Origin of the sequence: Salegentibacter tibetensis, from assembly GCF_020164485.1 — a bacterium.
GTDB lineage: Bacteria > Bacteroidota > Bacteroidia > Flavobacteriales > Flavobacteriaceae > Salegentibacter > Salegentibacter tibetensis.
Genome location: NZ_JAIQZA010000031.1, coordinates 1 through 50,654 on the forward strand (window position 1 = coordinate 1; position 50,654 = coordinate 50,654).

The 50,654-nt window shown below is 35.8% G+C and carries 47 protein-coding genes; 16 read left to right on the plus strand and 31 right to left on the minus strand.

Annotated features, from left to right (window positions below; translation table 11 throughout):
* Nucleotides 1-565: 565 nt before the first annotated feature.
* The 13 genes from LB467_RS14370 to LB467_RS14430 form a co-directional block, all read right to left on the minus strand.
* Nucleotides 566-754: a hypothetical protein gene (locus LB467_RS14370; RefSeq protein ID WP_224474745.1), complete on the minus strand. Its 189-nt coding sequence runs from the start codon at nucleotides 752-754 to the stop codon at nucleotides 566-568.
* Nucleotides 726-1,616 carry a hypothetical protein gene (locus LB467_RS14375; protein ID WP_224474746.1) on the minus strand — a complete coding sequence of 297 codons (891 nt, stop codon included), beginning with the start codon at nucleotides 1,614-1,616 and terminating at the stop codon, nucleotides 726-728. Before LB467_RS14375 ends, LB467_RS14370 begins: the two co-directional genes overlap by 29 nt.
* 144 nt (nucleotides 1,617-1,760) lie before the next feature.
* Complete coding sequence (brxL, locus tag LB467_RS14380; protein WP_224474747.1) at nucleotides 1,761-3,779, minus strand: BREX system Lon protease-like protein BrxL; 2,019 nt, start codon at nucleotides 3,777-3,779, stop codon at nucleotides 1,761-1,763.
* Nucleotides 3,780-6,278, minus strand: coding sequence for a BREX-1 system phosphatase PglZ type A (pglZ, locus tag LB467_RS14385; protein WP_224474748.1), 2,499 nt, complete (start codon nucleotides 6,276-6,278; stop codon nucleotides 3,780-3,782). It abuts the gene before it with no gap.
* The gene (locus LB467_RS14390; protein ID WP_224474749.1) at nucleotides 6,278-7,741 is read right to left on the minus strand and encodes a hypothetical protein; all 1,464 of its coding nucleotides are present in this window, start codon (nucleotides 7,739-7,741) and stop codon (nucleotides 6,278-6,280) included. The genes pglZ and LB467_RS14390 overlap by 1 nt, the downstream gene beginning before the upstream one ends.
* A gap of 3 nt (nucleotides 7,742-7,744) precedes the next feature.
* Entirely contained in the window at nucleotides 7,745-9,514 is a 1,770-nt protein-coding gene (locus LB467_RS14395; protein WP_224474750.1) for a hypothetical protein, read from the minus strand.
* 2 nt (nucleotides 9,515-9,516) lie between these two features.
* Complete coding sequence (locus LB467_RS14400) at nucleotides 9,517-10,521, minus strand: 3'-5' exonuclease (RefSeq protein WP_224474751.1); 1,005 nt, start codon at nucleotides 10,519-10,521, stop codon at nucleotides 9,517-9,519.
* Nucleotides 10,522-10,559: 38 nt separating this feature from the next.
* Nucleotides 10,560-11,177, minus strand: a complete 618-nt coding sequence (locus LB467_RS14405) for an alpha-ketoglutarate-dependent dioxygenase AlkB family protein (RefSeq protein ID WP_224474752.1) — start codon at nucleotides 11,175-11,177, stop codon at nucleotides 10,560-10,562.
* 4 nt (nucleotides 11,178-11,181) lie between these two features.
* Entirely contained in the window at nucleotides 11,182-12,045 is an 864-nt protein-coding gene (locus tag LB467_RS14410) for a hypothetical protein (protein ID WP_224474753.1), read from the minus strand.
* 8 nt (nucleotides 12,046-12,053) lie between these two features.
* On the minus strand, nucleotides 12,054-15,605 hold the full coding sequence (pglX, locus tag LB467_RS14415) for a BREX-1 system adenine-specific DNA-methyltransferase PglX (protein ID WP_224474754.1): 3,552 nt from the start codon (nucleotides 15,603-15,605) through the stop codon (nucleotides 12,054-12,056).
* On the minus strand, nucleotides 15,605-19,108 hold the full coding sequence (gene brxC / locus LB467_RS14420) for a BREX system P-loop protein BrxC (RefSeq protein WP_224474755.1): 3,504 nt from the start codon (nucleotides 19,106-19,108) through the stop codon (nucleotides 15,605-15,607). Before brxC ends, pglX begins: the two co-directional genes overlap by 1 nt.
* A gap of 2 nt (nucleotides 19,109-19,110) precedes the next feature.
* A complete protein-coding gene (locus LB467_RS14425) occupies nucleotides 19,111-19,689 on the minus strand; it encodes a DUF1788 domain-containing protein (RefSeq protein WP_224474756.1) in 579 nt (192 codons plus the stop codon).
* The gene (locus LB467_RS14430; RefSeq protein ID WP_224474757.1) at nucleotides 19,689-20,291 is read right to left on the minus strand and encodes a DUF1819 family protein; all 603 of its coding nucleotides are present in this window, start codon (nucleotides 20,289-20,291) and stop codon (nucleotides 19,689-19,691) included. The genes LB467_RS14425 and LB467_RS14430 overlap by 1 nt, the downstream gene beginning before the upstream one ends.
* Nucleotides 20,292-20,330: 39 nt before the next feature.
* Between LB467_RS14430 and LB467_RS14435 the strand changes: the two genes are divergently transcribed.
* The 5 genes from LB467_RS14435 to LB467_RS14455 all read left to right on the plus strand — a co-directional run bounded on the left by LB467_RS14435 (nucleotide 20,331) and on the right by LB467_RS14455 (nucleotide 24,411).
* The gene (locus LB467_RS14435) at nucleotides 20,331-21,488 is read left to right on the plus strand and encodes a hypothetical protein (RefSeq protein ID WP_224474758.1); all 1,158 of its coding nucleotides are present in this window, start codon (nucleotides 20,331-20,333) and stop codon (nucleotides 21,486-21,488) included.
* Nucleotides 21,489-21,624: 136 nt separating this feature from the next.
* Entirely contained in the window at nucleotides 21,625-22,176 is a 552-nt protein-coding gene (locus LB467_RS14440) for a hypothetical protein (protein WP_224474759.1), read from the plus strand.
* A gap of 24 nt (nucleotides 22,177-22,200) precedes the next feature.
* Nucleotides 22,201-23,067 carry a leucine-rich repeat domain-containing protein gene (locus tag LB467_RS14445; protein WP_224474760.1) on the plus strand — a complete coding sequence of 289 codons (867 nt, stop codon included), beginning with the start codon at nucleotides 22,201-22,203 and terminating at the stop codon, nucleotides 23,065-23,067.
* Nucleotides 23,064-23,597 carry an XAC2610-related protein gene (locus LB467_RS14450; protein ID WP_224474761.1) on the plus strand — a complete coding sequence of 178 codons (534 nt, stop codon included), beginning with the start codon at nucleotides 23,064-23,066 and terminating at the stop codon, nucleotides 23,595-23,597. The genes LB467_RS14445 and LB467_RS14450 overlap by 4 nt, the downstream gene beginning before the upstream one ends.
* Nucleotides 23,598-23,790: 193 nt before the next feature.
* Complete coding sequence (locus LB467_RS14455) at nucleotides 23,791-24,411, plus strand: SOS response-associated peptidase (RefSeq protein ID WP_224474762.1); 621 nt, start codon at nucleotides 23,791-23,793, stop codon at nucleotides 24,409-24,411.
* A 99-nt stretch (nucleotides 24,412-24,510) separates the two neighbouring features.
* Here LB467_RS14455 and LB467_RS14460 read toward each other — a convergent pair whose 3' ends face one another.
* The 4 genes from LB467_RS14460 to LB467_RS14475 form a co-directional block, all read right to left on the minus strand.
* Nucleotides 24,511-25,488, minus strand: a complete 978-nt coding sequence (locus tag LB467_RS14460; protein WP_224474763.1) for an HNH endonuclease signature motif containing protein — start codon at nucleotides 25,486-25,488, stop codon at nucleotides 24,511-24,513.
* Between the two features lie 285 nt (nucleotides 25,489-25,773).
* A complete protein-coding gene (locus LB467_RS14465; protein WP_224474764.1) occupies nucleotides 25,774-25,950 on the minus strand; it encodes a patatin-like phospholipase family protein in 177 nt (58 codons plus the stop codon).
* 92 nt (nucleotides 25,951-26,042) lie between these two features.
* Nucleotides 26,043-26,168 (minus strand): hypothetical protein, encoded by a 126-nt coding sequence (locus LB467_RS14470; RefSeq protein WP_224474765.1) that lies wholly within the window; start codon nucleotides 26,166-26,168, stop codon nucleotides 26,043-26,045.
* Nucleotides 26,169-26,211: 43 nt separating this feature from the next.
* Complete coding sequence (locus LB467_RS14475; RefSeq protein WP_224474766.1) at nucleotides 26,212-28,395, minus strand: AAA family ATPase; 2,184 nt, start codon at nucleotides 28,393-28,395, stop codon at nucleotides 26,212-26,214.
* Nucleotides 28,396-29,079: 684 nt separating this feature from the next.
* Here LB467_RS14475 and LB467_RS14480 point away from each other — a divergent pair.
* From LB467_RS14480 to LB467_RS14495, 4 genes are all read left to right on the plus strand, one after another.
* Nucleotides 29,080-29,325, plus strand: coding sequence for a hypothetical protein (locus tag LB467_RS14480; RefSeq protein WP_224474767.1), 246 nt, complete (start codon nucleotides 29,080-29,082; stop codon nucleotides 29,323-29,325).
* Between the two features lie 61 nt (nucleotides 29,326-29,386).
* Nucleotides 29,387-31,144: a S8 family peptidase gene (locus tag LB467_RS14485; RefSeq protein WP_224474768.1), complete on the plus strand. Its 1,758-nt coding sequence runs from the start codon at nucleotides 29,387-29,389 to the stop codon at nucleotides 31,142-31,144.
* 34 nt (nucleotides 31,145-31,178) lie between these two features.
* Nucleotides 31,179-31,433 (plus strand): hypothetical protein, encoded by a 255-nt coding sequence (locus tag LB467_RS14490; RefSeq protein WP_224474769.1) that lies wholly within the window; start codon nucleotides 31,179-31,181, stop codon nucleotides 31,431-31,433.
* A 12-nt stretch (nucleotides 31,434-31,445) separates the two neighbouring features.
* Nucleotides 31,446-31,742 (plus strand): hypothetical protein, encoded by a 297-nt coding sequence (locus LB467_RS14495; RefSeq protein WP_224474770.1) that lies wholly within the window; start codon nucleotides 31,446-31,448, stop codon nucleotides 31,740-31,742.
* A 569-nt stretch (nucleotides 31,743-32,311) separates the two neighbouring features.
* On the opposite strand, the gene LB467_RS14500 is transcribed toward LB467_RS14495, so the two are convergent.
* The 6 genes from LB467_RS14500 to LB467_RS14525 form a co-directional block, all read right to left on the minus strand.
* Entirely contained in the window at nucleotides 32,312-32,770 is a 459-nt protein-coding gene (locus LB467_RS14500) for a DUF6730 family protein (protein ID WP_224474771.1), read from the minus strand.
* An 11-nt stretch (nucleotides 32,771-32,781) separates the two neighbouring features.
* Nucleotides 32,782-33,654 (minus strand): relaxase/mobilization nuclease domain-containing protein, encoded by an 873-nt coding sequence (locus LB467_RS14505; RefSeq protein WP_224474772.1) that lies wholly within the window; start codon nucleotides 33,652-33,654, stop codon nucleotides 32,782-32,784.
* The gene (mbpA, locus tag LB467_RS14510; protein WP_224474773.1) at nucleotides 33,651-33,947 is read right to left on the minus strand and encodes a mobilization protein MbpA; all 297 of its coding nucleotides are present in this window, start codon (nucleotides 33,945-33,947) and stop codon (nucleotides 33,651-33,653) included. Before mbpA ends, LB467_RS14505 begins: the two co-directional genes overlap by 4 nt.
* A 112-nt stretch (nucleotides 33,948-34,059) precedes the next feature.
* Nucleotides 34,060-34,944, minus strand: coding sequence for a toprim domain-containing protein (locus LB467_RS14515; RefSeq protein ID WP_224474774.1), 885 nt, complete (start codon nucleotides 34,942-34,944; stop codon nucleotides 34,060-34,062).
* 195 nt (nucleotides 34,945-35,139) lie between these two features.
* Nucleotides 35,140-36,324 carry a virulence-associated E family protein gene (locus LB467_RS14520; RefSeq protein ID WP_224474775.1) on the minus strand — a complete coding sequence of 395 codons (1,185 nt, stop codon included), beginning with the start codon at nucleotides 36,322-36,324 and terminating at the stop codon, nucleotides 35,140-35,142.
* Nucleotides 36,325-36,335: 11 nt separating this feature from the next.
* Nucleotides 36,336-36,623, minus strand: a complete 288-nt coding sequence (locus LB467_RS14525; protein ID WP_224474776.1) for a helix-turn-helix domain-containing protein — start codon at nucleotides 36,621-36,623, stop codon at nucleotides 36,336-36,338.
* 269 nt (nucleotides 36,624-36,892) lie between these two features.
* On the opposite strand from LB467_RS14525, the gene LB467_RS14530 reads away from it, so the two are divergent.
* From LB467_RS14530 to LB467_RS14545, 4 genes are read left to right on the plus strand one after another with little or no spacing between them, the layout of a single operon-like run.
* Nucleotides 36,893-37,105: a type II toxin-antitoxin system Y4mF family antitoxin gene (locus tag LB467_RS14530; RefSeq protein WP_224469984.1), complete on the plus strand. Its 213-nt coding sequence runs from the start codon at nucleotides 36,893-36,895 to the stop codon at nucleotides 37,103-37,105.
* A 3-nt stretch (nucleotides 37,106-37,108) separates the two neighbouring features.
* Complete coding sequence (locus LB467_RS14535; RefSeq protein WP_224474777.1) at nucleotides 37,109-37,444, plus strand: HipA N-terminal domain-containing protein; 336 nt, start codon at nucleotides 37,109-37,111, stop codon at nucleotides 37,442-37,444.
* Nucleotides 37,434-38,378 carry a HipA domain-containing protein gene (locus tag LB467_RS14540; RefSeq protein ID WP_224474778.1) on the plus strand — a complete coding sequence of 315 codons (945 nt, stop codon included), beginning with the start codon at nucleotides 37,434-37,436 and terminating at the stop codon, nucleotides 38,376-38,378. Before LB467_RS14535 ends, LB467_RS14540 begins: the two co-directional genes overlap by 11 nt.
* 60 nt (nucleotides 38,379-38,438) lie before the next feature.
* Nucleotides 38,439-38,918, plus strand: a complete 480-nt coding sequence (locus LB467_RS14545) for an ASCH domain-containing protein (protein WP_224474779.1) — start codon at nucleotides 38,439-38,441, stop codon at nucleotides 38,916-38,918.
* Here LB467_RS14545 and LB467_RS14550 read toward each other — a convergent pair.
* The 3 genes from LB467_RS14550 to mnmE form a co-directional block, all read right to left on the minus strand.
* A complete protein-coding gene (locus tag LB467_RS14550; protein WP_224474780.1) occupies nucleotides 38,896-39,294 on the minus strand; it encodes a hypothetical protein in 399 nt (132 codons plus the stop codon). The two genes, LB467_RS14545 and LB467_RS14550, sit on opposite strands and share 23 nt — an antisense overlap.
* 346 nt (nucleotides 39,295-39,640) lie before the next feature.
* Entirely contained in the window at nucleotides 39,641-40,783 is a 1,143-nt protein-coding gene (locus LB467_RS14555; RefSeq protein ID WP_224474781.1) for a site-specific integrase, read from the minus strand.
* A 223-nt stretch (nucleotides 40,784-41,006) separates the two neighbouring features.
* Nucleotides 41,007-42,410, minus strand: a complete 1,404-nt coding sequence (gene mnmE / locus LB467_RS14560; protein ID WP_224474782.1) for a tRNA uridine-5-carboxymethylaminomethyl(34) synthesis GTPase MnmE — start codon at nucleotides 42,408-42,410, stop codon at nucleotides 41,007-41,009.
* Between the two features lie 154 nt (nucleotides 42,411-42,564).
* Between mnmE and LB467_RS14565 the strand changes: the two genes are divergently transcribed.
* A complete protein-coding gene (locus tag LB467_RS14565) occupies nucleotides 42,565-42,903 on the plus strand; it encodes a DUF4870 domain-containing protein (RefSeq protein ID WP_224474783.1) in 339 nt (112 codons plus the stop codon).
* A gap of 335 nt (nucleotides 42,904-43,238) precedes the next feature.
* Here the strand turns inward: LB467_RS14565 and dnaN are convergent, their stop codons facing one another.
* The 5 genes from dnaN to LB467_RS14590 form a co-directional block, all read right to left on the minus strand.
* Nucleotides 43,239-44,357 (minus strand): DNA polymerase III subunit beta, encoded by a 1,119-nt coding sequence (dnaN, locus tag LB467_RS14570; protein WP_079711949.1) that lies wholly within the window; start codon nucleotides 44,355-44,357, stop codon nucleotides 43,239-43,241.
* Between the two features lie 199 nt (nucleotides 44,358-44,556).
* Entirely contained in the window at nucleotides 44,557-46,227 is a 1,671-nt protein-coding gene (gene gldG, locus LB467_RS14575; protein ID WP_224474784.1) for a gliding motility-associated ABC transporter substrate-binding protein GldG, read from the minus strand.
* Nucleotides 46,228-46,230: 3 nt separating this feature from the next.
* The gene (gene gldF / locus LB467_RS14580; RefSeq protein WP_224474785.1) at nucleotides 46,231-46,968 is read right to left on the minus strand and encodes a gliding motility-associated ABC transporter permease subunit GldF; all 738 of its coding nucleotides are present in this window, start codon (nucleotides 46,966-46,968) and stop codon (nucleotides 46,231-46,233) included.
* 24 nt (nucleotides 46,969-46,992) lie between these two features.
* Nucleotides 46,993-47,286: a putative quinol monooxygenase gene (locus LB467_RS14585; protein WP_224474786.1), complete on the minus strand. Its 294-nt coding sequence runs from the start codon at nucleotides 47,284-47,286 to the stop codon at nucleotides 46,993-46,995.
* A complete protein-coding gene (locus tag LB467_RS14590) occupies nucleotides 47,283-48,122 on the minus strand; it encodes an SAM hydrolase/SAM-dependent halogenase family protein (protein WP_224474787.1) in 840 nt (279 codons plus the stop codon). The genes LB467_RS14585 and LB467_RS14590 overlap by 4 nt, the downstream gene beginning before the upstream one ends.
* Nucleotides 48,123-48,341: 219 nt before the next feature.
* On the opposite strand from LB467_RS14590, the gene LB467_RS14595 reads away from it, so the two are divergent.
* Together LB467_RS14595 and LB467_RS14600 are read left to right on the plus strand one after the other, a co-directional pair.
* Nucleotides 48,342-49,295 (plus strand): PhoH family protein, encoded by a 954-nt coding sequence (locus tag LB467_RS14595; protein ID WP_224474788.1) that lies wholly within the window; start codon nucleotides 48,342-48,344, stop codon nucleotides 49,293-49,295.
* 159 nt (nucleotides 49,296-49,454) lie between these two features.
* Nucleotides 49,455-50,402 (plus strand): phosphoribosylaminoimidazolesuccinocarboxamide synthase, encoded by a 948-nt coding sequence (locus LB467_RS14600; protein WP_224474789.1) that lies wholly within the window; start codon nucleotides 49,455-49,457, stop codon nucleotides 50,400-50,402.
* The last annotated feature ends 252 nt before the right edge of the window (nucleotides 50,403-50,654 follow it).

Below are 50,654 nucleotides of genomic sequence, written 5' to 3' on the forward strand. Positions count from 1 at the left end.
CAAAGGAGAATCATTAAGAAAAGGAGCTTTAAAGAACGAGTAACATTAATTTTTTATATAATTGCAGTATCTTTCAAAGTGGCACTGTTTGACCGAAACAGGTGGCACCATCACTCCGAAATAGCCATTACAATTTTCATCTGATGCTCAGTGGTCTTTTATCCCTAATTTCACCTCTTGATTAAAAGTTCTGTCTAATAATTGCATAAGGTCCAGCTTAAAAAATTCTATTTGTGAGCGGCTGGGCTGCATTTTTAGAAAAGCTTTATTCAGCGGTTTATTTGAAATAATTGACTGTTCCGTCTGCATGCAGATATAGGGGCTTAGTGATTAGGCAAGAAACTGTAGGGAGATGGATTTGCCGATTCTCCTAAAGAGGTGTTAAAAATAGAAAAAAATATGAAGTTTATAGGGAAAGAAAAGGATTTTTAAATTTGAAGTTATAATTGTAAAAAACATTAGGGTTTTAATTTTTTGGTCTATTTGCTGAGCCTTTATTGCTCGCCAAAACTGAAAATGAACATTATCAAAACTATTGGATTGGATGAGATCCTGGATTATAGTTTTAAAGTTTTGAACGTTTTTCCTCTTCAATTTCAGATTTGTCCTCAATCACCTTTTTAATGAATTCCTTTATAGATTCAATAAATACCCTGATTTCAGAAACAGAGTGTGCCCTTATTTTTGGGATTCTTCCAATTTTAAAATCAGGATTTAAAATGGGATTAATGTGTGGGTATGAATATTTTTCCATTGAAATACAGACTTAAGGAATTCTTAGAGGAATTGCTTAAAAGAGAAAACTTTGTTTTGATAAATTTATTTATTGTTTTTTTGTGCAAAGCTATATTGGAATGGTCTAAGATAATCTCCATTTTCACTATTTCCTTGTGTTTCTTTTCTTTAAGGAAACTTGATCGTTTTTGTCCATTGTATTTACACAGAGTCTTTAATTCCTTATTTATCTTAGCACCGCAATTTGGTAAAACCTGAAAAGTTTTATGTTCTTTATAAAAAGCTTTTAATTGAGGAATAGTTTCCAGGGCATTGTGTCTGCATATTTTAAAAGCCCGTTTACTAATCCTGTCTTGGTTTATATAATTTATTAGTAGTTCCTCATGGTGATTCTTTTCTCCCTCAATTAAATTTTCATTGATAGAATTAATAAATTCTTTTTTTTTCTCATCGAATTCCTGTTTACATAAAGCTAAGAGTTCATTATTAATTTTTACACCACAACGATTTAGATGACGAAAAGTTTTAAATTGATTATAATAAATTTCTAGTTCTCGAAAAGAATCAATTCCATTTGCACGACAAATATTATGAGTTCGCCTAGATATAAAACCCTTTTTTAAAAATTCAATTAGCAAAAGACCATCCTTTTCCTCTTGAAACTTTGAAAAAGATTCATTAATTTTAATTTCTTCTTTAAGATCCATCAATCTTAAGAACTCTCTTATTGTCTCTGTTCCACAATTTTTTAATTCCCTGAAAGACCCATTTCTTAAATAATACTCCTTCAATTCCATAAGGGAATGGATATTATTGAATTTGCAAATTATGTAACCACTATGACTTATTTGATTAGTACTTTCTAATTCTTCAATTTTCATTAATCGTACTTATAATGTCCCTCTATTTTCTTTGAACAATGGCTAATACTACCCCTAAGTTCCTTTTTCAATTAATTACAGTAAATTATATGGATAATCTTCATCTACTGGAATTATTGCTTTTTAAATTCCTACTTAAATCATTTAATCTACCCTCACAAAAGTCAACTCACAACTCTTACAAGATCGTTTTTCCTGAACATACTCATTGATATCATACCATCCACCAGTTTTCTGCCAGATATCCAAACCTCTACCAAGAATAATTTTCCAGCCATTATTCAACTTTATATATCGATCATGAATAAAATCATCAAATTCATACTCCAGAATGATTCCCATACTCTCTAAAGAATATCGCATCGTATTAAAAGCTTCTTGAGCATTTTCAATATACTCTTCACTATTGCTAGTAATCAATTTTAGCTTAATTTCTTCCTTCGGATCTTTTTTCTCCGAAAGTAATTTCACGAACTCCATGAAGTTCCTTAGTTGGTATGGTAATCTTATATACGGATCAACCAAGGTTATTTCGTTGGCTCCTACCAGATAGGCACCGAAAAGACTATCATATGATATACCTGTTTGGTTGTCACGAACAACCTTTTGTTTACCTTCAAGGTTTTCTAAACTATTCTCTTCATTATTATATACGGGAACCTCCACAGCATCTTCGCTATCGTCTTTTTTCTCCTGAACCTGCGGCACACCAAATTCCAGCATTTCTAAGGTCTCAACTTCAATGCGCTTACCTGAGCTTTTAATTGTATAGCTGAAATCTACCTCTTCAAAAGTTTCATCCATTTTCTGAAGTTGCTGTTTAACTCTTTTTCGGTTTTCAATTGCAAGATCTAATAACTCCTTAGCGTTTTCTTCTTTTAATTCCCCATCGGGATAAACAACCTTTGCTAAACCAGAGAAAGTTTTTGAAATGCTATTTTTATCACGGGTTGTAATCGAATCGGATAAATCAAAAAATTGAGTATAGTCATTAGTCCTATCCTCCTTTCTTAAATCTCGTAAAACTTCAGCCAGGTAATCAACTATAAAACCGTAATGAGAAGTGAACATTTCGTTTCTCAACTTCTGAATCTCCCAACCAGGTATATAGGCATGTAAACGATCTAAAAAAGCTGAATCGTAATAATCCCTCGGCAATGCGTCAAAAAGATCGCTGTGCTTAAGCATATAAGGAACTGAATGATCTGTATTACCTACAAAAACCATGGAAGCTGAGGCACCGTATACTTCTGTACCTCTAGAGAATGACTTATTTGCCATATAGTTTTTCATGATGTCAACTAGTCCTCTATCTGCTCTCTTTGTTTTTCCTGCAAATTCATCATAGGCAACTACATCCCAATAGCCTACTAATCCTATATCTCCGGTGCTATTGTTGACAAACAATTTTGCTTTAGATACCTCTCCTCCTGATATTAAAATTCCATGTGGTGATAATTCTGAATAGATATGAGACTTACCTGTTCCTTTAGGTCCTAATTCTATTAAGTTATAATTGTTTTCAACGAATGGAATTAATCTTATCAGTTGCAGCAATTTTGTTCTTAAAGTAAATTCATCTGGATTCAAGCCAATGGACTGCATTAGTATATCAATCCATTCTTCCTTAGAAAATTTAGCTCTTTCTATTTTGAATTCACTCACATCAACATTAGAAATTTGTATGGGCTTCAAATTTTCAACTAGCCAGGGAATATGATCTCGTTCTTCAGATGGAAAATAAGCCAAGGTTAATATACACCATACTCCACTAGAAAGTAATTTCTGATGTTCCTTTATAATTTCATCAGATATAGGGATCTGTTTTAATGCAAGGTTAGCAAAACTTGCCTCATACCTATCCCGTCGATCATTTAGTTTAACTGATACCTTATCAATTATGCGATGCGAACCTTTTTCCCTAATTGTAGATTTAATTATTTGAGCCTCATCCCTATGAACAAAATGTTTAGAAATGATATTTTTTACAGTCTCTACCCCTTGATTTATTGTTTCTTCATCATCTGTAGCACAGTATTGCCCTAATAAGTATTCAAGAACATAAGTGGGAACTATAGCATTCCCTTTTACCAGTTTGGTAAGGTCCTTTCGGACAACCTTCCCTCCGAAACTACGGTTGAGTTTTTGATCTAATCCTTTCATTTAATCAAAATCGCTTGAGAAAGTGATACTTAGAGTATAATAAAATTCTTTATAGACTTTCCATTTATTAGTATTTTCCAAAGGTTCTTCTATAACTAATCTTACTCTCTGGTTTTTATAATTCCTACTGGCTTTTTTACTTAAGTGAAAGCGATGTTTTACCTCCCTTTGTCTTTCGCTTCCTTCTTCTATATCAAAGAGAAATGTAAATTGATCACTCAATAATTCTCCATCTTCTGCGTATATACCTGCTTTGATTTCTCTTGCCAAAATATTTTCTACCACCAATTCTTGCTGAATAAATGAAACAGGTAGGATATTGGTTGTAATTCTATCAGCAGACTTTATAATATCAATTCCTACTTTAATTACAGTATCTTGACGTTTTTTAGATACTTTTATCAAAGGTATAATAACTTCTTGAGGTGTTGTTCCGCCATGAACAAATCTACTTCCTGCCCCCTTTACCCTTAATCTATTGATAGATTTAGGAATTAAGACCTCTAAGTTTGAATTCTGCAGACCTAATTCCGTTTGATTAAATATTTTAGTGGAAGCATCACCTTTCAAATTTGTACCGATAACAAATCTTCTATTTTCCTTCCATACTTCCCCGTGATGTTTTGACAGACTAAAATCACTTTCTTCTAACTTCTGGTTTTGATAAATAAAACCATGATCGGAGGTAATTAGAATATTATTCCCATTAAGACCTGCGATTTTCTTTAACAAATCAACAATATAATTCAACTCATCTTCTACAGCATCGAAAACTCTTTCCTCACTAGCTTTATCATCTCCAGTTTTATCGATTCGATTGTGATATATATATATCAAATCATACTTCTTAGCAAACTCCCTACCTTCACCCCCAGATTTAACGCTCATCCGCATCAATTCATCTGCTTTAATTGCTGTAGCTCTTACACCAGAATTAACCTCTAAAATTTTTTTTCTTCCCTGAATTCCATTGGCAGACATACTATCTACTAATACACTTTCACTATTCTTCTTAATTTCAATCTTTTCGTGTGGAAGTAACGCTGCCATCCCTAATTGAGTATATGAAGGAACACTACTAATTAAATGGTTTAAAGAAGAGTCAAACCTATTTTCAGAATTCAGTATTTCAGTTAATTCTACTCCGCATTCGTACCGGAAGGCATCTGAAATAATAACATACAACTTTTGACTCTTTTCCAGAAAAGGTTTCACGTGATTAGAGAAAAATTGTCGTTGACTTTCTATTTTACCCACCGGCCACAGATCCATCTTATCAACTAATTCTTGCCAGTCATTATTATAGGGAAGTAACCAGGAATTATTGTATATCTTTTCAACTTCACGAGATAATTCATTTAGTACGCTATTATTTTTTGTTTGACGGTAGTTCCAAACGAATTTTCTATAGGCATAGTCAACCTCATAAAATCTATCAGTATATTCTTTTACAGCTTTATCAAAACTACTAGAACCGAACGTCTTATATTTTTTCACCAGATCAATTAAAAGAGCTCCAGATTCTATTGTATTATAGAAATCAGAATATTCTTTGTACCAAAATTTGTTTTTACGCCTTTTGACAAAAATTGCAATCTTATCATAATATAGATTATTAGAATTTATTTGGGAGACTAACTCATGAATTATCCTTTGATCAGTCAATCTGAAAATATCATCCGAAACTATATCATCTAATTGCGCGTGAATCAACTTTTCCTCGATTGATAAATCTTGTGCAACCTTTTCTGAGATCTGTCCAAAGTAATCTCGATATGGAAGCGTATTCTTCCAAGTACTTAATACTAGTCTGGACTCACTACTTAAGTTTTTATTTTTACCAAGAACAAAATTGTGTTCAAACAGATCTAGTAAAAAATCATAGATAGATGGCTTGTCAGAATGGTAGTTATACACTTTCCCTATCTCATTCCAAAAAAATCTGCTTAAATTGAAACGATCTAGAAACTTATCAAAATTAGTGGTTTTCGAAACTGCCTGTAAAGCATAGGCCTGAACAAACTGATCCAGATTTATGGTTTCCGTTCCAAAAACAACTGCCAGCATTTTACATCTAATACTGTGATGATCATCTTCTTTAACCAACAGGATCTTTAGCTTCTGTTTTCTTTCTTTTGATCTAAAGAATTCTAAATGCTCCTCTACTAAATCCTTGAAATGATAATCTAGCCCAAGCTCTTGAAGAAACATCGCTTCTTTATCAGTATGGAATACATGATTGGCTAGTTCTAAGTCTAATAACCAATTATCTTCGTTGCTAGGTTTTTCATAGGGTAGATAAAGAAGAAACTTTTCGGATGGAGAATCATTAAGAATTTTGTACTTAACTTCAAACTCATTCCCACCTACCTTTAGTTTATTTGTATCGGCAATTTGAATATCGGAAAATTCATCCAGAAATTCTTTCTTACCATCATACCAAAAAATAATACGATTTGTAATGAAAAGTTTTTTTAATGCATTGTATATATCTTTCATTATAAATTTACTTTAAAAACCCTTAATACCATCGTCCAACCATTTAACCATTCACCTCTATATTTATCGACATTTGCTAAAAGATCAAAACTTATCTTATCTTCAAAACTACTAACAAACCTATCAATTCTATCTGTTTTTATATCTGTAATAAAGGGACTAGCTATGACGAAGTAATTTTCCCCTTTAAATGTAGTTTTGACTAAAGAAATTAAATTAGTTAAAGAAAACGCATCAATATCTAATATATTCGAAAATAAATGAAGCTTTATTCTTTCTTCCTTGATTCGAAAATTAGCTCTTTTTAAAGAATCTAAATCCTTATTAATTGTAATTAAATTCAATTTATTGTCAAAACTTTTTAAATGCAACGCACCTCTTCGTAAGGCTATTTCGGATGGCTCTATAAGATGGAAGGACATAATATTTTGGGACGGTGTATCACTCGAATAATAATCTAAGAAGGAGTGAGAAGCTAAGGCCTGTCCGCAGCCCCAATCAATAATATCTAAGGACTGATCCAAAATATCGTTCGGCAACTTTTTAAAACCTTCATTAATCTTAGCAAAATGCATTTTACCATAACCATACATATAAGCTAAAAGTTGCTCTTCCGATGTTAAAACCTCTACTCCTCGACCAAGAGAATTAAATATTGAATCCTGTTTTATTGATCTATAAGAGTTGGAGGAAACATTCCTAATCGTCGCAAATGAAAGTGATCCTGAGGTTATATTTTTCGAATATTCTGTACCACTTTCTATTAAAAAATTACCTTTGGAAAAGGGATATACAAATTTTTCCCTCTTTAGAAACTCATCTAATATTTCATGAATTTCACCAGAAGCAGAATTAGAATTGGTTAAATCAACTGCTAGAATATGTGAAATAGTTTCATTCCGAAGAAAGAAAAAATCATTTTTAGCTTCTTTAAGTTGATTTTTAAATTTTAAAACACCTTCAGCATTATACTCGCCAAAACTTTCAATTATAGTCGTATAAAGCTTAGTGACTGTGAGAATAACCTTGTCTACACCATCCTCTTCAATTATAAATGCTTTTTCTAGTTTTTCAAGAATTAGATATAAAACCTTTTCAAAATCTGCAATGTTCCTCATTCCCGAGAAATACATTTTAGCTGCTTGAAGCCGAAGGGAAATTTGAATATCTGCGGTTAGAAGTAATTTGTAAAGTCTCTGAAAGTACAAAGTAAAACCAAGTCTTTCTGAAACTTCTAATAAACATAATATAAATGTCGAATTAGACCTTTCGGATAAATCCAGTTTTTTAATAACATTCAAATTTTGAAAAATATACTGATCTATCTCCTTTTTTTCTGATTTGATTTCTGAGTAACTCTGGGAGATAAAATAATCATAGGCTAAATCAACATTTTTATTTAAATATTCCGATAAAGTTTCCGTATCTACAGAGCTATAATTCAAGTCGTTAATAAAATTCATTTTTTATCCGTTTCTTAATTCTTCTGTAGCTATGAGCTTAATCAATTGATCTTTATTATTATTATTGTAGGTGCTATAACGTGGTATGCCGAGTTTTTTGGCCTTTGTTTTAAGTTTTGTGATACCTTCTTTGGTCAATTGAACTACTCTTTTTTCCAATTTTTCATCAATATTATCTTCTTCTAAACCGGGAAAAATAATAGACCCATCGGAGTATTTTGAAAGTGGTTCTTCCTCGACACTATTTTTGCGATTTGAAGAGTTATTCATTGAGTCCATAGACTCATCAGAATTCTGAAGTTGATACTCGTTTAATAATTTATTTTGGTCTGAGCTTTCTGATTCCTCACTTTTTTCAGTTTTATTTCCTAATGATTTCTCATTTACAGTCTCCTTTATTTCAAGGTCAGATTTAATCTGGTTGAAAATAGATTTAAAAATATCCTGTACCTTTTCGTGGACTTTTGAATCCAAATATTGCTGCCCTCCTTGAATATTGTCGGTTTGCATAAAAGATGGAAACCATTCATTAACAACCTTGAAAACTTCGCTATAAATTTCAGGTGAAAAGTTTTGATATAACCCTTGAAAGTATTCTGAAGAACCAACCACAACTTTTTTTTTATAAACAATTTGTTCATCCAGAATTTTATAGGCTTCGTATTCCACTAAATTCTCAAGTGAATTTTTAGGGCACCAGCTATCTAAATAATCATAATTATAATTATCTGTTTTTCCATTAAAAACATATTGGTATATACTTTCAATAGTATAATAGTCGAGTTGACTATCTAATCCAAACTTAACTTCAAGATCAATATCCTCTGTTTTATATTTATTCCTAAAGGCTGTATAACCTTTATTTAAGCCAAACATTAAGGCAATACCTTCCTTTCTATCCGGTTCGAAATCACTGTGAAAAAGAAATGAAAAGAAATCATCAATTTTCTTTCTTCCGTCCACATCAAACGTGGCTAAAATTGCAGCTAAATAAGTATAAGATTGCTTTTTAATTTTATCAAGTTGGATTAGGCCAAGCTTTTTTTCAAAACGAATTCCTTCGTTTTGAGCATACCTTTCTAAAACTTCATCATTTACTTTTGAAAAAACATATTTGCTAAATTGCTTATGTCCTTCTTTTTGGAAAATTAGCCAGTCATACTTATTAAAATCTCCAATTTGCCCACCCTCTTTCCATTCTTCTTTTATCTTCTTATTCAAAAGGGAAAGTATTGCAATATAGTTTTCAGAATAATTTTGCCAATCTTCGCCTCCTATCTGCATTAATGCTAATCCTCCCATCAATCTGTCGAATAATAAAATTTTCTGCTCTTTTTTTTCTGAAGGTTCCCGGGCATCTAATCCTCTCCGTGATAATTTACCAGCAAAAGCTATTTTTGAGTCCTTATCAATTTTAACTAATTCATTTGGAATAAAAGCAGCGCCGCTTTCAATATTCCAAACAGTTTTGTCTCCTTGCTCTGTTTCCCTAAAAAAAACATTTTTTACTCTACTTATAGGAAGAATTAAATCTGCAATAAAGAAATTATCTTCTACAGCGGTAACATTATTAAATTCTTCTTTACTCAATACCAATTCTAAGGCACATTCTGTTTCATTTGTATATTTTTCAGAGCAGAATAATAAGAAGTTTCCAAATTTGCTTTGTAAATCTTCATTCCTGTTTGATAAAAATCTAGCTGGTGCTATAAGTCCTGTTCTGAAATAATGCGCAAGATTAGCAGGTGATATTGGCAGATAAATTGACTTCATAACTATTCTGTTTCGTAAGTAGATGTATCGATTCCTGTTAAAGAATTTTTAGTGATTAAAAATAAGTTAGTTTTTGCCCTTGTCAAAGCTACATAGTAATCATTTTCAGAAGTATTACTAGTATTGTTTATGTACCATTTATAACTATCAAAATCGGGAATGATCACTGTATCAAACTCAAGTCCTTTAGAAGATTTATAGGTAGTCACATGAATATTTTCAATACTAAACAAACCTGTCATCTCACCTTCATATTTTGATATAGTATTATCTTCCTCCAAAGCTTCAAAATATTTACTAACCTGATTTCTTCCAGGAACTAAAATCCCAATATTGTGAGTGTTCGAAGAAAATTGAGATATAATTTCATTAATTTGGTCTACACAATCTTCAAATTCCCACCCAATATTTAATTCAATAGGCAGTATGCCAGTGCTTCTTGAACCTAATATAACTTGTTGGGGAATATAGTGATTTGGAAAAGCGGCCTTTGTAAATAATAATATTTCTCTTGAATTTCGAAAATTCTTGTCCAATTCATACTCTTCATTATTACCAAATAAATCTCTCAATTGATCTAAACTGGTGTGTTTATCTGGATATAAACTTTGAGCATCATCAGCTCCATAGCTACAATCATTACACTGTTTTTTTACTTTATAGTACCTTTCTAATTCCACATCCTGAGCCTCATCGATAATGATTTCGTCATAAAACTCTTTGCTACTATTGTATGTCCATCTATAAGTCCTATCAATGTGGTTGGAAGCACTCTTGTTTTTAGTCGCCGCAGTTGCCTTAAGATAATGTTCGAGAGTTTTAGTATAGGTTAACAGTAAGCTTTTTTTACCACCCTTTTCGTGATTATAAATATGTCGCCATAGATTAACAACAGTTTTCCCTGTACCTGGACCACCCGAAACTGCAATTGGATCAACTTCATTCACAACTAATTGCTGGGAAGGGGTAAGATCCGTAATTATAGGAAGATTAAAATAATATGCCATTAAAAAATAATTTAAGAGGCTGGTAGGGCGGCCGATTTTTACTTGATTACTCTAAAAGTTAAGTTTATGCGTTCTGATATTTTCTTTTTAGTTTTTGGCACCTGGTGCTTCCAAAAATGCTGTAGCTCTCCTTTCATAACTAAAAGACTACCGTGTTTTAAAATAAGTTCTACTTTTTCACCAGTTTCCATGTGCTTGAGCTGAAACTTTCTTTCAGCCCCAAAATTAACCGAGGCTATAATAGGATTCTGACCTAATTCTTTTTCTGCATCGGTATGCCAGGAAATAGAATCATTACCGTCTCTATATCTATTTAATAATACTGAGTTGAATTCAGTTCCCGCCTCAGGCTCTATATTCTCCTTAATTTCAAGAAGCTCCTTATTCCAAGGATGAGGATTTAGTGTGATTCCTGAAAAACTATATGGCTTGTCATTATCACCGTACCACGCGGTAAGCCTCGGGAAATTTATTTGTTTCCCGTAGATATTCATAGACTCTTGTTTCCATTCTATTTTATTTAAAAGAGCTTGAAAATAATTATCAGCTTGCTTTTTATTAAAAAAATTAGGAAAATGTACATATTCTCCATTTTGAACTTCAAAATAGTTTTGTGGCTCTGATTCAGAATTTCCAAATAAATCTAATTGATCCATAAGCTTAACTGTGATATTCGTGTTTTGCTTTTTCAACAAGGTTCTTCAGCAAGTCAATATTCGATGCTAAATCCTTGTCACTTAACCTTACTCTATATTGTTTCCACTGCTTATCATACGACAAGATATCTAGGTCTGAGCTTTCCAAAAGTTCATCTACTTCCTCGACTCTCTCGTGTTTAATATTCATGATAACCATGGTCTTCCTGGGAACGAAAGTGACAAAGTTATTTGCCATATTATTACGCTCAATCCCTATATAGTGCTTATTGTATTTAAGCTTATATTCTTCGGTTATTTCTCCCAATTCTGCTATTATTTCCTGAGTTAATTTAACCGAAGAGTTTGAAGCCTTTTTCTCCCAGTAAGATTTATCGGTAGGCTCGGAAATTGTATCCTCATCTAACAAATCAAAAGTTACCTCATCCAGTACTTTGGTGAAGAATAACGAGATATTGTCCTGAAACTTTACTGCTTTTACCTGAATAGCAATTAAAGGTATAAACCCATTAAATAAAGAAATTACATTTAGAAATCTACTTGTAATATCCTCAGCAATAATCACAGCACAGTGATTGTATTGCGGATTCTTTTTACGCTCTAAATCCCAGTATTCAATAGTCCTGATTACATGAGTTTCATCAGTCTTCCCTAATTGGATTTCCACTTCATAGCGCTTCTTATCTTCAGGATCATATAAGATAGTATCTAATCTACCACCTCCAACCATGATCTTTTCTGTATCTCTAAATTCAAGATCTCCAAGCCCTAACATAGAAGGATCTTCTTCGATCCTGGCTTGCAGCCATTTTTCATTGAATTCCTGGCTGTTCTTCAGACTAATAATTTCTGGTTTAATATACTTCATGCTTGTTTTTAGATTATCGCTTCTGTTTCTATCCAATCAAACTTCTTAATCTTCTCCTTGGCCTTCTTATCGTTTAAGCCTTTTACTTCTTGAATGGCTTTCCCAAACTTGTTATAATTTACAAGCACCCCGTCATCCAGGTCTATAGAGATACGCGCTGTGGCCAGGGGATATAGGATCTCTCGTTCATATTCCTGTAATTCTAATAGAACACTTCTTAACCTGTCTTTTTCTTTTCCTGCTTTGGTTTGCTCTATAGAGCTTCCTGTCTCAATTACATGATCCAAGTGTTCAATACGAGCTTTGATTTTCTCCCTATATTCCAGGAGGTAAGCGTTAAGAATATTATTTAAGGTATCCGGAGTATAACGGTGCATATAGATAAGCACATTGAAAGAACCTTTTGGTGATGAGAACATCCAATAAATAGGACGCTTCTTATAACGCTTGATATGGTCCTTATAAAAGTCTTTCACGAAAAACTTACGGATGTCTTTACCTAAGGAGTCTTCTACAAAAGCCAGGTTCTTTTCAAAGTTGGCAGCACCAAAAGTCACTTTTAAGAACTCATAGAAACGATTAACAATATCGTCTTCAAACCACTCATCATCTAGTATTGGGATGATGTTATCATCATCTGGAAGGAAGGACAACTCATCTTGAGATTTCTCAATTTTAGTTAAAAAATCTTCTAGGCTTTCACCTTGATTGGCGAGTATTAAGCCTTCTTTATCTAATGAGTAACGACCAAACATACAACCTACTGCATAACTCATAAACTGCGTAAAGACTTCTTTAGCATCAAAGACCAAATCACCATTTATGATGTCTGTTTCTTCTTTTAAGATGGTAATATCCTCTAAAGGTACCTCTGGTGTTAATTCATCCTGTAATCCATAGATTTCAATGAATTGCCTGTTGAGTTCTTCTTCATTTTTATGGAGTTGTAAGAATTTATTTTTCCAATACTGCCTAAATAAATCATAGGTCTCTTCCAGGTCTTGCCCTTTAATACGAATGAGTTCGTTTTGCTTAAAATCCCAAGAATGATCTCGTGTACTCCATTCGTTTTTACTTATCTCAACACATAAAAACACATGTTTATTTATCTCTTCATAATTAACTTTAACGAAAGGAATCTTGCCAACTGGCCCCTGATTGTAATCTAATGTAGGGGATAAGACATCCAAATATTTTTGTGCAACTTTTGAATTTAATAGCCCCAACAAGTAATTAGCATCATGAAAATCATCAAAGAATACAGCTGGTCCCTTCGAATCAAACAAATATCCTTGTGGTGAAAGTCTGCATGAAAAAAGTCCCGATGACAACGCACTCCAATTAATTGATTCTCGGAAATAAAAATCATAACTTACAATACGTCCACCAACTTGTTTTTTAGAGTCAGATGCTATACAATTTCTAATGTTTTCTCCATCATTCCACCAATCTACTACGTAATAAAGATTCCCACTCCATCTTCTGAAATCTCCACCTTTATTGTATGGAAACCATTTCGCTTCACTAACTTTCGCTTCATCGGTATTAGCCTTTTGTTTACCAATTTTATTAAATGGAACCTCGTGACAAAATCTTAAAAATTGCTGATTATCTGTTGTTGAGAGTCCAGATTTAGGATGAAAATTATCTTTAATCTTTTCCTTTTCAAATTTTTCTATTAAATTATTTGATAACCAATAACCAATTGGACTTCCAGGGATTTTTCCTAAATCTTTTTGACTAGCAGTGTAAAACCAGCCACACTTGCGATTTTGAATGGCTTCATGGGTTTTGGTTCTTTTCAATTCAGAAGTTCCATCATCTACCAAACGGATATAACTTCCTTTTTCTTCATTGATAGTATTCCAAAAGGTAAAAGAGGCATTTTGTACCACCTCACCACCAATTTCAGGAAACGTTCTAGGACCTAAATGTAATAGAGTATCAAAAAAAGTTTCTTTAATTAATGTCTCACGTAATTTTTCATAACTACTTAAAAACATCCAACTGTGCTGGTTAATCATCCCCAAAAACCCTTTAGGGTGTAATGCTTTTAAGCCTGCTTCCATAAAACAAGCCATTAAATCGGCCTTACTGACTGGATATTTACTTTTCACAAAAGTAGAAAGCTTTGAATTCATTGCTCCCCCTCCCATATAAGGAGGATTATCTACTACACAATGATACTTCCTGGCTAGATTGATCAATTGAGTATCTGCAGTTTTCAGTCTAACCAATAAATCCTGTAGAAAAAGATCTGGATTTTTCTTTAATTGCCTTTCAATTTCCTCCAACCCCTGGATAAGGAACTTTAAAGAACTTTCTGGCTGGATAAGAGATCCAAAGTTTGTGGCGTTCTCTATCAAATGAAGGTCGCGCTGGAATTCTTTGGATTTATCCATATATACCTTTGGCAGTACCTTAAGCAATTCTTCCTTGGTAAAGCTTACATCTTCAAATTGAAGGATATTTGGTTTCAGGTCTTTTCTAAATATTCTTCTATGATATGCCCTGGCTTTCATCATGAGCGCAAAACCGGCTAATTGAGCTGCTCGTTCATCGATCTCAAAACCAAACAGATTTTTCTGAATAATCAACTGAGGGATTTCACTTGGATTATAGCCTTCTTCCTCATAAATTTTAGACAGCAATTCAAAACCATAAACCAAAATATGACCACTCCCACACGCCTGGTCTAATAATGTAATTTCTTCAACAGATTCTATTTTTAGATAATCTTCAGCTTCAACCGATGGAGATTCAATAAAATACTCCATATGCTCTCTTAGCCTGGAATTTGGATTGTTTTGCAACCAAAGCTTCCCAATTGTATTCTGCACCATATATTCAACGATCCACCTGGGAGTAAATAACTGAGTTGCCGCTGGAATATCTTCTTTCTTCACCTTAGACTTAGAAGCAAATACCTCATCTTTCTTTTCCGAAATATAAAACTGATATAACCAGCCTATGACCTCAACCTCCTCACAATCTTCCTTGAACATTCCTTCCATAAACTCATAGATAATGGAAAACTCACTGGTGAGATCATCAGGTAAAAGAAGTTCTGTATAATCATCTATCTTTTCAAATAAAAACGGAAAGATGGAATGTAACTGGTTACAAGCACCAATCAACAATTCCTTATACACCTCATTTTGAGCATTGGAACTCGGTATTTTCCCGTCAAGAAGGTCATAAATTCGCTCTTTGTTTACAGGAAGCTCGTCGGGAATTTGTCCCTGCCTGGCATCTTCCAGAATTTCGGGTAGCGTATATCCATCCTTTGGAGTAATTATTTTTATCCCTGTAGGTTGATATTCATTTACGTCCATAAATCTCAGCGCCATTAACCTGTTAAACCAGGTATAAGCCACTTTATCTATAACCTGTTCTTTAGAAGAACCTTTAATAGCATCTTTCAAGCTGCTTAAGGCCATAGCTTTTTCCCTTAATTCAGCAGAATCGGTAGTCAATACCAGTTCCATTCTGGAACCTACTTGTTGTAATAATTTTCTTCTGGCTTCCTGAGCAAATCTTTTGAGTCGGTTGGTATTCATTAAAGCGAGATTCTTTTATTGTCTTTAATATGTTCTTTTAAGCATTTACGAAGGGTTTCTAGATAATCATCAACATCTTCTTCGGTCTTCAGTTCAGTTTTGTCAAATTGAACTCGGATATTAGATCGTTTAATGTACTGTGCCGGAGGTTCATTTGCTCCACCGCTATCTGGGTCATCTTCAGTGACCAGTTTCAACATTTGGTTAAGCTGTTGCTCAAAATGATAATTTTCCGCTCGATCTTTAATTTGCCTTATCTGTGAAATATATCTTTCTCTATTGATATTTTCTTTTGCATTTTTGAAAGGTGCTAATACCTGATCTTTTTCTTCACTACTAAGCTGAGAAAATTCATCTTTAGATTTAAAATCGGAAATCAACCGATCAATTTTACTGTTAGCCTTTGTTCTTTCAGTATTAAAAGTTTCCTTAAGCTTTTCCAGCAACCGATCCTTTACTTCTTTACCTTCCTTAATTACATTTCCCTGATAAGGTTTGGAGTTATTATCTATCAGGTTATTTAAATAATCTAATTCTTCACCCTCTACATATAGAAAATTGGAAGTATCTCCTTTTACCAGTTGTCTTATGTCATCATAGATCTTTTTTTGATCTCCATTCATAAATCTTTTTATAGGCACTAAAAGATCTTCTTTAGTATCTAAAAGCTCGTCTTCAATTTGGTTTAAATCATTTAAAAAATAATTGTAATCCTTGCGAACCCAAACCTTCAATTTCTCTGAAAAGGAATTTAAACTGGCTAAAAAAGGATACTGTCTTTCCTGCACCTGAAGCTGACTAACTTCCGATAACATAGACTGTAGTTTCTCCTTAAAAGCCTTGGCAACTTCCTTGGCTTCATTAACAGAACAGGTTTCATCAAAAGCATCGTGATAAGCTTGCTTTAAAGCCTTAACCTGTTTTGGATCTACCTCTTCCTGAGGTTCCAATAAGGTATTGCTATGGTAAGAACTATTGATTAGTGCATTAACAACATCCTGATCTTCAAGAATATTAGAATCCTGCTTCAATTCAATTTTCCCTCTACGATAAAGTTTTGCAACTACCGTCCAGATGGCATTTGGATACCAGCCATAAGGTTTCTTAGTAAATTCATCTTTCAAATCTGAAAGTGCCGTACGTTCCGATCTTTTTTTCCTCCTGTTTATCAGGCTAAAAATTTGATTTTCGGCTTCAGACATTGTAGAATCATCTGCACCAAAAAGATCATCTTGCGGGTTCTTTACCACGCTTCTAATGGTCTCCTCACTAAACTGAATATTCCCAAGCATTTTCAGGTTAGAGTACACATTCTTCACCAAATCCTGAAAAGCTTTTACTACTCTGGTCTTCCCATCAGAAGTTACACTCATTTCGTGCTTGTTCCCATTCAGGTATACTGTAGATTCTGACAAGAGTTTATCGGCAAGTTCTTTCAAATTAGATTTCCTGCGAACATTTAACTGACTTTTCTCAGCCAGAATCCTGCTCACTTCAGGCCGATTAGAGGTGGAACGATTTTGCTTCACATACTTATCGGTCTTCAGATACATTTTCAAGTCCTTGATAAAATTAGAATCTGAAGCCAAAACCATTTTCATCCCGGTACTTCCCATAGTTTGGGATTGCAGATAAGTCGTGTTTGTATATTCCGGATAGTTTTCTGTTATTAATTCTATTTCCAGTTCCTTTTCACGCCCTAGAATTGAACCATCTATTTTACTGGTAAAGTCATAATCCTGTCTATTCTCCAGGTATTTTATCTTATTATCCCTGATGATCTCATCAAATAAAATTTCTCTAAGCAGCTGAGTTACCTGCGAATCATCAACCTCTGTATTTTTTATTTCCTGTTCAACATCCTTTTCATCATCGGTTAGAAACTCATAAACCTCTCCGTTTCTTTGGATATAACTTTGATTTTCGAGTTGATTTAAAGCTATTTCTATATCCTTCTCATGCTCTTTTAGATCAACATCCATATTGTCCAGCATTAGCACCGATAAATTTCTCTTGGTAGTTTTGAAGTTATTGAAGTACTTCACCAGGAAGAGTGCTTTTAAAACCTTAATCGCAAATGGATTTTCGAGGTTTTTTTCTGCAAGATTAATAGAGCTTTGCATTTCACCTCTTAGCTCATTCTTGATCCCGCTGTACATTTTATCAAAGCTCACCAGGGTACGATCATCTCCATTTTCGATTTGTTGGATCACTTGTTGAAAAACTCCTAACATAGAACGCTCACCAACAGAAGAATGCCTACCCTGAAATGCATTGTGAGAAGACAGGGCACGTCTACATTGTTGGAACAAATCAAATTGATAGGGAATAAATGGATACTTATTAGCAAAATCTCCTTCTCCTTTAAATCCTTTAAACTGAACTCCAGATTCAGAAAATGATAGTAAAGTATCTAAATGAGCATTCTCTTTCTTATATAATGCGATAAGTTGATCTTTAGCATCATCTTTCTTCTTTAATAAACGTTTTTCAATTACTTCATCTACGTTAGCAGAAGTAAGAGGAACCTTAAGTTTAAACCTTGCCTGAATACGGGAAAAGTCATTTTCTTGGGCTTTGGTCATATCTCCAATTACCTTTTCCATATCTTCCTGAGAGGTAACTAAAATCCACGACCTCCCTTTTGTCTTGGTAGCCAATGATTCCGCAATAGTCTGAAGGTTTAGCATCAATTTAGTGTTGTCACTGATATATTGACCTACTTCATCAACAAAGAAATTCAACTTGAAGCCAGCAGGTTTGGTATTGATGTATTCATTCACCCGATAACTCAAGTCTTCGATGGACTGCTTTTGCTTATCCTCCATTTCATCCAGGATATCTTCATATTTTGAAGCATCCTTACCGAATATCTTTCCTAACACTTCTTCAAGATCATCGGTTACCATTGGATCAAAATAATCAGTACGAGCTTCTTCCCAGGACTTACCGTGTAACTTCTCAAATCTGGATTTAAAATCGGAATATTTTTTCTGTTTATCCAACCACATCTCAAATTCCGCTACGTGCGGCTGAAATCCATAGTACCCTAGATGATCGAAGAAGACTTTGTAAAAAACTGAAAGTATAGCATTTTCATCTGCCTTTGATGTAATTTGAGCTTGTTGGTCAATGTTGAACAGAATTGCTTCAGAAGGTATCCGAGTAGCGGATAATACATCCCCTTTTAGCATTTCGTCGTTTTCAATCTTTTCAGCAAACAACTCTCCACATTTATAACCTTCCACTTCCTTGTTTTCTAATACATAAGAAAGAATTTTAAGTAAGTGAGACTTACCCGATCCAAAAAAACCAGAGATCCAAACCCCGTTTACACCATTGTAATTATTATAAGCCTGGAAAAGATCTCGAATTTTCTTGGAGATTTCATCGGTGATTACATATTCTGCAACTTCGGTTGAAATATTATCTCTGTCATCAGCTTTAATAACCGTTTCAATTGGTCGGTCTACAGGCTTAGCAAAGTATTCTTTTATTGTCATGGTTAGGCTTTGATTGTATTGATATTAAAAGCTCGATAGTAATTGTCATCTTTTAGCAAACCGAAAAGGTTTAAGGAATGGCCGTTATATTCCCCAGGGAAAAAAGCGACTGTAGGACAGTCCTTGGCTATATTCTGAAGATTATTAAGAACATTATGGGATCTAATAAAAGGATAACAAGCCCCTATTCCAGTCAGGAAATAAACCTTAGCCTCCGATTCTCTTATCATTTCACTAATCTTAGGCATTAGCACCTGGTGAATATTAAGTGAAGACTGTAAAGCCCTCAAAAATTTGTCCTTGGATTTGCGTTGTTCCACCCTGAACATCTTTTCAATACCTCCTTTATTCTCCAAAATTTCACAAGCAATATCGTAAAGATTCAATTCCAGAACGGTTACACCAGCATTATTTAATTTATTCTTCAATAATCTTATAGCTTCTCCTACTTCGTTTTGATCCTGGGCGTCATATGCAGAAATGAAGAAAGGAATTTCTCCGCCGAGGCTCTGTTTTTTTAAAAAATTAGATGAGGAGATCACCTGGTATAGATGATCAAAATTTTCGGTTAAGTTCGACATTATTGGTTAGTATAATTTTCCATATCTAAATCGCTAACTAGAAATATTTTAAGCCATTCTGGATTATCCTTGCAAATAGCCTGAATTAATTCTGTTTGCAAAATTTGAGGCTGTATTATTTTCTGTTTTGTATTATTAATTAAACCTGATTGTTCCAGAATTCTGAATGTAACCTGTTTGATTTTCTTTAAGCTACTCTCAGAAAGTTTATCTATCTCCTCATGCAACTCCTGTTTTCTACGGAGAAACGAAATATAATCTCCTTCACTAATCTCATAATCAAAAACCAGGTACTTTTCTCTTAATACTTCCACTGTAAAATCCCTGATAAAGAGATGAGACCTACAGGCAGCATAAAAAGCCAGTTGTTTCTGTACGTCCAGGCTTCCGTTTACCAAAAGTTTTATTTGCTGTGAGTTAAGAAAGGCTAATCTTTTTGAGACCTCTCTATATATCCGCTTACCGGTAGCACTTTTACCTGCTCCCAAGTCATTTACATAATCAACTTCAGAATCATTTATAAAATGATTCGCAACCAATACTATTTCGTTTAAGCGTAGGGAAGACGAGGTAAAGGCGAAGTCGTATTTTTCACTGTGCATAAATCTATCATCAAAAAGCTTCTTTAAATTGCTTTAAAATTGGCTTTCAGTCTGTTGCTAAATTTAGTTAAAATAATTAACACTTTTATAATAATACGATTCTTTGACAGGATAAACAAACAATTTATAATGTTAATTTTTTCTTTATATTTAGCTCTTAATAAATCGAAATTTCTCCCCTACGTTAAATTTCTGAAGTCCAAAATCCTATTCCTTATGTATTCAACATATTCGTCAAATCTGGTTGATGATTTGTCAGATGTAGACTTATCTAACCTTACCCCCTATCCTTCGAAATTATTTTCTCATTTAAATGATGATCAACGGCAAATATTTGAGAAGCTCTTAAACAAAAAACGAGGTGAATCCTTCGTTATAGAAAATGAATTGTCAGGAATCATTAAACCATTTAAAGGATTACTTCAAAAAAAATTCACCTATCGGGAGATTCTAAAGAAGATTGCCAATCACTACAAAATTCCAATTTCAGGAACCGATGTAAAAAAAATTGAAGAGGAAATTCTGGTTTATAAGTTCCAGGAAAATTTCCAAAAATTATCACCGGAAGATAAAAGAAGGTTTCAGCAGGAATTGAATAAAGTTCTGGAAAAAAAGAATTTGGAAGGATCTCAACTAGCTTCTCTTGGCTCCGTTGGAGCCTTAGCCCTGGCAGAAATTTCTGGGATGGGAATATATATTGTTGCATCAACCTTTGTTGGTGGCCTTACAAGTGTATTAGGAATAACTCTACCTTTTGCTTTTTATACAGGTATGAGTTCTTTTCTGGCTTTTGTCACAGGTCCGGTAGGTTGGGCAGTAGGTATTGGTGCCCTGGCTTATTCTCTAAGAAATGACAATTTTGACAGTATCACAAATAAATTCAAAGCTACTTTGAATGCCTCTAAAAGTCTGGTAAAAGGTAATTACGAGCTTGCTTCCATTATCGTAGTCCAAATTTGTGCTAATCGGATAATTCTGAACCAAGAGAAAACCAAAGAAATAGAAGAATTAAAAATGCGCATGACCCAAGAAAAAGAAAGAAAAAAACAATTTTCTTCCAAAGCTGAAATGGTTGAAATGCAGCTAAAAAGGATACTTGAGGAGAAAAAAGACCTTGACCAGGAATTACAATCATTATCAAATTCAATAAAAAATAGCCAAGACTCGATTAATAAGCTAAAGTCTCAGATGATTTAAAGAAATAAACAATTCAAAAAAATTAAATGAAAAGAACAATCCGTATAAGTAGAGATTATTTTAATATAAAAGATGTAGTTATTGAGATAGGAATAGGCACTCGTCTCTCAAAAGTTCAGCACTCTAACACCAAAAATTGACGCAACAAGAAGAAAAAATATTGAACCGTAAAGAAATTGACGAAGCTCTTGAGAATCTCAAAAGTCTGAAGAAAGGCGGTTTTATAAATATTCCCAAACTAACCTGGTGGGTTTTGAACTATGTGGAACTTTATCAATATTGCCATAAGAACAGGCACAATGGATCTTGTTATGAAGGAATGACTTGCCCTTGTATATCTAATAACCCTGAAAATCGATTCAGCTTTCTTTATCCATCTTTGCAGGAGATCATTGAGCTACATAAGCACGAAGAATATTTCAGGGAAGAAATGGCCGTTCTAGAAAACGTTAGGGATGATTATCCAGATCTTATGCAATGGCTAAAAAAGAATGAGAAACTAGGTACAGAAGACTTTTTCTTGTTCTGGGTTGAATGGTATGAAGAAGAACAGGAGGCAGTGAAACCATTTATCCTTGAAGAGAAAGAGTTAGATATAAAATTCAAAGCTGGAGAATGGCAATATACTATTAAGTTTATGGAGGAGTTTAATGAATTATACTGGGAATCTGATGCATGTCCGGATTAATAATTCTTCAAACCGAAATAAATTATGCCATATAAACTCAACAAAACCTGTCCTCAGCACCGGTATCTAACTTACAATCTGCACTGGCAGGAACAAGGCTGGGATTTTGAAGAAATACTTCAGGTCAGAAACCAGCTAAAAGATGATGATCCCTTTCTTTCCGCAGACACGCTAAGAATACAGGAGTTTATAGGCAAAGAAAAACATCCTTATAAAGACATTCCCGATTTTGAAAAGTTAGAATTTCTCTATATTGATGACTCTGATTTCAACGGAAATCTGGATTTCCTTGAACTTTGTCCAAACCTAAAACATTTATATATTTTAGGTATTTCAGTAAAGGTGAAAATTTGTGATCTCACTCCTGTGAAAATATTAAATCAATTAGAGTACCTCTCTCTTGAATATCACCAAATTACTAATCTGAAGCCTATTCAAAATTTAGAAAACCTACGGGAATTATACCTCTGTGATAATCCGTTGGAAACTATAAAACCTATTTGTGGATTCTCCAGGGTAAAGAAATTGGAACTTCCTAAAATCCCGGAATATGAAGTTTTCCAGATACTTGAAAACTCCACGGAAGCAGAAGTTAGTTATATAAACTCATATTTTGATTATGGCTTTACAGCCTTTTGGATAGATAATTGGGCTTATCATAGCTCATATATAAAAGACTACCTCCAGATTGAAAACCAAATTGCTCCTTTAATGCCAACTGCATTTTATATAAAACCCAGGCCAACAGAAAGACTAAAAAAGAAACTGTCTCAAATAGCCCACTCCCATTTGAGGGCTTCTGAATATATTGGTAATTCCAGCTTTGAAATTAGCGCGGACCCCTATGCGGTTTCCGGGTATTTTAAGTATGCAAAATATTCTAAAAAATGAAAGACCTATTTTTTCTGCTGTTCGTAACGTTTTACACCTCAACTTATTCTCAGAATTCTAGCTGGGAATTATTTTCTAATGAAGACATTACCCCCCTTGAAGTAAATGAATCGGGAATCTATAGAGTTGGTAATATTACCCTGGATGTTGTCTGGGACAATAAACTAAGCCACTCCGAAAATATTGGCTATTATGGTGGAATTAAAAGTACGACAATTTTCAAAGAAAATCAGGAAATCCAAGTCATACATGATTTGGAAGATAATATTGGCCTGGGGTCTTTGAATTTTAGTTTCTTTGATTATAATCTTGACGGATATCTGGACTTCACGATTCCCATTAATTATAGATGGAAAGCTTATTATATTTTCAATCCACAAGTCGATAAATTTGAGCACCGTGAAGACTGGGACTATTTAAGAATTCAAAAAATAGATAAAAAAGCCAAGCTTATCCTTTCCCAACCAGACGGCATCGAAGATAATCGAAGAGTTTATCGCATTGAAGGTTTAATGCTAATTGAGCAATAACAGTGAACTATACTCCTAAATCAATTTTTATCGTCTAATTTGATGCAGGTCTATCTTTTGAAAATAAAATAAAAAAACGACAGCTTTTGTTACTCACACCACCATTGTCGACAATCGCAACCGTACGCGCCTATTGTTCTACCTGCTCCATAAATTCAACAGATTTTAGTAAATTAATATAAAAATTAGAAAAATGTGCTATCGTACTAAACTCAATTCCAAACTAAGTGAAATAGAGCGCAGTCTGGACGCAAGATTCATTGAGCCAGATGCCTACACACCTCAATTAGAAATAAATGCCTTTACCTTTTCCAAAACCCCGGTAATTTCAGATGAAAATCAGGGGGAAATTCAAATGTTTAATTGGGGCTTAATTCCTTTTTGGGCCAAGGATGATAAGATCAAAAAAATGACCCTGAATGCTAAGATTGAAACCATAGCAGAAAAACCTTCCTTTAGAAATTCGGTTAAAAAACGTTGTTTAGTTATTGCAGACGGTTATTATGAGTGGCAATGGAAAGATTCAAAAGGAAAAGAAAAGCAGAAGTATTTAATTAATCCTACTGATCAGGAAATTTTTGCTTTTGCAGGTATCTACTCCACCTGGACCAATCCGGAAACCAATGAATCTATTAATTCTTATTCTATTGTCACCACTGAAGCAAATGAATTAATGGCTGAAATTCATAATAATAAAAAGAGAATGCCGGTTGTTCTAAAGAAACAAGATCATCAATCTTGGTTAACTGGCACCGATCATCAAAATTTCGCTTTCCCGTATGATGTGCCTTTAATCGCCTCAGAAGTGGTTTAGAAATATATAAAGCTTTATGTTAAAAATAAATTTTATTGGAAGAGCCTACTGTAAGGATTATTTTTAACTCCTATTGCAGCAAGTTATAGTTTTTCTAATTTATAAATAATCATCTATAGAGTCTTCTCCATACCATTCCTTTCCGAGAGCTATATTAAATTGTTTTTGACCCCCAGCTAAAGTAAAAAATGTCCCATTGCTTTCATGAATAAAGTTGTATCCATCAATATACACTTTTGCGAGTGCAAATTTCTTTTGATTATTAATACTTGTCAATATTAAAAGTTCATCAGTTGTTTCATTAATTCCTACAGATTCAACAAAAGATTCTCCATATTTATTACTTGAAAAAACACTTCCTTTAATTAATCTTTCCTTATAAATATTTAAGGAATTTTCATTAGTTGAAATAGGACAGTTGGGGAATTCACTCTGAATTTTCCAGTTTTTCTGAAATGCGTTGGATGTTATTGATTGAATTAATAAATTTTGTTCACTGTCATCATCTTTCTTCTGATTGAGATTAGAATAAATCCATTCACCTAAAATTCCACCAGTTGATATCGTCCCTTCTTTAGCCCAATTCAATAAATTGTTTTTTGCGTTTTCTGATTCTTCTTTTGTAATCGTTCTCATCCAACTAAAGTTTTGGTCAAGACTACCATTTAAAGGTTTGGAAGGGTCGGAAAGAAAATTATCAATACTACCATATTTATAAATTATTCTAGATAGCGTTATAGGGTTCAGTAGTATGTTATCTAACCTTGTTATCCATCTTAAGTTTTCGGGCCTATTGTTTTGCTTATTAGTATCAATATGATCTACTATATGTTTCTCTGATTGTTGAGGCCCATGGAAAGCCGTTGCGACAATTCTATGTACTGTTTCCGATGATATATTAAGATATCCTTTTTTATTATCAAGTTTGCCAAAAGTCCACTTCTCATCCAAAGGTCTTTTCCTGTTATTAGTTTTTCTGCTTCTGTAAACAGCTCCATTATTTCTTACAAAATAAATTTCTCCCCGATACTCGCAGGATCTTTCAACATCATATATGTCAATCAAATTATTCTTCAATCCCAAATGTTTATTCTAGTTTCACGATTAAGTATTTCGGTTTCATATAACGACAATTGGCAGGCTGTTTAAAACCCACCCGTGTAGTTTAAATTTAGGTTTAGGGAATCTAATTTAAATCTTTTCTATTAAACACGCTTTTATGAGTGACCTGTTATTATTGTCCTTCATATATTCCTTGATGACCATCTTCTAATAAGTCAATATAAATCTTGGTTGATTTATATTTTTCCGCTTTCCATACCTATAAGAAAGTCCTTTTCTAAAAAGTACTTGAAATATAAATTACAGCCGATTCAGAATACCGCCAGTACTTGTCCCGGCAAAGAAATCAAAAAAATCAGCGAGTTTTGCATCAGGATTTTTGGATTTCTCCTGTAGTTTTCTTTCCAGAGCTACCATAATTTGTCCCGGAATTATACCGCGTATTCCTCCACCATCAATTGATAATATTTTTTTCATATACTGTAGTTTGTAAATTTTATTAATCCTAATCCACCAATAAGCCAATTTGATCTGAATTTAAAGCAAGAGTCAAATCGTCCCGGGGTAGCCTAATCGAAAATTCCGGTTATGGCGAGATCGAAATTCGTTACCTGAAATTCTTTGAGGGCTCCTTCTGCCATAGGACCAAATCTGGTTTTCATTGTTATTTGGTTTTGATAATTAAATGTTTTCAAACTTTATCTGTGGTGATCAGAAAGAGAATATCAAATGATACAATTAATCACTGGACGCTTCCTCTTTATATTCTCTCTTTACTTCGGATACAATATCCTGAAGCTCTATTTCATTGCTCTGCCTCCTTCTGGCCTTTAGCGAGCAATGTTGGATCACTTTTATGATCCCCTCTCCTGATAATTTGTATTTCTCAGCTATCTCTTTCAGATCTACATTTTGATATAAATATGTTGATTTGGATAAACCATTTTCCCACAATTGGTAGCGTTCGTCCTTTCCTGGCAATGGAAAGTGTATAATTGACTCAAACCTTCTCATAAAAGCTTCATCAATATTTTTTTTAAGTTTCGATTCCAGTATCACTAAGCCAGTAAAGTCTTCCATTCTCTGCAATAGATATGAAACCTGCTGGTTGGAATAACGGTCATAGGAGTCTTTGATGCTGGTTCTTTTTCCAAAAAGCGCATCTGCCTCATCAAAAAACAATATCCATTCTTCGTTTTCAGCGCGGTCAAAGACCTGAGCGAGATTTTTCTCTGTTTCGCCAATATATTTGGAAACTATCTGTGACAAATCGATCCGATAAACACCCCTGCCTGTCATTTTTCCCAATAGAGCGGCTGTAAGTGTCTTGCCCGTGCCGGAAGGTCCATAGAATAATGTCCAGTACCCGCGTTTTACCACCCTTTCCTTTTCCCGTGGATCCACGAGTACATAGTTGTGTTTAATCCAACTTTCAATTTCTTTCAGTTGTTCTTCCGCTTTTGGTGTAAGTACTAAATCTGACCATTCTAGTTTGGTAATCAATAGTTTGGCACGGAATTCTGGGTTGAAGTCCTGTAACTTGTGAGAAAATTTTAAGATGATAAATTCTGCCGGCCGCACTGGTGCCATACCAATTTTTACGTTCATTCTGCCTTCCAGAATATCTTGCGCCGTCATGGTTTCGCCTAAACCTATCTTTACAAAAAATGCCTGCTCTGGTTTGGAACCTGCTAGTCCACCCTCTCTCCAAACAGTTGTAAGGTAATTTTGAATCATTGCTTTTACCCTTACCCAGGTAGTAGCGTTATTAGGCTCAAACACCACAAACTCCGTCCCTTTTTTAACCGACTCCCCTACTGTGATATATAATCTGCGAACAGGAACATATCTCCATTCATTATCATTACCAGCCAGCGTTCTGGCTCCCCATACGAGTATACCTCTTCCTGAAAAAGACCTGATCACATTAATGGACTTACCGGTTGATGCGTTCACATTAAGTTCGGCCTGCTGCTCGTTTGTTACCATTACCGTCGGTGCAGAGACAGAATTCAGGCTTACATTTGCTGGGGCTTTCCATACACCTCTGTTTTCGTCTACTTTGGCAAATACACCAGCAATGGCCCCGGAAGCAGGCAGGGTCAGGTATTTCTTTTTTATTTCAGTTTCAAACCTTCGGAACACCATAGGATCGTCATTTTCTACTTCTGAAAGTGTACGCCCATTGTAAAGGGGAAGGGTATCCGTAATATTATGAGTGTGGGTGATGATGGAGTTCTTATCCACAAAGTAATTTAGCGTAGTTTTTAATGTAGGATAGTAAGCTGCTCCGTATTCGAGATAATTCATCCCAAGTTCACCTCTGTAATCAGTGATTGCAGTTGGATTCCCGTTATGAAACACATCACATATTGTGAACCTGTCCTGTAGCTTATTGCACATTTCCAATGCAACTTTGGCTACGGAGCCGTACTCCACTTGGTCCCTTAGGCTAATGGCATCGGGAAATACGTAAAGGGTAGGTTCATCTACTTTTTCAGTTGCGGCAATGCCTCCAATTAGCCCTTCCATCGGTTCTGTTCTGCCGACTTCAATCACTCCCGAATCATAATCACCTACCGAAACGATGTAGCAAGGGCCTCCGCCATTATTGAAATAGAGTTCAAGACTATGAAACAGCTTGAAGATGCTGGGATTGGGATCATCAACAGTATAAGTTCTGGAAGTAAGTTCTCCATCGGTATACTCATCATTCAGCAAGAGTCTAAACTGCTGGAGTGGCGCTCCACCAAACTTATCTTTGTATTCTAGTAAAGAGGTAATTCTGGTAGCAGAATTGAGCAATGTTGCATCTTCGGTATAACCGATAAAGGCCGGAATTGCTGTTTCTACACTGGCTATTGATTCGGGCAAAGTAGATTTTTCCTGAATATAGACCCCGGGCCTTTTTAGTGACGACATAGCTTATAATTTTAAAATTTTACATAAATAAATTTACAAGAGGGTAGAATGAAATTTCTAAGGTTCTGGTAGGATTTTTAAATTTAGGAAAAAAAATAAAAAAAATCTAATCTAATTTAATTTTAACTGACTGCTTATTAGTTATTTAAGGCAAGGGAAATGAAAATATACCCTCTTCAAATTAGGTTTCGCAGTTTCCCGGTGTCTCAAAATACCGCTGATTTAAAAGGTTTTTCAGATTTACGAAAATTCGACTAAAATGTAGGCCTTTAGTGGACACGATTATGAACATAAAAATTAGTAGCTATTAGTGTTGTCTGAATTCTAGATTATCTAATAATGAGAGCCATAAAGTGAACCCGAAGTAGATCATATTAATTTTTTATACTAATGGTCTGCACTTTACAGCTTTTCGGAAAAAATATTCTTAAGCGCTATATTCCAGATATTTATGTTAATTTTCTTATTAAAGGTTAGTGGTAATAATTTTTTTATTAATTTAGGTAAGATTTAAAAAGTACAAATTTCCCCTTCAATTCTCATTCCCCCCTCAGTTACAGATTTTAAAGTAGCCCTCACCTATTTTCTGTATTAGAGCGTATATATCTTTAAATATTCCCCATACATTATATATAAGTTATTGTGGTCATTATTAAAATCCCCAAATCTAATTGATTAAGAAAAATGTACGAAATCACTATTCATACTAGTAAGATCAAGGTTGATAAAGCACTGGAAAAAATTCAAGATGTTTTAAAAAAAATTGATAAAGAAGAAAGAACTTTAAATTCCTTTGAAGGAGAAATGTCCACTTACATATACCTTGAAATGACGGAAAAAGAGAAGGCTGAAAATATTGTTCAAGAATTAAAAAAGATAAAAGAAATTGAAAATGTTTACTTAAAACAAAAAGGTTCACTCCCCTCATAAAATAAAAAGGTTCACTCCCCTTATACTTTGCATTTAATATTTAATTTAAATCATATATATTATGGCAAAAAAGAAAAATCCACCGGGGCAAGATGCTTCGAAGGAGACTATTCCTAAAGGGGAATTGATCGTGATTGCTAAGCAGGATGCTGGAATGCGCTCTACACCATCTGGCATACGTTCTACTCAAGGAGCGGAAACAAAATCTCTTCAAAAACTGCTTAAGGACAAAAAAATTTCTCTTACACCTCTCTTTGGTAAGAGTGAGGAAGCGTTAATAGGAGAAATGGAAGAGGACTCTGCGCCTGATTCCGCAGAACTACATCAGCACCTTTTTTATTACGTTGAAGCTCCAGAAGAAGATTTAGAAGAAATTAAGGATGATCTTCTTAAGGATGAACTCATTGATGGAGCATATATCAAACCATTTGGTGAGCCGCCAACCGCACCAGAAATGGATGAAATGGAAAGCACGGAAGTCCTGGAACCGGAAGAAGGCACTCCCACCACACCCCCAGATTTCACTTCTCGTCAGGGATATTTAAATCCAGCACCGGAGGGTATAGATGCGAGGTATGCATGGGGCCTTAGTGGTGGTAAAGGTTCTAATGTAAGAATTATAGATTGTGAATGGGGATGGCGATTTAATCATATCGATCTGCTTCAAAATCGGGGCGGTGTATTATCTGGAACAAATTCCACGAACTTAAGGAGTGAAAACCATGGAACTGCTGTAATTGGAGAATACAGTGGTGATCACAACCACTTCGGAATTTCAGGAATTTGCCCGCAAGCCTGGGCAGCAGCGGTATCTTTTTCTCAACCAACCGCTTTGGCAATTAGAAATGCCGCTAACCGGTTACGCGCCGGGGATATTATGCTTTTGGAAATACACAGAGCGGGTCCAAAAAATAATTTTCAGGGAAGAGATGATCAGGACGGATATATTGCAATTGAATGGTGGCCAGATGATTATGAAGCTATAAGGTATGCGGTTAATAAAGGAATAATTGTAGTTTCCGCTGCAGGCAATGGAGGTGAGAACCTGGATGGATCAATTTATAATAATAAGCCAAATGGTTTTCCATCCTGGTGGAAGAATCCCTTTAAAAGAGATCCTTTAGATTCAGGTAGTATTTTAGTAGGTGCAGGAGCACCACCACCTAATACCCATGGTCGAAATCACGGCGCTGACCGTTCCAGACTTGGATTTTCTAATTATGGATCAGCTATTGATGCGCAAGGCTGGGGAAGAGAAGTGACCACTACCGGCTACGGTGGATTGTGGCGAGATCCGGTTGATCCAAACAACCGAGATAGATGGTTTACTGATACTTTTAGCGGAACTTCAAGCGCTTCTCCTATTGTAGTTGGGGCTCTTGGTTGCGTTCAGGGTTATTTAAAAGCCAGAGGAAGAATACCTTTAACTCCGTCCAGAGCCCGAAATCTTTTACGTAGCACTGGATCGCCTCAGCAAAGTACTTCTGGAAGACCAAGGTCCCAGCGAATAGGTAACAGACCCAATTTAAGACAAATGATTGCAGCTGTTAATCCAACAAATTCCTGGGTAGGAGTTCAGTTCACTGGGACAATTAATGCTCGACAACAGCGACGTTGGTTCACCTTTAGGTGGCCCGCCCACTGGCACGTAGTATGGACTGTAATGCCCACAACCCCACGTTCTGGAGCACCTCAAGTGGAATGGAAAGTCCAGGTAGAAAGGGCTAGCGATGAACACATTACATACTGGATAACAGTTAAAAACCTTACAGCTTTCCCGGTACGTATCGAAGGAAGATATGCCGTACTAGGCTGGTAACTAAACCAATTATATAATCTTAAAAATAATAGCAATGAGAGTAGGAGTTCAATTCACAGGCACAGTTCGTGCAAACAGTAGTAGAAGGTGGTTCACTCATTCCTGGAATCCCGCCAAACACGTAATCTGGACGGTAGTGCCAACTTCGCCAAGGGTCGGTGCCCCTCAAATAGAATGGGAAGTTCAAGTAGAAAGAGCTAGCAGTAGCAAAGTCACTTATTTTATTTCAATTAAAAATTTAACAGGAAGGGATGTAAATATTGAAGCCCGATATGCATTCTTAAATTAAAATAGTACCATTATGGAAATAAATATAAATATAAAGGACAAGACCTTAGTGCAAAATGAGAAAAAAGGTTCAGAACAGGAATCTTTGTCAGATGCGGGTGCATCTGCTTTTTCGATAAATAATCAGGAAGAAAGCATCTCATCAGTGGATGATAATGATGCTGGTCCTCCTTCTCAGGAATTAGTTATGGAAATTGAGAGTTATAAAACTCAGCAGAAAGAATCAGGTTTTCAAAAGAATGATTACAACAGTAACTTTAATGAAGAGGATTTTTCAGACGCAGGGGGACCCCCGGAATTTGATAATTAATTTACAGGCTTAGAAAAGATCCTTTGTAATCATTAATCAAAGGATCTTTTTTCTTTTAATTTAGAAAAATACGCACTGCTTTTACCTATTTCATAAACGTTTCGATATTTACATTGTATGGATGCTAGTAAAACTAAGATTTCACAGAAACATAAGGCTTTCATTAGTTTCTTTAGTAAAGAACCTTTGCTCAACAAAATTCACGAAACGATAAATCCTAACTTTAAAAATTTTCGAGTCGGTCTTGAACTTTGGAGAGCAATTCTTTTAAGTCCCCATATCTACCATAACTGGCGCCGGATCCTATGCTGTTTTTATAGCATACGGGAAGTTAAGCGTAAAGTAAAAACAGCATAGGGGCGCTACCTACTTCTATTTACAAAACCAGTAAATTCCAACCTGTTATCAGGGCCTTAAGCCCATTTACTGGAATATCCACTCCTTATCCACTGATCTAAAAATTTCTTTAATTTATTACTAAATTTTTGACGCAAATTTCAACGGGTTTACTGGGGGTTTCAGGGCGTTTGACGCAAATTTCACGGAATTTTAACCATAGCCATTTGTCATTACAAACCCTGGTATCCATCCTCTAGCCAATTGCAGTATGCCTCGTGGATTTCCGGGTATGCTGTAAAATAATCTTCGTATGACTTATTCTGTGATTCCATAATCATTTGGTAGACTTCAAAATTCTCTTCTACATTTTTTTTATCGGTGTAACCAAAATACCCCACAGATCCCAAAGCAAGAATCCCAAATATTCCTAAAAGGATCAGCAGATAATTGGGAATGATCCTGGCGTGTTTTAATTTCCGGTCTATCTCTTTCAGGATTTCATCTGTTTTTTCTTTTTCTGCATGCTGCTTTAGCAGGAATGTGTTCAGGTTCTTCTCCAAAGCTTCCGTGCTGATGGGAATACTCATCATAACCAATTGTTCTGAAAGCTTTTTAAGCTCCAGCACAGCAGTTTTGAAATCCTCCATTTCATCGGCCATTAGTTCCATAATTTCATCTAGTTTTTTCATAATTCAACTTTTTAATATCCATATCCTATTCCGGTATCCCTTACTATTTTTACAGCTCCTTTTATAAGCTCTTTGGCTATTTTGGTGGACAGGTTGTTGCTTATTTGTACCGTTTTATTTAAAACTTGCAGGTCTTTTGGTGCTTCCATAAGCTTTCTTAAACCCTGGTTTTGCGAGATTGTTGGGATTAACCTATTCCCACTCATTGATCGGTCCACTTCACTTGCTTTAAGATTCACTCCTTTGTATTCCACCCGGAACCCTTGCAATTGATTGGCTTTATTGATTGTGGGAATCACTTCCACCTTCTGAGCTTTCATTTTGCTTATATATTCATCCAGGGATTTTGGCCTCGACTGAAGTACCCTGTCATGTATATTTTTGATCTCCTGTCTGAGGCCCTTTAATTCATTAAGTCTTTCCTGCTGTACTTCCCGAACCCTGGTAAGTCCTAATTCCTTTGCAACATTATCGGCAGCGATCTGGCTTCGTTTTCCGATAAAGCTGTCATTGTAGGCTTTGCCATCAAAACCAATCCTGTTGGTATAGATATGAACATGGGTATGGGCTTTATCCCGGTGAACAAAACCTATGGATTGATTGTTTTGTAGGTTCATTTCCTTTAAAAACTTTTTAGCGAGATCTTCCAGTTCTTTTTTGCTTAGATCCTTTCCGTCCTCAATAGTTGGGCTTACAATAAAGCTTAAGGTGTTATTAATACAGCGTTCATTTTGCGACTGGATAATCCTAAACTCTTCGGCTATCTCCGCTGGAGTATCTCCGGCCACGTGTTCCCTTAGCACAACCTCAGCTTCTTTTTCCTGGTTCCAGCCATAGGATATGGAAACCCTTGTGCCGGATACGGCGTGTCCTTTCCCAATCATTTTTTAAAGTTTTTTAAATGTGTCCTGATTTCTTTAGCCAGGTCTTCCACCTCTCTAGCCAGCTTTGGATCCCGCTTTCTAAACATATTCCCAATGCGGGTAAAATTGTTCTTGTATTGTACCAGCATCTGGTAAGTCTCTAATTGATCCGGAGTGATCCGTTCTACAATATTTTTATCAAAGGCCGTTGCTCGGATATACTCTGAAAGGGAAATTCCTGCCCTGGCCGCTCTTCTTTGGAGTAGCTTTTTCTCGTAGATCGAGCATCGAACCTGGATGTATTCCCTTTTCATTTTTTTTCTTTTTAAAACCTTTGCAACCACCGGGCGCAAAGCAAGATTGTCATTACAATGACACATCTTGCTTTTCCCTTTCAACTGAAATTCTCCGATAGGCATTTACCAATTACCAACGCATCATTATTTTAAAGTCAAGGGATTTTTCAGCTTTCAATTTTTCATTTAGATCTACATAGCCAGAATAAGAATCACTGCAATCGGTTATATTATCAAACTGGTTTAAAAGCGAACCGGCTGCTTTTTTACCTGCTTGGTCATTGTCCAGATAAATCAGGACCTTTTCATATTTAGGGATGAAGATTTTTATCCTTTCCAAAAAAGCCAGGGAATTTAAAATGATGCAGTCGGAGTTTTGTACTAAGTCTTCATCGATGGTAGCCAGGGAAAGAAAATCAAACATCCCTTCTGTGATAAGTAGTTGTCTGGATCCTCTTTCAAAAAATGAAAAGGTCTTAGGGCTACTGGAGGTTTTAAAGTATTTATTTCTAAGTTCCCAGCCTCTTTTATAATTTTCAAGGCCAAGTGCAAAAAACCGTTTTCCTTTACAGCGATACCAAACCTGCCTGCAGTATTTTCTACCAATCTCATAAGGTATATTCCGTGAGTTCAGATAATCAATTAATGCTTTCAGGTGAATAATTTGAACGTCCAGGATACTAATTTCTGGTTCCTTAGTAAGATGTTCAATATCCGGCGGGCTAAAAGAGAGAGATCCCATATCGCTTTTTAAAAATTCCAGGGTTTCCCTTACAGACCAGGAATTTATAAGCATAATTAGATCTATGGTATTCCCCCCTATTCCCAATCCGAAGTCAAACCATAAGTTTTTAATTAAAGAGACGCTAAAAGAGGCTTGGGTTTCTGACCGCAGGGGACTCAGAAACCAAGCTTCTTTTTCCGATGTTCTGGTGGGAAAGTGCCCTAATTTTGCAAGCGTTTTTACGATGCAAATATTACGGGCACTTTTACACGATAAGTTATTTAAGTCCATTTTTTAATTTTTAAGTTACCTATTTACCCAGGCCAGTAAAACCAGGGGTTTCAATGCATTTTTTGTTGTTTTTCCAATCTACCCTAATTACCCAAAAAGGTAATTGTGGTAGATAGTTTTAAATTCTATTTACCCAGTGAAACCCCCTTTGTTAACAGCCCTTTCCAAGGTTTGGGTAATTAGGGTAAATAGATTTTATAAAACTTCTAAAGGAGAGGTCTTGAACCGCTGTTTGACCAGGTAGCCATATCTTCCATTTTGGGTTGATTTTACCCTTTCAAAGTTCAGAGCCCTCATTGCTCTACCCATATTGTAAATATTCAGTCTCGGATTGATACAATTGAGCTGTAACACTACATCTGAGGCCGTTTTAAAGTCGGCTGGATCTAAGCTCTTGAGATAGTACTTACAGAGCAGTTCTTCTTCCATACTGGCTTCCCGGTAAGTCTTGTTCCTTTCTTCATTTGCAACAATATCCTCCAGGGTCAGTTCCGGGTTAAATTGTTCATCCACATAGGCCAGGTAATAGGCCTGAGCCCATACTTTGTTTATATCTACTTCCCGGGAATAAGCAAAATCAATTTTACCATTTAGCTCAAAACATAGCCAGCGCACAGAACCGGTTTCATCATTAAGAAAGGTTGCCCTGTTTGTAGATCCTATAAAACTGCAGGTCCTTCGCAGGTTGGAGTTTTTGCGATCATAAGGCAGCCTTTCATTGATCATCGTTTTTGAGAAATAAGCTTTAAGCGCATTTATTTCTTTTCTGGCCAGCACAGATAATTCATCTAAATTGATGATGAAATTCCTGGTAAGTTGAATCCTGGCGTCTTTATCCGTAGTCATATCTTCAGCAAAGTACTTTGATAAAGCCGGTGGACAGAGAAACCTGCACCAGGTAGACTTTCCTGAATTTTGTTCTGAATGCACTAAAACCAAACATTGCTTATTGAAATAATTTTCATCCAATGCACCCTTAACTGTTCTTACCAGCCATTTCCTAAAATGATAAAGAAATTGCTCAGGTTCTTTAGCCGGAAGGTATGAAGCGAGTGTTCTTATATGATCTCCACCCACCCATTTTGGAAGCTTATCAAAGTATTCCGCAATCGGGTTAAATCTGGGAATTAGGTTAGACCGTAAATAGATATCCAGTTTGCCCGGGTTAATTTCTATGTTTGATTTCGCTAATTCTATAAGTAGAGAATTCACTTCAAAATCTTCCCAGCTATTTGACTCCTTAATCCGTATCTGAAACTCGTGGGAGATTTGGTTAAACCGTATATCATATTTCTCAGAAACATACTCATCCACGGCGTCGTAGATCGTTTTTTTCTTCTGCTCAGAAACCTGATAGAGTTTGGATTCAAATTTCTTCATAACCCAAAGCTTTAAAACCTTTTATTTCTAAAGGTATATTCTACTGCTCCCCTCTTAATTTCATCTTTAGAAGAATGACTATTATTAAGTAGCCAGCTATCCAGTTTCTCACGTGAGAAAAAAATTAATTTACCTTTGGGTTTAGAGAAAGGAATTTCCCCCCTGGCGGTAAGTTTGTACATATAACTTCTTGAAATTCCTGTATAATCACAGGCCTGATCAAAAGTCAATACTGCTTTGTGAGCACGGACTAATTTTTCTATACGGTCCAGTTGCTCTAAAATTTTTAGTTCGTTCATTGAAAAATTTTAAGTTAGAAAATGAACAAAAGCGCTTTTGTAATTAGAATTCTGGAACCAAAACTAAGATGGGAAATAATAAGAAAGTCATACTATTCATACCTTGTATGACTTCTTTTTTAAAGTATGAAAAATCAGCTCTAATCAATTTAATTGCTTCTCCCGAAAATTTATATGCAAATACATATAAATATAGAAACAAAACCAAAAATATACGTTTAAACATATAATTAATATATATTTGCAATAATTATATTTAATTACATATAATGAAGAACCTCTCAGAGTTTTTAAAACAAAAGCGAAAAGAAAACCAACTCACACAGGAAGAATTTGCCGATAGAGCTGGCGTGGCTTTAACCGTTGTGAGAAAAATAGAACAGGGAAAAGAAAACCTGAATATGGAAAAGGTAAATCAGGTGCTAAAGATGTTTGGACATGTGCTTGCTCCGGTAGACCAAAATGATATTTCGCAAACTTAATTTATGAGACAGGCAAAAATTTATTACCAGGAGCTTCTGGCAGGTATTTTAACCGAAACCGATGACGGTGAGTATCAATTTCAATATGAAATTGATTACGTTCATAAATATCCCGATCAATTTATCACGTTTACCATGCCGGTTAGAAAAGAACTTTATGTAGAAAAACGGCTTTTTCCTTTTTTTGAAGGTCTTATCCCGGAAGGATGGCTTCTTGATATAGCCTCAAAAAACTGGAAAATTAACCCTAATGACCGAATGGGACTACTTTTAGCTTGTTGCAAAAATTGTATAGGTGCGGTCAGTGTTCACCCAATAGTTACAGAAAATGCAGAATAGATGTCTATATTGTTACAAGGAACTGGCAGATACAGATCCGAAAGATTTTCACACCAATTGCAGTGTAAATTTCTTTGGTACTGAAATTCCGCCTCAGCTAGATTATTCCCTGGATCAAATGGTAGATCTGGCAAAAAATGTGGTGGAAAGAAGAATAGCAGTTCCTGGGGTACAACCTAAACTTTCCTTATCCTTCATCGATAACGCACTAGCATCGGAAAATAACAGGTTAACAGTGGTAGGAGCGCTCGGAGGAAATTATATTTTAAAACCACCCTCTGCAGCTTTTGCTGAAATGCCGGAAAACGAACATGTTACAATGCGAATGGCAGAAGGCTTTGGAATAAGGACGGTTTCTTCAAGTTTAATAAGATTAAAATCTGGAGAGTTAGCTTATATCACAAAGAGAATAGATCGGACACTTAATAATGAAAAGATTCATATGCTCGATATGTTTCAGGTTCTGGAGGCGTTTGATAAATACAAAGGTTCGATGGAGAAAGTAGGAAAGGCAATAGGGACTTATTCCTCTAACACCTTACTCGATAAACTTTATTTTTTTGAAATAGCTGTATTTAGTTTTCTCACGGGGAATAACGATATGCACCTGAAAAACTTTTCTTTAATAAAGCGAAGCAGAGAATGGGTCTTGTCCCCTGCCTATGATCTTTTAAATGTAGCTATAGTTAACCCAGAAGATGATGAAGAACTGGCGCTAACTCTTGAAGGAAAACGGAATAAGTTGGCAAAAAAACATTTTGTGAGTCTGGGAGAGAAACTGGAATTGAACAAAAAGCAAATTGATGGAGTATTTAAAAGATTCATTAAAAATAAAAAGAACGCTCTTTCTCTTTTAGAAAGCTCCTTCTTATCAAGCGAATACAAGCAAAAATACTCGGATCTATTAGAGCAGCGTTATTCAAAATTGGAGTAGGCAGGTAGCGGAATAAAACAAATTTAAAAAGCACTCAAAAAATTTCGAGATAGGGAAACTATGAATAATGGAAGAGAAAATTTTAAATCTGTAATAAGCCTATGGGAAGACTTTCTTACTCAAAACCCTCAGAATAAATTAGGAGAAGTTCCAGTTTCTTTCTATTTCTGTGACAATGAAAAAGATGCGAATGAATGTGCAGAGTTAGTCGTACAGGGAATAAAGCAAGCAACTGCTACTTCATTATTGTGGTTTGAAAAAAATAATAAACCTCTGCCAAGAGCCGGGGACCAACAAGTTGTGACGGATTGGAATGGAAATGCAAAAGCTATAATTGAAACGCTGAAGATAGAGCAGGTTCCATTTAATAAAATCAAAGAAGAATTTGCAGCAACTGAAGGCGAAGGTGATAAATCTTTAAAATACTGGAAAAAAGTTCACCAGGCATATTACGAAAGAGAGATGGCCTCCTATCCGGAAAAATTCAGTGAAGATATGATCATAGTTTGCGAATATTTTAAAAAGATTTATCCACTTTAGATGGTGCCTGGTTTAAAGTCAGCTCTTGAAAAATTTTATTCAACCTATCGTTCTCCTTCGAGGAGACCGTTTTTAACGGGGCACTTTTAATGGTATTATACTTATAAGGTTTCCCATCGGACCTTATTACCAGCTTAGAAGTTTCAAAGAAATTTTTCATCGTTAAAGAATTTTCGGGAAAAGTCTGGGTAAAATAATCATAGAACTCCCTGCAGCTTGCACCATCCATATTGAAATGGATTTTCGAATTATGAGTTTCCCAATTTTCAGTAAGCACCTTTTGGAAATCCAGGAGGCTTGTCTTCTCAGAATTCAAAAGATCATACCTCATTAGATTATGATATAACATTTGAATTTGACCTTCTGAAATAGCCAAATTAAAATTTTTGTCCTTTTTTAGGGAGCCAGCTGGCTTTTGGCTCTGCATACTATTTTTAAATTTATCGGTCCAGGGAAGAATGGAAAGAAAAAAGCCGGCTAAAAAAACAAGAAAACTTATTGCTAGGACTAGAAGCGTATCTGATTCAATAGAATACCGCGAATAAACAGCAAGATGCATAACTCCCAAACCCAACCCCAAGAAAAGAATCCTTGGTCTTTCAATTTTTATATTCCATAAAATTCTCTCATTCATCATATAAGCCCAAAGCATTTCACCATAATGTAAAATTAGCCTTCCATAAATATAGATGAAGCCAAGGGTGGTCAGATATTTGAATAAATCAAAACTCATAATCCATGTCGAGTTCGGGAATTAGATAAGCAGCTTCCTTTTTCTTCTTATCTACTATTTTAGCATAGACCTGGGTAGTTTTTATTTCTTTATGACCCAGGATCTTGGAAACAGTATATATGTCAGCACCATTTTCAAGTAGGAGAACAGCATGAGTATGGCGGGCGCTATGAAAAGTAATATGTTTAGTAATACCTGCACGCATGCACCACCTTAAAATCTCAGCATTAAAGTGAGCTCCATATTTGAGACCCTGAAATACTTTGTCATTTTCTCGCTTTCTCTTACCTAAAAGCTGTCTTGCCTGGTTAGAGATGAATTGATACTCCTGTCCCGCAGTTTTTTTCTGCTTAAAAATTAACCGGGTTTCATCCTTTTCATCCCGTACTTCAGACCAGACGAGCTTGTTAATATCACTCCACCTTAATCCTGTAAGGCAACTGAACAAAAAAGCTGATTTCAAAACTGGGTGTTTGCAATGTGCTTTTGTCACTGCCTGAAGCTCCTCATGGGTAAGATGCTCCCTGGTTGTTTCTCCCTGGGCAAACCCCTTAACTGTGGTAGCGAAGTTTCTACGAGTATATCCATCTTCAAAAGCTTGTCTCAAGGCTGCTTTAAACTTATTGTAGTATGTATATTTAGAATTTTGGGAAAGGGGAGTTTTGGTGTTAATACTGGAAGTCTTGTTTAAATACTTTTTAAAACCAATTACAAAATCTTCGTTTATCTCCTCAAAGGTTATTTTTCTTTTTTTGCAGTAGTCCTCAATGTGATTTTGAGCGGCATCCCAATTGTCATAGTTTCCTTTGTTTTCGTAACGCTCCTCTTTAAGTTTATCATAATACGAGAGGAAGAGAAGTCGGTCCTTACTTCTATCTTTTATACCATATTTACCCTGAGCATATTCTGCTCTTCGGATCGAAAGAATTTGTTCGGCTCTTAAAAGGGTTTCTTCATTTTGCTTTTTTTCAGAAGCATTTTTGGGATTTATGTACAAATATTCTTTGAGGTATTCGAACTCTCTTATATTGGTCTGCTTACCATTTGCATCTCTAATTTTTCCTTTATAGTATTCGATATAAAGGCTGTACTTCCCAGAAGTTAGTTTCTTCTTTTTAAGTTTGATTTTCATATCTCCTTGTTTTTCATAAAGATAACTAAAAAAAGAATACGAGGTGTACCAAAGTACACCTGAGGTGCACATTTTAACATCGAGGTGTACCAAAGGTACAAAAATAGGTGTACCAATAGTTAAAATAGGAAATATAACAAAAAATAAAAGAGGCTCAAAAGCCTCTCTATTATTACGTTTTGACATCATTTGATATCATTTGATATCAAATAAAATCTACTGTTTATTTGCCGATGCAGAAATTAGAAAATATATTCCCCAGCAATTCGTCATTCGTGACCTGTCCGGTTATTTCGCCGAAGTATTCCAGTGCTTCTCTTATGTCAATTGCCAAGAGATCTCCCGAAAGATCGTTGTTTAAACCCTCTTCCACTTTATTTATCTCTTCCAGTGCTTTTAAAAGTGCATTGTAGTGGCGGCTGTTAGTTACAATCGTATTATTATTTCTAAGCGCGCCGGTATTTACAAATTCAAGAAGTTTACTTTTAAGTTCCTCTACCCCTTCTCCTGTTTTGGCCGAAATCAACTGTAAACTCGCCCCTTCCAGTTCGTTTAGATTTTCAAATAAACTCTCCTTCTCCTGCTCGGTAAGTTGATCTACTTTATTGGCGATCACAACAAGGGGTTTTTGAGGAAATTGATTATGTATTTTCTTAATTTCAACCTTAAACTTTGAACTTTGAGCTTTAAACTTTTCTGCATTTAACAGATACACAACTACCTGCGCCTGCCCTATCTTTTCAAAAGTTCGCTTTATGCCAATGCTTTCCACCACATCTTCAGTTTCCCTGATACCGGCAGTGTCAATAAACCTAAAACCAACTCCTCCAATGCTCATTTCATCTTCGATAGAATCCCGGGTGGTACCGGCAACTTCAGAAACAATGGCGCGTTCTTCATTTAAAAGTGAATTCAGCAAGGTAGATTTTCCAACGTTTGGTTCGCCCACAATCGCAACGGGAATTCCGTTTTTAAGCACATTTCCGGTAGCAAAAGAATCAATTAGGCGTTTTAAAACCTGCTGGATCCTGGCCACCAATTCTTTAAACTGATCGCGATTGGCAAACTCCACATCTTCTTCCGAAAAGTCCAGTTCCAATTCGATTAATGACGCAAAATCCAGTAATTCCTGGCGTAAACGATGAATTTCATTAGAAAATCCGCCGCGCATTTGTTGCATTGCCATTTGGTGGGAGGCCTGATTTTCAGAAGAGATCAGATCGGCTACGGCTTCTGCCTGACTAAGATCCATTTTTCCGTTTAGGAAAGCGCGCATCGTAAATTCACCGGCTTCTGCAGAACGGCAACCTTTTCTGATCATCAACTGGATAATCTCCTGTTGAATATATGGGCTTCCGTGGCAGGAAATTTCAATGGTTTCTTCGCCGGTATAAGATTTTGGTGCTCGGAATACTGAAATTAAAACCTCATCTAAGGTGCGATCCCCATCCATTAAATTCCCCAAATGCAAGGTATGGGTAGGCTGTTTTTCCAGTTCCTTTTTACTTTTTGCTTTAAAAAGCGGGGAAACAATGGCCAGGGCTTCAGGTCCCGAAACCCTTATAATCGCAATAGCACCGGCTCCAGACGGTGTGGCAAGCGCTACAATAGTGTCGTTTAATTTCATATTGCAAAGATAAGCCTCCCCCCACCCCCCTCCAAAAGAGGGGGAGAAAAATTGCGTTTATTAGAATTTGTAACAAAATGCAAAATTTATCGTCTTATTTTTAGGAGTTGTATTCAACTTCGAATACTCAATACTAATTACTCGATACTATACCATGAGAGAAGACAATCAAATGCTCGTCATCACCCACTTAAGCCAGTTACTGGATCTAATTACCGGAATCGGTGGATTTATAGTTCCGTTAATCCTGTGGCTAACCCAAAAGGATAAAGTTGCGGGAATGGATTTCCACGGAAAAATGATCATGAATTTTCAAATAAGCATGTTTATCTATGGTCTTATTTGCATTCCGCTTATCTTTTTATTCGGCCTAGGAATTATCGCCCTAATCGGGATTGCAATTATAATGCTAATCCTGCCTATTATCAATGCAATTAAAGTGAGCAACGGGGAAATTCCGAATTATCCCTTAACTATCGAGATTATAAAATAGAAAAATTGTTATTTAAATTTTAGCCTAACCAATAAAGGCAGCCAATCGGCTGCCTTTATTATATACTCCATTTCCATTACTCGAAGAAAAAATAAAAACCTCACAGGTTTTGAAAACCTTTGAGATTAGGATTCGGTTTTAGTTTGAAAAATCTTCAAAATAAATGCGGTTGTCTGAAAAGTCTGATTTCGTCAAGCTGAACTTGTTTCAGCTTCTAACATGTTTTGATTATTAACATTTTCGATTCTGAAATGAATTCAGAATGACGATTTTAAAAGCCTTTCAGACAACCTCTTTTTATTATATACTCAATTCTCTCTACTCAGTACTAAATACTAATTGTTAAGCATCACCGGCATAACCAGCATCGTAATTTTTTCTCCCGGGTCAAGTCCGTCAACCGGGGTTAAAATTCCCGCGCGGTTAGGCAAACTCATTTCCAGCTGTACTTCATCTGAAGTCAAATTGTTCAGCATTTCGGTAAGGAAACGCGAGTTAAAACCAATTTGCATATCGTCGCCCTGATAAGAACAGGTTAAACGCTCTTCCGCCTTGTTGCTGTAATCCACGTCTTCCGCAGAAATATTCAATTCAGCCCCGGCAATTTTTAAACGTACCTGGTGCGTGGTTTTATTTGAGAAAATAGAAACCCTGCGTACAGAACTTAAAAACTGATTGCGCTCTATAGTTAACTTATTCGGATTTTCTTTGGGAATTACCGCTTCGTAATTTGGATATTTTCCGTCAATTAAACGGCAAACCAACTGCGTATCATCAAAAGTGAATTTCGCGTTGGAATCGTTATATTCAATAAGCACTTCACTTTCGCTACCTGCCAAAATTCCTTTTAAAAGGTTTAGTGGCTTTTTAGGCATAATAAAATCTGAAGCCTGTGAAGCAGAAACATCTTCCCGCTGGTATTTCACCAATTTATGTGCATCTGTAGCCACAAAAGTCAATCCTTCTGTTGTGAATTGAAAGAAAACCCCGCTCATTACCGGACGAAGATCGTCGTTTCCTGAAGCGAAAATGGTTTTACTAATTGCAGTGGCCAAAATATCGCCTTCTAAAACCGTGCTGCTGGGGTCTTCCAACTCTACCGGATTCGGAAATTCCTCACCATCGGCGTAAGCAAGCGCGTATTTACCGTGGTTAGAGCTTAATTCTATCGTGTTGTTATCTTCAGCAACAAAAGTTAACGGCTGCTCCGGAAAGGTCTTTAGCGTGTCTAAAAGCAACTTTGCAGGAACCGCTATTTTTCCTTCGGAATCTGATTCTACCTTAAGTTTGGCAGACATTGTAGTTTCAAGGTCTGAGGCAGAAACCGTAAGTTCATCTTGCTTAAGATCGAATAAAAAATTGTCTAAAATTGGAAGGGTGTTGGTGTTGTTAATAACACCGCCCAGTATCTGAAGCTGTTTCAGCAAATAACTGCTGGATACAATAAATTTCATCGGCTTTGTGATTAATTAGAAATCAATACAAATATATTTTAATCTATTAAAAATTGAGCTTGTGGCGATGAGTTTTTATTAACATCAAAAACATTGGTATTCTATATAAATAACTGTTTTTAAGCACCTTAAAACGAATAATATTTTTAAGATTGTTAATATGTTGATTTTATTTTCTAATAATCAACATATAGGAAAGCTATTTCAGGTATTTCCTTTTTCTGAAATAATTAAATCCGAAGGCGAAAATCCCAAGAAGGATTAAAGGCAATACCAGGTTCATTACCTGCCATTTTTCCCGCTCATCAGCTGCTTTTTGATCGTCCAGAAAAGCGATATTTATTTCCTTGCTGCGTATGTCTATAAGTCCGCTGTCGTCCAGCATATAATTTACGGCGTTCAGCAAAAATTCTTTGTTACCGTAAGTATTACCGGTATAGCGTTCAAAGCCAAGTTCCAGCGGTTCCCCGCGTTGCACATCATTTTTAATCACATCACCATCTGAAATAACCAGCATTTTTGTTTCCGGACTATCATCCCGCGGATTTTCAATTTCAAAAGGTTTGATCCTGTTTTTATAAACCGAAGTAAATTCTCCTTCCAGTAAAACAGCCAGCGGTTGTTCCCCATCTGTATAGGTAGCTAAATCGGGCTCCCTGCTTACCATTTCAAGGCTGATTTCACGGGGCGTACCTTCGAGCCTGGTTTGCGGTGAACTGCTTAATAGAATTGTTTTGTCAATATTATTCTGAAGCGTATCAATTTGATTCGCATACTCAAATTTTACCGCTTCAATATTATTGATTATCGGGTGATCGTTTGGTGAAGTGGTCAACGGACTGTAAAACCAGGGATACGGATTAAACCGGGTGTTATTTCCCTGCCCTGAAGCCAAAATAATCGGTGCCGAATAAATATCGTTAATCAAAATCGGGTTAATACGAATTCCGTAGGAAAAGAAGAAATCGCCCAGATTAAGGTCACGGGGCAAAGCAAAAGCCCTTCCGGAAGGGTTCAGTAAACTATCGGTTTCCATTGCTACGGCTTCAGTAAGCCAAAGCGATTTTCCACCACTCATAGTATATTGGTCTAAAACAAATTTTTCGTTTTCGGTAAAAGCCTGGGTGGGTTTTGCCTCGAGGATTAAATCGTATTCCTTTAACTGCTGAAGCGTTTTTTGAGGATTTACCGCCGCCGAATCTAAAGTGAACGGCGCCATAAAATAATATTCCTGCAGGGTTTTAATAAAATCGGCTATTTGCGCATCGGGCAGTTCGCCATTGCCGCGCATTACCGCAATTTTCTTTTCCCGCGGATAAATCAACTTATTCAGCGCATTGGCGATAGCGTATTCCAGTTGTTGGACCGACCCGGAAACCCGTTCCTCATCGGTAGCCCCAAGTTTATTCTTTAATAAAGGGATTTGTACTTTTTTATCACCAAGCCTGGCAACTGCCCAGGGAAAAACCAAAGCTTCAGAGCTTTTTCCACTTTCCTGAACGCTAACTCTCGCAGGAGGCATTCCTCTCTGATAAAATTCCCGTGCAGTAGCCTCAGCATCGTTGCTTTCCTCTAAAGGATTGGTAAAAGTGAATTTAATATTGCTGTTATAGGCTGAAAACTCTTCCAGCATTTGCCGGGTTTCATTCCGAAGTCGTCTAAATTCCGCAGGGAAATTTCCTTCTAAAAAAACTTCAATAACAATGGGCGAATCAGCATCTGAAACAATTTCCTTCGCGGCAGGAGACAATGTATAACGCCCATCACGGGTAAGGTCTATACGCTCAAAAAAGTTTGCTGCCAGCAGGTTTATCGCAACTACAGCAATTAGCAACAGAAAAACGGCTTTATATGTGTTTTGATGTTTCACAGCCTAAGATTTTTTCTGGATTGAGATTAACCATATCTGCGTGAGTTTGAGAAAAAGCACGATAAAACTTAGAAAATAAATAATGTCCCTGGTATCTATAACGCCTCTGCTAATACTTTGATAATGGAAACTAATCCCGAGATATTCCACCCCATAATTTGTGCTTCCAAATAGATCCAGATTTCCCAATCCTTCAAAAGCAAAAAAGCTTAAAAAACATAAAAAAACCGCAATAATAAAAGCGATAATCTGATTCTCGGAAAAAGAAGAAGCAAAAATCCCGATCGCCGTATAACAGCCCGCCAGGAAAATCAGCCCCAGGTAAGAACCCATAGTTGCCCCCAAATCAAAATTTCCTATCGGCTTTCCAAGCTGGTGAATAGTTATTACATATAAAATACTGGGTAAAATCGCTAAAAGTACCAGGATTAAAGCGCCAAAATATTTTCCAAGGATAAGTTGTGTAAAACCAATGGGACGGGTAAGTAACAACTCCATAGTTCCCTGCCGTTTTTCTTCAGAAAAACTCTTCATGGTAATGGCGGGAATAAGGAAAATAAAGATCCAGGGCGCAAGGTTGAAGAATGGTTTTACATCGGCAAAACCATTATCCAGGATGTTGTAATCCCCGGTAAAAACAAACAAAAACAAGCCGCAAACCACCAAAAAGATCCCAATCACCAGGTAACCGATTGGCGACGAAAAAAATGAATTTATCTCTTTGTTTAAAATAGCCAGCATCGGCAAAAGTGATTCTAAATTTTATTATTCGCTACTTAATATTTCAGTGCTCCAGGCAACCGGCTTGGCGTTAAAAAGCACTTTGGTTTTTGCCCACACTCCTTTAAATAATTCTGAATTCCGGTAACTTTCCAAAGACTCCTCATCTACCCAGTAACTATACGTGAAAAAGATATTTGTATTGTGTTGGTCCTGCAATAATTGCAGTTTATAGCAACCATCAAATGCCCTTATCTTCTTTTTATTTGCTTCAAAATTAGACAGGAATTCTTCGATTTTTTCGGGATCAAATTCCATTTTCACAATTCTGTGTATCATTTCTCATCAAATTTAATAGTTACGGTATCCCGGTGTTCCAGACCAAAAAGCGTTGAAGCACTTCCCACCGTAGAAGGATTGCTTTTATAAATGGCAAGCTCTATATAACCAGCCGAATTGAACAAAGCGAGTTTTTTGCCATCTTCTTCCCCACGGTTCTCCTTTTCAACTTCAAAATTAATCCAGTCGGAATAGGCTTCATAAATCTGCGGAAAAGTAACCATTCTCGCACTAATTATATAATTTCTTCCTTTTCCAATACTTTCAAATAACTTACGGCTAATATTGGTAATCACATTTCCATAGTTATCAATATATAAAACATGCCCAACGATCTGGTTTTTTTCAGAATTTATAGTTGGTTCAAACTGTTTCAGGTACTTTATTTCATTAATATTTTTTCCAATAACATCCAGGGTCCCTCCGCGAGCTAAATGACAGGCTACTTTTACAAAAACATCTAAAACGGGAAAATTAGTTTCAATAGCATCGTGGATATTGATTTCCACAATTTTCTCGGGCTTTATTTCTGAAGCCAGTAAAGATAAAATTCCATTATTGGCACAAATAAAATAATGATCGTCCAGTAAAACGGCCAAATGTTTGTTCTCGGGTGTAAATTCTGAATCGATCCCAATTATATGAATACTGCCTTTTGGAAAACTATTATAAGCGTTTTTAATAATGTAGGCGGCCTCACTAATATGAAACGGTGAAACAGAATGTGAAATATCAACAATTCTAACATCTTTTAATTCGCTATAAATAGCTCCCTTAACCGCTCCCACAAAGTAATCTTTCTCTCCAAAATCGGTGGTTAAAGTGATGATAGCCATAGGTGATTGTTAATATTTTTTTAACTTGTAAGCGCTTATTTTGTGTAAGTTTGTATAGTAAGCGAAGATAAATTTATTTGTATTTTCAATTAAAAATTCAATGCAACCAATTTAACTTCTGCCTGCCAAAATTAGTATTAAAACTTAGCAGCTACAAATAAAGAACCGCTATAAATAAAAATGTTTTGAACATCACTTTTCAACTAAAACCATAAGCTTTTGAACGAAATTATTATTGAACTTTCAGAAATTAATCCCCGCGAATTTTTTGGGCAGAACAACGAGAATATTGAACTTCTTAAAAAATACTTTCCGAAGCTGAAGATTGTAGCCCGCGGAAATAAAATTAAAGTTTTTGGGGACGAAGAAATGCTGGAAGAATTTGATGAACGCATTACCATGCTTATGGATCACTTCGGAAAGTATAACAAACTGGACGAGAATGTGATTGAAAGAGTGCTTACCAGCGAGAAAAGTTCAGATTATCAAACTTCAGACGAGAGCGGCGAAGTTTTAGTTCACGGGGTTGGTGGACGTTTGATAAAACCCCAAACAGCAAACCAAAGAAAACTGGTTGAACTGATGCGTAAAAACGATATGGTTTTTGCCATTGGCCCTGCCGGAACGGGTAAAACCTATACCGGTGTGGCGCTTGCCGTAAAAGCTCTAAAAGAAAAACAGGTTCGCAGGATTATCCTTACCCGGCCCGCGGTTGAAGCCGGTGAAAACCTTGGCTTTCTTCCCGGAGATCTTAAAGAGAAACTGGATCCTTATATGCAACCGCTTTATGATGCGCTTCGCGATATGATTCCGCAGGAAAGGCTGGATGCTTTTATAGAAAAGGGGGTTATACAAATTGCACCACTCGCTTTTATGCGGGGACGTACTTTAGATAATGCTTTCGTGATTTTGGATGAAGCCCAGAATACCACCCACGCGCAAATGAAAATGTTCCTTACACGAATGGGGAAAAGCGCCAAATTTATGATCACCGGAGACCCGGGGCAAATAGATTTGCCACGCAGGGTAATTTCAGGTTTAAAAGAAGCTTTACTGGTCCTAAAAGAAGTGAAAGGTGTTGGCATGATTTACCTGGACGATAAGGATGTGATTAGACACCGACTGGTGAAAAAGATTATTTCTGCCTACAAAGAAATTGAACATACCGACTAATAATTTATGCTTATCCGTTTAAAAACCTAAAAATAGTTTTTGTCTTCCTGAGCGGAGTCGAAGGGTCAAACAAAAACGTCTCGACTGCGCTCGACGTGACATTTTATTGAGATACGTATAATTTATATTATTCAATCTCCAAATTCAGAATAAATCCTAATGAAGAATACCATTATAAAAACCGATTTCAATTTTCCCGGCCAAACCGATGTTTACAAAGGTAAAGTACGGGATGTTTATACTTTAAAAAACAACAAACTCGTAATTGTGGCGACTGATAGGCTTTCTGCTTTTGATGTGGTGATGCCAAAAGGCATTCCCTACAAAGGCCAAATCCTTAACCAGATCGCCACAAAAATGATGGAAGCCACCCGCGACCTTGTCCCCAATTGGCTGGAAGCAACACCAGATCCCAACGTTGCCGTAGGCCAGGCTTGCGAACCCTTTAAAATTGAAATGGTTATTCGCGGATATCTGGCCGGTCACGCTGCCCGGGAATATAAAGCCGGAAAACGTATGCTTTGCGGGGTAGAAATGCCAAACGGAATGAAGGAAAACAATAAATTTCCAGAGCCGATTATCACCCCTGCCACCAAAGCCGAACAGGGCGACCACGATGAGGATATTTCTAAAGAAGAGATATTAAAACGCGCTATTGTTTCTAAAGAAGACTACGAAATCCTTGAAAAATATACCCGAAACCTTTTTAAACGCGGAACCGAAATCGCTGCAAAAAGAGATTTAATTCTGGTAGATACCAAATACGAATTTGGTAAAAACGCTGATGGGGAAATTCTTTTGATAGATGAAATTCACACGCCGGATTCCTCCCGCTATTTTTATGCCGATGGCTACCGGGAAAGACAGGACAAAGATGAGCCGCAAAAACAATTATCGAAAGAATTTGTAAGGCAATGGCTTATTGAAAACAAATTCCAGGGATTGGAAGGCCAGATCCTACCCGAAATGAGCGATGAATATATCGAATCGGTTTCTGAACGTTATATAGAATTATACGAAAAAATTACCGGCGAAACTTTTATTAAAAGCGACATCAATAATATTGAAACCCGTATTGAAAATAATGTTTTGGAGTATTTGAAATAGAGGTTTTTTCTAAAATATATTAAAAACGTCATCCTGAACTTGTTTCAGGATCTAATATCTTTTAATTACTAACACCTTAGACCCTGAAATAAATTACCATTGACGGAGATAGATTTTATTATTTATCACTAGTGTCCGGTAAAAAAAATAAACCGGGCTAGCAATTTGAACACTAACCCGGTATGTCTACTTTTGAGTTACGACACAAAAAAGCTAGACATGGGTAAAAGTAAGGATTTTAACGGACAGCCG

Coding starts and splice junctions, on each gene's coding strand:
- LB467_RS14465 (WP_224474764.1), bottom strand. CDS start 25,950: ATGAAAAAAATATTATCAATTGATGGTGGAGGAATACGCGGTATAATT.
- LB467_RS14490 (WP_224474769.1), top strand. CDS start 31,179: ATGAGAGTAGGAGTTCAATTCACAGGCACAGTTCGTGCAAACAGTAGT.
- LB467_RS14585 (WP_224474786.1), bottom strand. CDS start 47,286: ATGATACACAGAATTGTGAAAATGGAATTTGATCCCGAAAAAATCGAA.
- mbpA (WP_224474773.1), bottom strand. CDS start 33,947: ATGAAAAGGGAATACATCCAGGTTCGATGCTCGATCTACGAGAAAAAG.
- LB467_RS14540 (WP_224474778.1), top strand. CDS start 37,434: ATGCAGAATAGATGTCTATATTGTTACAAGGAACTGGCAGATACAGAT.
- LB467_RS14505 (WP_224474772.1), bottom strand. CDS start 33,654: ATGATTGGGAAAGGACACGCCGTATCCGGCACAAGGGTTTCCATATCC.
- LB467_RS14515 (WP_224474774.1), bottom strand. CDS start 34,944: ATGGACTTAAATAACTTATCGTGTAAAAGTGCCCGTAATATTTGCATC.
- LB467_RS14590 (WP_224474787.1), bottom strand. CDS start 48,122: ATGGCTATCATCACTTTAACCACCGATTTTGGAGAGAAAGATTACTTT.
- LB467_RS14500 (WP_224474771.1), bottom strand. CDS start 32,770: ATGAAAAAACTAGATGAAATTATGGAACTAATGGCCGATGAAATGGAG.
- LB467_RS14450 (WP_224474761.1), top strand. CDS start 23,064: ATGAAAGACCTATTTTTTCTGCTGTTCGTAACGTTTTACACCTCAACT.
- LB467_RS14520 (WP_224474775.1), bottom strand. CDS start 36,324: ATGAAGAAATTTGAATCCAAACTCTATCAGGTTTCTGAGCAGAAGAAA.
- LB467_RS14600 (WP_224474789.1), top strand. CDS start 49,455: ATGAAGAATACCATTATAAAAACCGATTTCAATTTTCCCGGCCAAACC.
- LB467_RS14455 (WP_224474762.1), top strand. CDS start 23,791: ATGTGCTATCGTACTAAACTCAATTCCAAACTAAGTGAAATAGAGCGC.
- LB467_RS14475 (WP_224474766.1), bottom strand. CDS start 28,395: ATGTCGTCACTAAAAAGGCCCGGGGTCTATATTCAGGAAAAATCTACT.
- LB467_RS14400 (WP_224474751.1), bottom strand. CDS start 10,521: ATGGCATATTATTTTAATCTTCCTATAATTACGGATCTTACCCCTTCC.
- pglX (WP_224474754.1), bottom strand. CDS start 15,605: ATGAATACCAACCGACTCAAAAGATTTGCTCAGGAAGCCAGAAGAAAA.
- LB467_RS14565 (WP_224474783.1), top strand. CDS start 42,565: ATGAGAGAAGACAATCAAATGCTCGTCATCACCCACTTAAGCCAGTTA.
- LB467_RS14530 (WP_224469984.1), top strand. CDS start 36,893: ATGAAGAACCTCTCAGAGTTTTTAAAACAAAAGCGAAAAGAAAACCAA.
- pglZ (WP_224474748.1), bottom strand. CDS start 6,278: ATGAAAGATATATACAATGCATTAAAAAAACTTTTCATTACAAATCGT.
- mnmE (WP_224474782.1), bottom strand. CDS start 42,410: ATGAAATTAAACGACACTATTGTAGCGCTTGCCACACCGTCTGGAGCC.
- LB467_RS14495 (WP_224474770.1), top strand. CDS start 31,446: ATGGAAATAAATATAAATATAAAGGACAAGACCTTAGTGCAAAATGAG.
- LB467_RS14480 (WP_224474767.1), top strand. CDS start 29,080: ATGTACGAAATCACTATTCATACTAGTAAGATCAAGGTTGATAAAGCA.
- LB467_RS14485 (WP_224474768.1), top strand. CDS start 29,387: ATGGCAAAAAAGAAAAATCCACCGGGGCAAGATGCTTCGAAGGAGACT.
- LB467_RS14405 (WP_224474752.1), bottom strand. CDS start 11,177: ATGGATCAATTAGATTTATTTGGAAATTCTGAATCAGAGCCACAAAAC.
- gldF (WP_224474785.1), bottom strand. CDS start 46,968: ATGCTGGCTATTTTAAACAAAGAGATAAATTCATTTTTTTCGTCGCCA.
- LB467_RS14555 (WP_224474781.1), bottom strand. CDS start 40,783: ATGAAAATCAAACTTAAAAAGAAGAAACTAACTTCTGGGAAGTACAGC.
- LB467_RS14410 (WP_224474753.1), bottom strand. CDS start 12,045: ATGAAGTATATTAAACCAGAAATTATTAGTCTGAAGAACAGCCAGGAA.
- LB467_RS14535 (WP_224474777.1), top strand. CDS start 37,109: ATGAGACAGGCAAAAATTTATTACCAGGAGCTTCTGGCAGGTATTTTA.
- LB467_RS14525 (WP_224474776.1), bottom strand. CDS start 36,623: ATGAACGAACTAAAAATTTTAGAGCAACTGGACCGTATAGAAAAATTA.
- brxL (WP_224474747.1), bottom strand. CDS start 3,779: ATGAAAGGATTAGATCAAAAACTCAACCGTAGTTTCGGAGGGAAGGTT.
- LB467_RS14395 (WP_224474750.1), bottom strand. CDS start 9,514: ATGAAGTCAATTTATCTGCCAATATCACCTGCTAATCTTGCGCATTAT.
- LB467_RS14375 (WP_224474746.1), bottom strand. CDS start 1,616: ATGAAAATTGAAGAATTAGAAAGTACTAATCAAATAAGTCATAGTGGT.
- LB467_RS14445 (WP_224474760.1), top strand. CDS start 22,201: ATGCCATATAAACTCAACAAAACCTGTCCTCAGCACCGGTATCTAACT.
- LB467_RS14390 (WP_224474749.1), bottom strand. CDS start 7,741: ATGAATTTTATTAACGACTTGAATTATAGCTCTGTAGATACGGAAACT.
- LB467_RS14545 (WP_224474779.1), top strand. CDS start 38,439: ATGAATAATGGAAGAGAAAATTTTAAATCTGTAATAAGCCTATGGGAA.
- dnaN (WP_079711949.1), bottom strand. CDS start 44,357: ATGAAATTTATTGTATCCAGCAGTTATTTGCTGAAACAGCTTCAGATA.
- LB467_RS14425 (WP_224474756.1), bottom strand. CDS start 19,689: ATGTCGAACTTAACCGAAAATTTTGATCATCTATACCAGGTGATCTCC.
- LB467_RS14370 (WP_224474745.1), bottom strand. CDS start 754: ATGGAAAAATATTCATACCCACACATTAATCCCATTTTAAATCCTGAT.
- LB467_RS14430 (WP_224474757.1), bottom strand. CDS start 20,291: ATGCACAGTGAAAAATACGACTTCGCCTTTACCTCGTCTTCCCTACGC.
- brxC (WP_224474755.1), bottom strand. CDS start 19,108: ATGACAATAAAAGAATACTTTGCTAAGCCTGTAGACCGACCAATTGAA.